General features: G+C 69.4%; 47 protein-coding genes and 1 pseudogene. 29 read left to right on the forward strand and 19 right to left on the reverse strand.

The window, feature by feature from the left end; genetic code table 11:
* Positions 1 to 315: 315 nt before the first annotated feature.
* Positions 316 to 1,002, forward strand: a complete 687-nt coding sequence (locus ACFYR3_RS40925) for a heme oxygenase (biliverdin-producing) (protein ID WP_389287198.1) — start codon at positions 316 to 318, stop codon at positions 1,000 to 1,002.
* Between the two features lie 463 nt (positions 1,003 to 1,465).
* On the opposite strand, the gene ACFYR3_RS40930 is transcribed toward ACFYR3_RS40925, so the two are convergent.
* A complete protein-coding gene (locus tag ACFYR3_RS40930; RefSeq protein WP_355848657.1) occupies positions 1,466 to 2,110 on the reverse strand; it encodes a PhzF family phenazine biosynthesis protein in 645 nt (214 codons plus the stop codon).
* Positions 2,111 to 2,633: 523 nt separating this feature from the next.
* Between ACFYR3_RS40930 and efeO the strand changes: the two genes are divergently transcribed.
* Genes efeO through ACFYR3_RS40950 form a run of 4 tightly spaced genes read left to right on the forward strand, consistent with a single transcriptional unit; the run spans position 2,634 to position 6,990 of the window.
* Positions 2,634 to 3,770 (forward strand): iron uptake system protein EfeO, encoded by a 1,137-nt coding sequence (efeO, locus tag ACFYR3_RS40935; protein WP_389287200.1) that lies wholly within the window; start codon positions 2,634 to 2,636, stop codon positions 3,768 to 3,770.
* A 10-nt stretch (positions 3,771 to 3,780) separates the two neighbouring features.
* Positions 3,781 to 5,127: an iron uptake transporter deferrochelatase/peroxidase subunit gene (gene efeB / locus ACFYR3_RS40940; protein WP_389287202.1), complete on the forward strand. Its 1,347-nt coding sequence runs from the start codon at positions 3,781 to 3,783 to the stop codon at positions 5,125 to 5,127.
* Between the two features lie 2 nt (positions 5,128 to 5,129).
* Positions 5,130 to 6,005, forward strand: coding sequence for an iron uptake transporter permease EfeU (gene efeU, locus ACFYR3_RS40945; protein ID WP_355848649.1), 876 nt, complete (start codon positions 5,130 to 5,132; stop codon positions 6,003 to 6,005).
* Positions 5,962 to 6,990, forward strand: coding sequence for a hypothetical protein (locus ACFYR3_RS40950; RefSeq protein WP_389287204.1), 1,029 nt, complete (start codon positions 5,962 to 5,964; stop codon positions 6,988 to 6,990). Before efeU ends, ACFYR3_RS40950 begins: the two co-directional genes overlap by 44 nt.
* Before the next feature lie 180 nt (positions 6,991 to 7,170).
* Here the strand turns inward: ACFYR3_RS40950 and ACFYR3_RS40955 are convergent, their stop codons facing one another.
* From ACFYR3_RS40955 to ACFYR3_RS40970, 4 genes are all read right to left on the reverse strand, one after another.
* A complete protein-coding gene (locus ACFYR3_RS40955) occupies positions 7,171 to 7,905 on the reverse strand; it encodes a bifunctional DNA primase/polymerase (RefSeq protein WP_355848644.1) in 735 nt (244 codons plus the stop codon).
* Between the two features lie 506 nt (positions 7,906 to 8,411).
* Entirely contained in the window at positions 8,412 to 9,407 is a 996-nt protein-coding gene (locus ACFYR3_RS40960) for a small ribosomal subunit Rsm22 family protein (RefSeq protein WP_389287206.1), read from the reverse strand.
* Between the two features lie 430 nt (positions 9,408 to 9,837).
* A complete protein-coding gene (locus ACFYR3_RS40965) occupies positions 9,838 to 11,019 on the reverse strand; it encodes a serine hydrolase domain-containing protein (protein ID WP_389287208.1) in 1,182 nt (393 codons plus the stop codon).
* Positions 10,965 to 12,422 (reverse strand): multidrug effflux MFS transporter, encoded by a 1,458-nt coding sequence (locus ACFYR3_RS40970; protein ID WP_355848635.1) that lies wholly within the window; start codon positions 12,420 to 12,422, stop codon positions 10,965 to 10,967. The genes ACFYR3_RS40965 and ACFYR3_RS40970 overlap by 55 nt, the downstream gene beginning before the upstream one ends.
* A gap of 80 nt (positions 12,423 to 12,502) precedes the next feature.
* Here ACFYR3_RS40970 and ACFYR3_RS40975 point away from each other — a divergent pair, with 80 nt between their 5' ends.
* Together ACFYR3_RS40975 and ACFYR3_RS40980 are read left to right on the forward strand one after the other, a co-directional pair.
* Positions 12,503 to 13,513 (forward strand): Gfo/Idh/MocA family oxidoreductase, encoded by a 1,011-nt coding sequence (locus tag ACFYR3_RS40975; RefSeq protein WP_355848632.1) that lies wholly within the window; start codon positions 12,503 to 12,505, stop codon positions 13,511 to 13,513.
* Positions 13,514 to 13,659: 146 nt separating this feature from the next.
* Complete coding sequence (locus ACFYR3_RS40980) at positions 13,660 to 14,445, forward strand: SDR family oxidoreductase (protein ID WP_355848629.1); 786 nt, start codon at positions 13,660 to 13,662, stop codon at positions 14,443 to 14,445.
* Between the two features lie 270 nt (positions 14,446 to 14,715).
* Here the strand turns inward: ACFYR3_RS40980 and ACFYR3_RS40985 are convergent, their stop codons facing one another.
* Positions 14,716 to 15,900 carry a D-alanyl-D-alanine carboxypeptidase family protein gene (locus ACFYR3_RS40985; RefSeq protein ID WP_389287211.1) on the reverse strand — a complete coding sequence of 395 codons (1,185 nt, stop codon included), beginning with the start codon at positions 15,898 to 15,900 and terminating at the stop codon, positions 14,716 to 14,718.
* A 359-nt stretch (positions 15,901 to 16,259) separates the two neighbouring features.
* Here ACFYR3_RS40985 and ACFYR3_RS40990 point away from each other — a divergent pair, with 359 nt between their 5' ends.
* The gene (locus ACFYR3_RS40990) at positions 16,260 to 17,732 is read left to right on the forward strand and encodes an ABC transporter permease (RefSeq protein ID WP_389287213.1); all 1,473 of its coding nucleotides are present in this window, start codon (positions 16,260 to 16,262) and stop codon (positions 17,730 to 17,732) included.
* Between the two features lie 90 nt (positions 17,733 to 17,822).
* Entirely contained in the window at positions 17,823 to 18,587 is a 765-nt protein-coding gene (locus ACFYR3_RS40995; RefSeq protein WP_356782364.1) for an ABC transporter ATP-binding protein, read from the forward strand.
* 293 nt (positions 18,588 to 18,880) lie between these two features.
* Here ACFYR3_RS40995 and ACFYR3_RS41000 read toward each other — a convergent pair whose 3' ends face one another.
* Positions 18,881 to 19,207 carry a nuclear transport factor 2 family protein gene (locus ACFYR3_RS41000; protein ID WP_355848619.1) on the reverse strand — a complete coding sequence of 109 codons (327 nt, stop codon included), beginning with the start codon at positions 19,205 to 19,207 and terminating at the stop codon, positions 18,881 to 18,883.
* Positions 19,208 to 19,339: 132 nt separating this feature from the next.
* Between ACFYR3_RS41000 and ACFYR3_RS41005 the strand changes: the two genes are divergently transcribed.
* The 8 genes from ACFYR3_RS41005 (at position 19,340) to ACFYR3_RS41040 (ending at position 27,078) form a co-directional block, all read left to right on the forward strand.
* Positions 19,340 to 19,885, forward strand: a complete 546-nt coding sequence (locus tag ACFYR3_RS41005; RefSeq protein WP_355848616.1) for a DoxX family membrane protein — start codon at positions 19,340 to 19,342, stop codon at positions 19,883 to 19,885.
* 116 nt (positions 19,886 to 20,001) lie between these two features.
* Positions 20,002 to 20,430, forward strand: coding sequence for a MazG-like family protein (locus tag ACFYR3_RS41010; protein WP_389287268.1), 429 nt, complete (start codon positions 20,002 to 20,004; stop codon positions 20,428 to 20,430).
* Between the two features lie 185 nt (positions 20,431 to 20,615).
* Entirely contained in the window at positions 20,616 to 21,968 is a 1,353-nt protein-coding gene (locus ACFYR3_RS41015; protein ID WP_356782384.1) for a DUF3616 domain-containing protein, read from the forward strand.
* Positions 21,969 to 23,112: 1,144 nt separating this feature from the next.
* Complete coding sequence (locus tag ACFYR3_RS41020) at positions 23,113 to 24,309, forward strand: helix-turn-helix domain-containing protein (RefSeq protein WP_389287215.1); 1,197 nt, start codon at positions 23,113 to 23,115, stop codon at positions 24,307 to 24,309.
* On the forward strand, positions 24,306 to 24,878 hold the full coding sequence (locus tag ACFYR3_RS41025) for a helix-turn-helix domain-containing protein (protein ID WP_389287217.1): 573 nt from the start codon (positions 24,306 to 24,308) through the stop codon (positions 24,876 to 24,878). The genes ACFYR3_RS41020 and ACFYR3_RS41025 overlap by 4 nt, the downstream gene beginning before the upstream one ends.
* Before the next feature lie 191 nt (positions 24,879 to 25,069).
* A complete protein-coding gene (locus ACFYR3_RS41030; RefSeq protein ID WP_389287219.1) occupies positions 25,070 to 25,783 on the forward strand; it encodes a ParA family protein in 714 nt (237 codons plus the stop codon).
* Between the two features lie 659 nt (positions 25,784 to 26,442).
* Complete coding sequence (locus tag ACFYR3_RS41035; RefSeq protein WP_389287221.1) at positions 26,443 to 26,640, forward strand: hypothetical protein; 198 nt, start codon at positions 26,443 to 26,445, stop codon at positions 26,638 to 26,640.
* A gap of 126 nt (positions 26,641 to 26,766) precedes the next feature.
* Positions 26,767 to 27,078: a hypothetical protein gene (locus ACFYR3_RS41040; RefSeq protein WP_389287223.1), complete on the forward strand. Its 312-nt coding sequence runs from the start codon at positions 26,767 to 26,769 to the stop codon at positions 27,076 to 27,078.
* Positions 27,079 to 27,734: 656 nt separating this feature from the next.
* Here the strand turns inward: ACFYR3_RS41040 and ACFYR3_RS41045 are convergent.
* The 10 genes and pseudogenes from ACFYR3_RS41045 to ACFYR3_RS41090 form a co-directional block, all read right to left on the reverse strand.
* Entirely contained in the window at positions 27,735 to 28,421 is a 687-nt protein-coding gene (locus ACFYR3_RS41045; RefSeq protein WP_389287225.1) for an HAD family hydrolase, read from the reverse strand.
* 61 nt (positions 28,422 to 28,482) lie between these two features.
* The gene (locus tag ACFYR3_RS41050; RefSeq protein ID WP_389287227.1) at positions 28,483 to 29,763 is read right to left on the reverse strand and encodes a hypothetical protein; all 1,281 of its coding nucleotides are present in this window, start codon (positions 29,761 to 29,763) and stop codon (positions 28,483 to 28,485) included.
* A 44-nt stretch (positions 29,764 to 29,807) separates the two neighbouring features.
* Positions 29,808 to 31,085: an acetyl-CoA carboxylase biotin carboxylase subunit family protein gene (locus ACFYR3_RS41055; protein WP_389287229.1), complete on the reverse strand. Its 1,278-nt coding sequence runs from the start codon at positions 31,083 to 31,085 to the stop codon at positions 29,808 to 29,810.
* Positions 31,082 to 31,591 carry a hypothetical protein gene (locus ACFYR3_RS41060; protein ID WP_389287231.1) on the reverse strand — a complete coding sequence of 170 codons (510 nt, stop codon included), beginning with the start codon at positions 31,589 to 31,591 and terminating at the stop codon, positions 31,082 to 31,084. The genes ACFYR3_RS41055 and ACFYR3_RS41060 overlap by 4 nt, the downstream gene beginning before the upstream one ends.
* A 148-nt stretch (positions 31,592 to 31,739) precedes the next feature.
* Positions 31,740 to 32,657, reverse strand: a pseudogene (gene egtD / locus ACFYR3_RS41065) (L-histidine N(alpha)-methyltransferase); the annotation flags it as partial.
* On the reverse strand, positions 32,654 to 33,931 hold the full coding sequence (locus ACFYR3_RS41070) for an MFS transporter (protein WP_389287232.1): 1,278 nt from the start codon (positions 33,929 to 33,931) through the stop codon (positions 32,654 to 32,656). The gene ACFYR3_RS41070 and the pseudogene egtD, both read right to left, overlap by 4 nt.
* Positions 33,919 to 34,332 carry a hypothetical protein gene (locus ACFYR3_RS41075; protein ID WP_389287234.1) on the reverse strand — a complete coding sequence of 138 codons (414 nt, stop codon included), beginning with the start codon at positions 34,330 to 34,332 and terminating at the stop codon, positions 33,919 to 33,921. Before ACFYR3_RS41075 ends, ACFYR3_RS41070 begins: the two co-directional genes overlap by 13 nt.
* Positions 34,329 to 35,342, reverse strand: a complete 1,014-nt coding sequence (locus tag ACFYR3_RS41080; protein ID WP_389287236.1) for a hypothetical protein — start codon at positions 35,340 to 35,342, stop codon at positions 34,329 to 34,331. Before ACFYR3_RS41080 ends, ACFYR3_RS41075 begins: the two co-directional genes overlap by 4 nt.
* A gap of 199 nt (positions 35,343 to 35,541) precedes the next feature.
* A complete protein-coding gene (locus ACFYR3_RS41085; RefSeq protein ID WP_389287238.1) occupies positions 35,542 to 36,693 on the reverse strand; it encodes an MFS transporter in 1,152 nt (383 codons plus the stop codon).
* A gap of 997 nt (positions 36,694 to 37,690) precedes the next feature.
* Positions 37,691 to 38,050 carry a hypothetical protein gene (locus ACFYR3_RS41090; protein ID WP_389287240.1) on the reverse strand — a complete coding sequence of 120 codons (360 nt, stop codon included), beginning with the start codon at positions 38,048 to 38,050 and terminating at the stop codon, positions 37,691 to 37,693.
* A 550-nt stretch (positions 38,051 to 38,600) separates the two neighbouring features.
* On the opposite strand from ACFYR3_RS41090, the gene ACFYR3_RS41095 reads away from it, so the two are divergent.
* Positions 38,601 to 39,359: a hypothetical protein gene (locus ACFYR3_RS41095; protein WP_389287242.1), complete on the forward strand. Its 759-nt coding sequence runs from the start codon at positions 38,601 to 38,603 to the stop codon at positions 39,357 to 39,359.
* Positions 39,360 to 39,405: 46 nt separating this feature from the next.
* Here ACFYR3_RS41095 and ACFYR3_RS41100 read toward each other — a convergent pair whose 3' ends face one another.
* Positions 39,406 to 39,819, reverse strand: coding sequence for a hypothetical protein (locus tag ACFYR3_RS41100; protein WP_389287244.1), 414 nt, complete (start codon positions 39,817 to 39,819; stop codon positions 39,406 to 39,408).
* A gap of 465 nt (positions 39,820 to 40,284) precedes the next feature.
* On the opposite strand from ACFYR3_RS41100, the gene ACFYR3_RS41105 reads away from it, so the two are divergent.
* The 4 genes from ACFYR3_RS41105 (at position 40,285) to ACFYR3_RS41120 (ending at position 43,868) form a co-directional block, all read left to right on the forward strand.
* A complete protein-coding gene (locus ACFYR3_RS41105) occupies positions 40,285 to 41,229 on the forward strand; it encodes a zinc-binding alcohol dehydrogenase family protein (protein WP_389287246.1) in 945 nt (314 codons plus the stop codon).
* A gap of 145 nt (positions 41,230 to 41,374) precedes the next feature.
* Complete coding sequence (locus ACFYR3_RS41110) at positions 41,375 to 42,214, forward strand: IclR family transcriptional regulator C-terminal domain-containing protein (RefSeq protein ID WP_389287248.1); 840 nt, start codon at positions 41,375 to 41,377, stop codon at positions 42,212 to 42,214.
* Positions 42,215 to 42,322: 108 nt separating this feature from the next.
* Positions 42,323 to 42,679, forward strand: coding sequence for a hypothetical protein (locus ACFYR3_RS41115; protein ID WP_389287250.1), 357 nt, complete (start codon positions 42,323 to 42,325; stop codon positions 42,677 to 42,679).
* Between the two features lie 259 nt (positions 42,680 to 42,938).
* The gene (locus ACFYR3_RS41120; protein WP_355591920.1) at positions 42,939 to 43,868 is read left to right on the forward strand and encodes a transposase family protein; all 930 of its coding nucleotides are present in this window, start codon (positions 42,939 to 42,941) and stop codon (positions 43,866 to 43,868) included.
* Between the two features lie 843 nt (positions 43,869 to 44,711).
* Here ACFYR3_RS41120 and ACFYR3_RS41125 read toward each other — a convergent pair.
* Positions 44,712 to 45,113, reverse strand: a complete 402-nt coding sequence (locus tag ACFYR3_RS41125; protein WP_389287252.1) for a DUF6233 domain-containing protein — start codon at positions 45,111 to 45,113, stop codon at positions 44,712 to 44,714.
* Positions 45,114 to 45,755: 642 nt separating this feature from the next.
* Here ACFYR3_RS41125 and ACFYR3_RS41130 point away from each other — a divergent pair.
* The 7 genes from ACFYR3_RS41130 to ACFYR3_RS41160 all read left to right on the forward strand — a co-directional run bounded on the left by ACFYR3_RS41130 (position 45,756) and on the right by ACFYR3_RS41160 (position 50,827).
* A complete protein-coding gene (locus ACFYR3_RS41130) occupies positions 45,756 to 46,100 on the forward strand; it encodes an SH3 domain-containing protein (RefSeq protein ID WP_389287254.1) in 345 nt (114 codons plus the stop codon).
* A gap of 298 nt (positions 46,101 to 46,398) precedes the next feature.
* Positions 46,399 to 46,758, forward strand: coding sequence for an SH3 domain-containing protein (locus ACFYR3_RS41135; protein ID WP_389287256.1), 360 nt, complete (start codon positions 46,399 to 46,401; stop codon positions 46,756 to 46,758).
* A gap of 341 nt (positions 46,759 to 47,099) precedes the next feature.
* On the forward strand, positions 47,100 to 47,516 hold the full coding sequence (locus ACFYR3_RS41140; protein WP_389287258.1) for a hypothetical protein: 417 nt from the start codon (positions 47,100 to 47,102) through the stop codon (positions 47,514 to 47,516).
* Positions 47,517 to 47,574: 58 nt separating this feature from the next.
* Entirely contained in the window at positions 47,575 to 48,207 is a 633-nt protein-coding gene (locus ACFYR3_RS41145; protein ID WP_389287260.1) for a GNAT family N-acetyltransferase, read from the forward strand.
* A gap of 281 nt (positions 48,208 to 48,488) precedes the next feature.
* A complete protein-coding gene (locus tag ACFYR3_RS41150; RefSeq protein ID WP_389287262.1) occupies positions 48,489 to 49,070 on the forward strand; it encodes a GNAT family N-acetyltransferase in 582 nt (193 codons plus the stop codon).
* Positions 49,067 to 50,011 carry an alpha/beta fold hydrolase gene (locus tag ACFYR3_RS41155; RefSeq protein WP_389287264.1) on the forward strand — a complete coding sequence of 315 codons (945 nt, stop codon included), beginning with the start codon at positions 49,067 to 49,069 and terminating at the stop codon, positions 50,009 to 50,011. Before ACFYR3_RS41150 ends, ACFYR3_RS41155 begins: the two co-directional genes overlap by 4 nt.
* A 471-nt stretch (positions 50,012 to 50,482) precedes the next feature.
* Positions 50,483 to 50,827: a hypothetical protein gene (locus ACFYR3_RS41160; RefSeq protein WP_389287266.1), complete on the forward strand. Its 345-nt coding sequence runs from the start codon at positions 50,483 to 50,485 to the stop codon at positions 50,825 to 50,827.
* Positions 50,828 to 50,836 lie beyond the last annotated feature (9 nt).

Below are 50,836 nucleotides of genomic sequence, written 5' to 3' on the forward strand. Positions count from 1 at the left end.
CTTCGGCCGCAGAGCACCCAGGCCCGCCGTCACCACCACCTGCCGCAGGCCGGCCCCGGCACCACACCTTCCGCAACGCCGGATCGCCCTGACGGTGGTCCGGCTTTCCCGCTCCCGCACGCGGGAACGGGCATTCACCCCGGCCCTGAAGGACCGGGCACCCTGCCCGAAAGCAAGGTGGACGCGATCGGGAATCGGGGTACGGTTTTACCGACAGGATGTCGGGAAGGCTGTTGACTTAGGTAAGCCTAACCATAGAAGATTCGGCTGGCCCGGCAACGGCTCCCGCCCTTCCTCATCGGCTCCGGAGGCCCCATGAACGCGTCGGACACGTCGGACACGATGAGCACGGCGGGCACACCCTTCTCGACGCTCATCCGCACCGCGTCGCACGAGCAGCACACCGAGGCGGAGACGTCGACGTTCATGAGCGACCTGCTCGGCGGCCGGCTCGGCGTCGAGGCGTACGCGCGCTACACCGAGCAACTGTGGTTCGTGTACGAGGCGTTGGAGGCGGAGACCGAGCGGCTGGCCGCCGATCCGGTGGCCGGGCCCTTCCTGCGGCCCGAACTGCTGCGCCGCACCGCCCTGGAGCGCGACCTCGCCCATCTCCGGGGCCCGGACTGGCGCGGCACGCTCACGGCGCTGCCCGCGACCCGCGCGTACGCGGACCGGGTCACGCGGTGCGCCCGCGAGTGGCCTGGTGGCTATGTCGCCCACCACTACACCCGGTACCTCGGGGACCTTTCCGGTGGCCAGATCATTCGCGGCAGGGCGGAGCAGACCTGGGGCTTCAGCCGCAAGGGCGACGGCGTCCGCTTCTACGTGTTCGAGGACATCTCCAACCCGGCCGCGTTCAAGCGGAGTTATCGCGAACTGCTGGACGGGGTCCGGGCCGACGATCTGGAGAAGCAGCGGATCGTGACGGAGTGCAAGCGGGCGTTCGCCCTGAACACCGGGGTGTTCAGGGCCCTCGCCGAGGAGTTCCCGCTGACCGCATGATCATCCGAACCCCGGGCTGCCCGGCCCGGGGTTCACCCCTGGACGCCGTCCCGCCGCCCTCCGGGAAGGCACATGGCGTGCGGGCCGGCGGGGGCGTGCCGGCCGGTTGGGGCCGAGCCGGCCGGTGATGGCCGTGCGGCCAGTTGGGGGCGGCCAGTTGGGGCCGAGCGGGTCGGCTGGGACCATGCCGGCCGGTGGTGGCCGCGCGGCCGGTTGGGGCCGCGCCGGCCGGTGATGGCCGTGCGGCCAGTTGGAGCCGTGCGGGTCGATTGGGGCCGTGCCGGCCGGAGGTGGCCGTGCGCGAGTGATGGCCGTGCGGCCAGTTGGGGCCATGCGGGTCGGCTGGGGCCACGCCGGCCGGTGGTGGGCGGGCGGGCCGGCCTGTTGAGGCCGTGTGGGCGGCTTCCCCGTGCACCTGATGGGCGTGGTTTCGCGCCCCGCCCCCGTGTCCCTGGTCTGGTTCTCAGCGTTCCAGGTGGACCCGGCCGCCCACCTCGACCCAGTCGTTCGGCTGGGGGGCCGTGAGGATCTGGGAGCCGGTGCCCTGGGCGATGTTGAGGGCCCGGCCGAGTTGCTGGGTCAGCAGCAGCGCCGCCGCCCCGGTGGCCTCGTCCTCCTCGATGCCGTCGTTCCGGCCGGGGAAGGCGCGGGCCCGCACCCGGCCGCCGGCCTCGTCCTCCCAGGCCCAGGCGTAGATCCACTCCCCCGACGGCGGCACGGCCAGCGCGTCGACCTCGGCCGCGGACCCGTACCGCCGGAGCGTGCGCGGCGGCGCCCACTCGGCCCGCGCCTCGATCCAGCTGAACTCGCCGTCCAGCCGGACTCCCACCACACCGGCGGGCGTGACCAGTTCGGGCACGTCGAGCAGCCAGCCCACCCCGACGCACGGGTGTCCCGCGAACGGCAGCCGCAGCGTCGGGGTGTAGATGTCGATGACTCCGCGCTCGGGGTCGTCGACGAACACGGTCTCGCTGAAGCCGAGCTTCGCGGCGAACTCCTGCCGCTCCGCGCGGTCCGGCATCACCGAGCCCTCGCGCACGACTCCGAGCTCATTGCCATACCCGCCGCCTGGTCCGCAGAAGACCCGCAGCACGTCGTAGTCAGTCACTCCGGCATTCAAACACCATCCGCGCGATCGGTGACCTGCAGGAGCGGGCCACCCCTCCCCGGCACCATGAGTTGGTGCCGCGAGCGCGCCGGGCAAGGGCGCACGCCGGTGACATGGTGGTCGTGGTGTCGCACGATCCGGGTCCGGCGGCGGCCCGCGCGCACCTGGTCGCGCTTCTTTGCGCCGGACGTGTCGCGGCCCATGGCCGACCGGCCGCGGTCTTCACCGAGCGGCCGCCGACCGACGCCCACCGGCAGCCCACCGGCAGCCCGTTGGGGCGTTCCCGCACCCCAGGACCGGGGCCGCGCCGATCACCCGCAAGCGGGAGACTTGACCTCTCCTTGACCTTTTCATGGGGTCTGTTTTGAGTCATCGTGATCAAGCCGTTCCTGTGCGACACCCGTGAGAGCTGAATCACCGTACGAGTGGGTATCAGTGAGGCAAGCCTCAGATAAGTTAGGCCAGCCTCACCATGCCGAACGGGCCCCGCCGTGCGGCTTGTCCGACTTCTCTTGGAGCCTGAATGCGAGCCGTCCGACTCTCCGTTGTCACCGCTGCCGCCACCGCGGCCGCTCTGGCCGCCGTCACGGGTTGCACCCAGAAGAGCGACGCGAAGAACGGCGACGCGATTCAGGTGACGGCCAGCGACACCGCGTGCAAGGTGTCCAAGAAGGAGTTCCCCGCAGGACACGTCCAGCTCGACATCGAGAACAAGGGCTCCAAGGTCACCGAGGTCTACCTGCTGTACCCGGACGACCGGATCGTCAGCGAGCGCGAGAACATAGGCCCCGGCACCAAGCAGCGGGTCACCGCGGAGGTGAAGGCCGGCGCGTACACGCTCGTCTGCAAGCCCGGCATGAAGGGCAAGGGCATCCGCGAGGCGGTCAAGGTCACCGGCGGAAAGGTCGCCAAGCGCGACCCGCGCCTCGACAAGGCCGTCGCCGACTACCGCGCGTGGGCCCAGGGCGAGGCCAACGCCACGATCCCGAAGGTGAAGACGTTCGCCGACGCCGTCAAGGCCGGCGACCTCGAGGCCGCCAAGAACGCCTACGCCCCCTCGCGTGTCGGCTGGGAGAGCACCGAGCCGATCGCCGAGTCGTTCGGTGACATCGACCCGAAGACCGACACCCGCGCCGACGGCCTGGAGAAGGGCCAGAAGTGGACCGGCTGGCACGCGCTGGAGAAGTCCCTCTGGCAGGACAAGAAGATCGGCCCCGAGCAGAAGACCCTCGCCGACCAGCTGGTCACCGACCTGACCGACTGGCAGAAGCGCATCGGCAAGGCCGAGATCACCCCGACCTCCATGGCCAACGGCGCCAAGGAGCTGCTCGACGAGGTCGCCAAGGGCAAGGTCACCGGCGAGGAGGACCGCTACTCGCACACCGACCTCAGCGACTTCAAGGGCAACGTCGACGGCGCACAGAAGGCGTACGAGCTGCTCAAGCCGGTCGCCTCGGAGAAGGACGCGGCGCTGACGGCGGAGCTCGACAAGCAGTTCGCCGCGCTGAACAAGCTGCTCGACACGTACCGGACGAACAAGACCTCGGACGGCTTCGTGTCGTACGACAAGGTCGGCAAGGCCGACCGCAAGGAGCTCTCGGACGCGGTCAACGCGCTCGCCGAGCCCCTTTCCAAGCTCGCCGCCGCCGTCGTGAAGTAGGAGCAACGCCATGACGGACAACTCGAACAGCACGGACAGCACGGACACCCGGGGCAGCGCGGACAGTACTGAGGGCACCGGCGCCACGCAGGCCACCGGGTCCACCCGCAACGGCTCCACGCCGACCCGGCGTTCGCTGATCGGCTGGGGCGGCGCCGGGCTCGCGCTCGGTGCCGCCGCGGCCGGCGGCGCCGTCGCGATGACCCGTACCGGCAACGACGTCGATCCGGCCGCCGCCGACATCGGCGCCGCCGTCGCCTTCCACGGCGCGCATCAGGCGGGCATCGCGACAGCGGTGCAGGACCGGCTGCACTTCGCCGCGTTCGACGTGAAGACGGACGACCGCGCCGAGTTCGTCCAGCTCCTCAAGGACTGGACGCAGGCCGCCGCCCGGATGACCGCCGGACACACGGTCGGTGAGGGCGCGTACGGCGGTCTGGCCGAAGCGCCGCCGGACGACACCGGTGAGGCGCTGGGGCTCAAGCCCTCCCGGCTGACGCTGACGATCGGCTTCGGTCCGTCGCTGTTCGAGAAGTTCGATCTGGCGGACCGGCGGCCGGAGGCGCTCGTCGACCTGCCGGAGTTCTCGGGCGACAACCTGGACAAGGCCCGCAGCAACGGCGACCTGTGCGTCCAGGCCTGCGCGGACGACCCGCAGGTGGCGGTGCACGCCATCCGCAACCTGGCCCGTATCGGCTTCGGCAAGGTCGCCATCCGCTGGTCGCAGCTCGGTTTCGGCAAGACGTCGTCGACGACCCCGGACGCGCAGACCCCGCGCAACCTGATGGGCTTCAAGGACGGCACCCGCAACATCGCGGGCACCGAGACCGCGCGGCTGGACAAGTTCGTGTGGGCCGACGAGAAGGACGGCAGCAAGAACTCCGCCTGGATGACCGGCGGTTCCTACCTCGTCGCCCGGCGCATCCGGATGGACATCGAGACGTGGGACCGTACTTCGCTCCAGGAGCAGGAGGAAGTCTTCGGCCGCGACAAGGGCGAGGGTGCCCCCGCCGGCAAGGCCAAGGAGCACGACAAGCCGTTCCTGAAGGCGATGAAGCCCGACGCGCACGTCCGGCTCGCGCACCCCGACTCCAACCACGGCGTGACCATCCTGCGCCGCGGCTACTCCTTCACGGACGGCACGGACGGTCTCGGCCGCCTCGAAGCGGGCCTGTTCTTCCTGGCGTACCAGCGGGACGTGCGCAAGGGGTTCATCCCCCTGCAGCGCAGCCTGTCGCGTTCCGACGCGCTCAACGAGTACATCCAGCACGTGAGTTCGGCGGTCTTCGCCGTCCCGCCCGGCGTCCGGGACAAGGACGACTGGTGGGGCCGGACGCTGTTCTCCAAGGAGGCGTAGCCGTGTTCAGCAACTACTTGATCGGTCTCCGCGAGGGCCTGGAAGCCAGCCTCGTCGTGTGCATCCTCATCGCCTACCTGGTGAAGACAGAGCGCACGGACGCCCTGAAGCCGATCTGGATCGGCATCGGCGTCGCGATCGCCGTGGCGCTCGGTTTCGGTTTCGCCCTCGAATTCGGCTCCCAGGAGATGACGTTCCAGGCGCAGGAGATGCTCGGCGGTTCGCTGTCGGTCCTCGCCGTGGGCCTGGTGACGTGGATGGTCTTCTGGATGCGGCGCACCGCCCGGCACCTGAAGTCCGAGCTGCACGGCAAGCTGGACGCGGCCCTCGCCATGGGAACCGGCGCGCTGGTCGCGACCGCGTTCCTGGCGGTCGGCCGGGAGGGCCTGGAGACGGCCCTGTTCGTGTGGGCGTCGGTGCACGCGGCCAGTGACGGCACGCCCCGCCCGCTGATCGGCGTGGCGCTGGGTCTGGCCACCGCGGTCCTCCTCGGCTGGCTCTTCTACCGTGGCGCGCTGAAGATCAACCTGGCCAAGTTCTTCACCTGGACCGGCGGCATGCTGGTCGTCGTCGCCGCGGGCGTGCTCGCGTACGGCATCCACGATCTGCAGGAAGCCGACTTCGTCCCGGGCCTGACGAACCTCGCGTTCGACATCAGCAACACGATCGACCCCACCAGTTGGTACGGCACCCTGCTGAAGGGCGTCTTCAACTTCCAGCCCGACCCGACCGTCCTTCAGGTCACGGTGTGGGCGCTGTACTTGGTCCCGACGCTCACGATCTTCCTCGCCCCGGTAGGGTTCGCCTCCGGGAAGGGGAAGGTGAAGGCACCTGATGAGCAGGGATCGCACGGGTCGCAGCCCACGAAGGCCTCGTAGCCTCAGCCGTTTCGCGTTGAGCCGCTTCGCCCTGGCGACGGTCACGATGACCGTCCTGTCCTCGGCGGCGAGCGGCTGCGTGGTGGTGCACGGCGAGCGCGAGGTCGTGCCGGCCGCGACCCGCGCCGAAGCCGCCCGCGCGCTCAGGGACTTCACCGCCGCCTACAACAAGGCGGACGCGACGTACGACCGTTCCGACGACGCGGACCGGGTTGCCGGTCCGCTCGCGGACATCGACGGCGCCAGGCTGAAGGCCGGGCGCAAGAACAACCCGGCCGGGAATCCGGCGCATTCGGCGCTGGAGTTCGGCGGCGCCGAGTTCTCGATCCCCACGAAGGCGGGCTGGCCGCGCTGGTTCGTGGCGAACGCGACGGCCAACAAGGGTGTGCCGGGCAGCCGTTGGCTGCTCGTCTTCACCCGGGGCAGCGCCGGTGAACTGTGGCAGGCCTCGTATCTGACGGTCCTCGGGGCCGGTGACGTACCGAAGTTCGCGAAGGACGAGGGCGGCTGGGCGCAGCCGGTCACGGCCGACGACGCGGCGCTCGCGATCGAGCCGGGGAAGCTCGGCCAGTCGTACGCCGCCTATCTGAAGGCCGGCGGCGACACCTTCGCCGCGGGCGTCCACACCTCGCAGTGGCGGGCCCAGCGCGAGAAGTTCGCCAGTAAGCCCGGCCTCGCCAGGCAGTACATCGACCAGCCGCTGATCTCGGGCGACTACGCGCCGGTGGGTCTGCGCACCGCGGACGGCGGGGCGCTGGTGTTCTTCGCCACGCACCGCTACGAGAAGGAGACCGCCGCCGCGGGCACCGGGATTCCCTCCCCCAGCGCGGACGTGCAGGCCTTGACGACCGGTGAGATCAAGCAGTCCCTGACCCTGGAGTTCGTCTCCAACCAGGTCGTCCTGGACCCGCTGAAGGGTTCGGGCGGGGGGCAGGTGTCCGTCCTCGGACGGATCGAGGGGCTGACCGGAGCCGAGGGCGAGTAACCCGGCGCGCACCCGGCGCACGCTCACTCGGCACCCGCACTCGGCACGTCCGTATACCCGGCACGTCCGTATACCCGGCACGTCTCTACGCCCGGCCTACGCGCACTGGGCGCGCGTACGTACTGCGGCCCTCGTGGCGCGCGCACTGCGGCCCCCGTGAGCTGCCCGGCGGGCGGGACCTCAGCCGCGATGGGGCCAGGCGGCGAGCTGGTCCGCGCCGTTCTCCCCGGCGTAGATGGCGCACTCGTCGGTCAGGATCTCCAGGAGGGTGAGCGGGTCCGGCAGCGGATGCTCGGGGCCGCGCACCCAGTCGACGCTCAGACCACCGGGCAGCTGGGCCGGCGGCACGAGGACGTACGAGCCGCGGCAGTGCCAGCGGAAGCCGGGGTGCTCGTCCATCGTCTCGGGATGGCAGTCCAGCTCGCAGGGCCACCACTCGTCCTCGTCCTCGGGCGTACCGCGGGTGAGGGTGAAGAAGAGCATGCGGCCGTCGCCGGTCTCCGCGACGGGTCCGACCTCGATGCCGGAGGCCAGTATCCGCTCCAGCGCCGCGCGCCCGGCGTCCAGTGGCACGTCCAGGACGTCGTTCACCATGCCGGTCGCGGTGATGAAGTTCGCCTTCGGCTGGTGCCGGGCCCAGCGCTCGATCTGTGCGCGGTCGGTCGTCGACTGCGTCTGCCAGGCGAAGGAGACGGGGTGGCGCGCGGGGGTGGGGCAGCCGACGCGGTCACAGGAACAGCGGTAGCCGGAGGGGTACGCGGCCTGCGCGAGCGGCAGCCCCGCGGCGGCGGCGGCGAGCAGGAGCGCCTCACGGTCGCCGGCGGTTGTCTCCGCAGGGGCTTTGGGCCGGCGTCCGCGCAGCCACTTCGAGATCCTGCCCTGCGTGTCGGAGCGGCGGCCGAACTCTGCGCTCATCTATCCCCTCGCCTCGCCGTAGTGCATACGTCCTTGCCCCATGGTCCCACCATCCTGCGCCCCGGGTGGCCGGAGCCGACAACCGGGGTAGGTGGGGCGATGCGTCCCCCTGGCCCCAATAAGGGTTATTGCATGATTTAAAGATATTTTCCGTACAGTCGGGGTGATCACTGCTGCGATGTGGGCCGGATCGAGGCGCCCGTGTCGGCCGGCCCGGTCCGTGGACGGCGGTGGGCAGCCGACCGCCTCCGCACGGTGGAGGCGGTTTGCGGAGGTACCGCGCTTACTCCCCCTGGCGGAGGCCGGCCCGCGAAGCGAGCGGTCCGCTTCCAACGTGGAGGGCGGGCGCCACATCGGGCGTCCGGGCATTCCTGCCACCGAGGACGGCCACGCCACCCATGCAGGGCAAATTGCCGGCTGCTGGCAGGCGGACCTCGACTGAGGTCTGTCGCAGAGGTCGGTGAGTCGGCACCTGCGACACGCTTCAGGGGCGGCCGGGCCGGGACCTAGTGGGTATCCTCCCTCGGCGGCCAGGCGTCGCCCCAGTCCGCGTCACGGGCCGCCTTGTACAGCGGTCCGTGGCGCTTGGTCACCGTCTCCCGGCGCAATGCCTCGTCCGGCTCGCACAGGTCGAGCAGGACCTGTCCCTTGCGGATCTGCGGCCTGCGCACGATACGGGAGGGCGCCGGGGCGGGCGGGAAGCGGGTCGCGGCGACATAGCTGAACTTCTCGTCCTCGTAGGGCAGGGAACCGCCCTTGACCTGGCGGTGCAGGGAGGAACGGGCGACCCGCGCGGAGAAGTGGCACCAGTCCTGGCCGGGGACGATGGGGCAGGCCGCGCTGTGCGGGCAGGGCGCGGCGACATGGAAGCCGGCGCCGATCAGACGCTCGCGGGCGGCGAGGACCCGGGTGTAGCCGTCGGGGGTGCCGGGCTCGATGATCACGACGGCCTGGCCGGCGCTCGCGGCGGCGTCCACGACCGAGGCGCGGTCGGCGTCGGTGAGCTCGCCGAGAACGTAGGAGACGGTGACGAGATCAGTGCTCTCGATGGTGAGCGCCGCTCCGATACGAGAGCGCTGCCATGCGGCACCGTCCAGTTCCGGGTTGGCGGCGGCGATCTCCCGGCCGAGCGCGAGGGCGGGCTCGGCCCAGTCGAGCACGGTCACCGGGCGGGTGCCCTCCCAGGTCGCGTTCACCGCCCAGGTGGCCGCGCCGGTGCCGCCGCCGACGTCCACGTGGCTCCCCGGTACCCAGCCGGGCACCGCGTCCACGAACGCCTCCAGCGCCGCGCACACCGCCTCGAACGTCGCGGGCATCCGGTACGCGGCGTACGCGGCCACGTCCGAGCGGTCCCGGAGGATCGGCGTGTGGGTCGGGGTGGTCCCCCGGTAGTTCACGATCAGCCGCTCGACCGCCTGCGCGGCGGCCTTCGGCGGCAGACCGTCGAGGAGCCCGGCGAGGGCGCCGCGCAGGGTGTCGGCGGGGGGTACGGGGGCGTTCACGGCCCGATTCTCTCAGGTCCCCCCGCACCGCCCGCGCCGGGCAGGTGGCTTCTCAGTTACCCCTCATCGCCCGCGCTGGGCAGGTGGCTTCTCAGGTTCCCCCCATCGCCCGCGCCGGGCAGGTGGCTTCTCAGGTTCCCCGCGCCAGGCAGGCGATCCCTCCGATGCCCCACACCGGCCGCGCCCGCCAGGTGGTCCCTCAGATATCCACCCCGTCCCGCCGGGCCAGGCGATCCCCCAGACGCCCCGCACCACCCCCGCCCGCAAGGTGGTCCCTCAGACATCCACCCCGTCCCGCCGGGCCAGGCGATCCCCCAGACGCCCCGCACCACCCCCGCCCGCAAGGTGGTCCCTCAGATACCCGCACCACCCCCGCCGGGCAGGCGAACCCCCACACGCCCCGCACCACCCCCGCCGGGCAGGCGAACCCTCAGGTGCCCCGCACTGCCCGTCGCAGCCGGGTGGCCGCTGCCGCCCGGGGCGCGTTGTCCGCCGGGCGGCGGCGGGGGTGGACCGTGTTGGCGAGCAGGACCAGGAACGTGTCCGTCGCCGGGTCCAGGACCAGGGACGTACCGGTGAACCCGGTGTGGCCGGCCGCTCCGTGGCCCGCGAGGGTGCCCATGAACCAGGGCTGCTCGAGGGCGAATCCGAGGCCGGGCGGGGTGAGGAGGAGCTCGACGAAGTCGGGGCCGAGGATGCGGGCGGGACCGTACGAGCCGCCCGCGAGCAGGGTTCGGCAGAACACGGCCAGATCGCGCCCGGTGGAGAAGAGCCCGGCGTGACCGGCCACCCCGCCGAGCGCCCAGGCGTTCTCGTCGTGCACCACGCCCCGCAGCAGGCCCCGGTCCGCCTTGGCCCACGGCCGCCGCTGGTCCTCCGTGGCCGCCGCGCCGGGGCAGGGTCCGAAGGTGGTTGCGTTCATCCCGAGCGGGCGGGTGATGCCGTCCCGGACGAGGATGTCGAGCCCCCGGCCGGTGACGCGTTCCAGCACGTACTGCAGGAGGATCAGGTTGATGTCGGAGTACCGGTACTCGCCCGGTTCGGACGAGGGGGCCTCCGCCCGCAGCAGCGCCAGCCGCGCCTTGTCGTCCGGGCAGTCGTACAGCGGGAGTTCGGGGCGCAGCCCGGAGGTGTGGGTGAGCAGCTGCCGTACGGTGATGCCGTGCTCGCGGACCGCGCGGAACTCCGGCAGATACGCGCCGACCCGCGCCTCGATACCCAGCGTGCCGCGCTCCAGCTGCTGCACCGCGGCGACCGCCGTGAACAGCTTGGTGAGGGAGGCCAGGTCGAAGGGCGTGTGCACGGTCACCGGCACACGCGCTCCCGGCGGCAGTTCGACCCCGGTGCCCTTCGCCTCGTCGTGGGATGCGTAGCGCACCGCCCAGCCCGCCGCCTCCTCGACGGCGATGACCGGGCCCCGCCCCGCGACCACGACGACGCCCGCTGCCCAGGGGTCGGCGCCGCGGGTGAGGGCGCGGACCTCCTGGACGAGCTGCCGCAGTTCACCGGTGTCGAGTCCGGCCCGTTCCGGTGTGCCGGAACGCAGTCTTGGTGCGCTCAGCTCTCCGCCGCCTTTCCGTTCGAAGTGCGTCCCGTCCGCCGGGGACGGCACAGTCCCACGAAGCAGGCGACGGCTACCAGTGCCGCGGCCAGCTGGACGACGGCCATCGGGACGGCGGTGTGCTGTCCGGCGATGCCGACGAGCGGTGAGGCGACCGCGCCGATGAGGAAGGAGGAGGTGCCGAGCAGCGCGGAGGCGGAACCGGCCGCGTGCCGCACGCGCATGAGGGCGAGCGCCTGGGTGTTCGGCAGGGCGAGGCCCATGGCGGACATCAGCACGAACAGGGCGGCGGCCACCGGTGCGAGCCCGACCGGGCCGAGCACGCCGGTGGACATGAGCAGCAGGGCGCTCGCGGCGAGGACGACGAGCGCGAGGCCGACGGCGAGGACCTTTTCGAGGGCGACCCGGCCGACCAGCAACTTGCCGTTGATCTGCCCGGCGATGACCAGGCCGACGGAGTTCACGCCGAAGAGCAGGCTGAAGGTCTGCGGGGAGGCGCCGTAGAGCTCTTGGATCACGAACGGGGAGGCCGAGATGTAGGCGAACAGGGCCGCGAAGGTGAAGCCGCCCGCGAGCATGTATCCGGCGAAGACGCGGTCGGCGAGCAGTCCGCGCATGGCGCGCAGTGCCTCGCCGACGCCGCCGCCGTGCCGGTCCGCCGGCCGGAGGGTCTCGGGCAGCTTCGCCCAGACGACGGCGGTCAGCGCGATACCGACGGCGGTGAGGACCACGAACACGCCCCGCCAGTCGGTGACGCGCAGGATCTGTCCGCCGATGAGCGGCGCGACGACCGGGGCGACGCCGGAGATCAGCATGAGGGTGGAGAAGAAGCGGGCCATCGCCACGCCGTCGTAGAGGTCACGGACGACGGCGCGGGCGATCACGATCCCGGCCGCGCCCGCGAGACCCTGGACGAGGCGGAAGGCGACGAGCAGGCCGATGTCGGGCGCGAGGGCGCACAGCACGGTGGCGACGACATAGACGGCGAGGCCGGCGAGCAGCGGGCGTCTGCGGCCCCACCTGTCACTCATCGGCCCGACGACGAGCTGCCCGAGCGCCATGCCCGCGAGGCACGCGGTGAGCGTGAGCTGCACGGTGGCGGCGGGGGCGTGCAGCGATCCGGTGACCTCCGGAAGCGAGGGGAGGTACATGTCCATCGCGAGCGGGGGTGTGGCGGTGAGCCCGCCGAGGACGAGGGTGACGAGGAGTCCGGTGCGGCCCGGGGCGCCGGGTCCGGTGGTCGGCCGTGACGCGGAGCCTGGCGTCGGCCGTGACGCGGCGCCGGATGCCGGTCGTGGCTCAGAGCCGGATGGCGGTCGCGCGGCGCCGGACGCCGGTTCGGATGCCGGGCGGGCGGCCTCGGCGACCGCCGCCGTGGTGTCGGCGGCTTCCGCGTTCGGTATGTGCCCTCGCGGGCCTTCCTGGTCCCGCGTGATGCGGCCACGCTCGGGCATGTGCCCCCCTCTCCCAAAGATGCGCCCCCTATGCTCTCAGTTCGAACAGCGTGTTCGGAGTCACGGATCAAGGGGCGGACATGGCGGGCGAGCGCGAACGCGTGCGGTGGGGAATTCTGGCGACCGGCGGGATCGCCGCGGCGTTCACGGCGGACCTGGTCGACATGCCGGACGCCGAAGTGGTGGCCGTCGCCTCACGGACGGACGCCTCGGCGAAGGCGTTCGCGGAACGGTTCGGGATCCCGCGGGCGTACGGGGACTGGGCGTCGCTCGCCGCGGACGAGGACGTCGACATCGTGTACGTCGCCACACCGCACTCGGCGCACCGGGTGGCCGCCGGGATGTGTCTTGAGGCGGGGCGTCATGTCCTGTGCGAGAAGGCGTTCACGCTGAACGCGCGGGAGGCCGAGGAACTGGTCGCGCTCGCCGGGCGGCACGACCGCTTCCTGATGGAGGCCATGTGGATGTACTGCAATCCGCTGGTCGGGCGGCTGAAGGCACTCGTCGACGACGGTGTGATCGGTGAAGTGCGCACGGTGCAGGCCGACTTCGGTCTCGCGGGACCGTTCCCGCCCTCGCACCGGCTGCGGGACCCGGCGCAGGGTGGCGGTGCGCTGCTCGATCTCGGCGTCTACCCGGTGTCGTTCGCGCAGCTGCTGCTCGGGGAGCCCTCGGACATCGTCGCGAGAGCGGTGCTCTCCGACGAGGGCGTCGATCTCCAGACGGGTGCACTGCTCTCCTGGGAGAGCGGCGCTCTTGCTTCGGTGCACTGCTCCATCAACGGTGGCACGCCCGTCGCCGCCTCCGTCACCGGCTCCGCGGGCCGCATCGACATCCCGGACGGCTTCTTCTTCCCCGACCACTTCGTGCTGCACCGCGACGGCCGCGAGCCGGAGATCTTCCGCGCCGACCCCGCGTCGGGCCCCCGCAACAGCCTCAAGCACGAGGCCGCCGAGGTGATGCGGGCCCTGCGCGCCGGTGAGACCGAGTCCCGGCTCGTCCCGCTCGACGGCACCCTCGCCGTGATGCGGACGCTCGACACGATCCGGGACCGCATCGGCGTCCGCTACCCCGGTGAGGCCAACGCGTAGGACGCCGGGCCGGTTCGAGCCCCTGGTCGCCGGCCGCCGTTGCCGGACCCTCCGAGTTCGGTTGCCGGACCCTTCACATCGGGTTGCCGGACCCTCCGCGTCCGGATGCGGGACCCGCCGGGCCCCCTCCCCTACGCTGCGGGCGCATGAACGCCATGAATCCCTTGCATCCCCTGCATCCCGCGGAGACGAAGATCGCTGTGGTGACCGGGGCGGGCTCCGGCATCGGCCGTGCGGTGGCCGCCGAACTGCTGCGCACCGGCTGGTCGGTGGCGCTCGCCGGACGCCGGGCCGAGACCCTGGAAGAGACGGCGGCCCTGGTGCCCGAGGGACCCTCGATCATCGTACGGACGGACGTGTCGCACCCCGACGAGGTGGCCGCCCTCTTCGCCGCCGCGCACGACCGGTTCGGCCGCCTCGACCTGCTGTTCAACAACGCCGGGACGTTCGGGCCGGGCGGTGTGCCGCTCGAAGAGCTGCCGTACGAGGCCTGGCGGCATGTCGTCGACACCAACCTGAACGGCGCGTTCCTGTGCGCGCAGGCGGCGTACCGGCAGATGAAGGATCAGGACCCGCAGGGCGGCCGGATCATCAACAACGGCTCGATCTCGGCGCACACACCCCGCCCGCAGTCGATCGCGTACACCGCGACCAAGCACGCGCTGACGGGCTTGACCAAATCGCTGTCCCTGGACGGGCGTCCGTACCGGATCGCCTGCGGGCAGATCGACATCGGCAACGCGGCCACCGACATGACGGAGCGGATGCGGACCGGGACGCTCCAGGCGAACGGCGAACTGGCGGTCGAACCGGTGATGGACGTGGCCGATGTGGCGCGCACGGTACGGCACATGGCCGAGCTGCCGCTGGAGGCGAACGTGCAGTTCGCGACCGTGGTGGCGACGGCCATGCCGTACGTCGGGCGCGGCTGATACATACGTGGGGCGAGCGCCCGCGGTTCACCAAGAACTGGTCAACGGCTCAACCCACACAAACGGAAGCTGAATCTCCGGACCATATAAGCCGTTAGTGCGCTTATGCTCAGCATCTCCCCCATCAGAGCTTCACAGTTGGAGCAACAGACTTCGGTACGACCACGGTCCACACCGAGGGGGGAGGTGGCAGTCGCTCCGCGGCCCGGGAGGGGGCGGACCTCGCGGGGGATCGCGAGGTGTGCACCGGACCGCGGAGCGGCTGTCCCGTCATCGGCGCCGACGGTGACTTTCCGCCTCGTCCGGCTCCTCTGCGGACCGGCGCCTGCGGTTGCGCAGCGCGAGCGCGCCGCCCGCGAGGAGCGCGACCGCGGCCCCGGCCCCGGCGACCAGTCCCCACGGCGGGCCGTCCGACGTGGAAGCCTCGGCCGAGGCCGGAGCGCCCGCCGCGCCCTTCGCCGGCTTCCGCGTGGGCTTCGCGCTCGCGCCGCCCGCGCTGAGCGGATCGACGAGCGTGCCGACCGGCCCGGCGTGCGCCCCCTTGCCGAAACCCCAGTCGAGCAGCTGGGCCGTCTCCTCGTAGACCCCGCTGCCGCCGCTCTTCGGGTGCATCACCGTGACGAGCAGGGTCCGTCCGTCACGGGTCGCCGCGCCGGTGAAGGTGTTGCCGGCGTGACTGGTGTAGCCGTTCTTCACCCCGATCAGGCCGTCGTACGGCCGCACGCCCCACGCGCCCGTCAGCAGGCGGTCGGTGTTCTGGATCTGGAAGGTCTTCTTGCCTCCGGCCGGGAAGTCCGCGGTCTTCGTAGAGCAGTAGCCGCGGAAGTCGGCGTCCGCGAGGCCGTGCCGGGCGAAGAGCGTCAGGTCGTACGCGGACGACAGCTGGCCGTTGTGGTCGAAGCCGTCGGGGCTGACCACATGGGTGTCCAAGGCCTGCAGATCCTTCGCCAGGGCCTGCATCTCGGCGACCGTGGCCGCGATGCCGCCGTTCATGTGGCTGAGCACGTGCACCGCGTCGTTGCCGGAGCGCAGGAAGACGCCCTGCCACAGCTGCTCGACGGTGTAGGTGATGCCGGGCTTCACGCCGACCATGCTGGAGCCCGAGGGGACATCGGCGAGGTCGGCGTCGACCACCTTGTACGTCCGGGCGCGCTCGAACTTCTTCAGCACGGCGTCCGCGAAGAGCATCTTCAGGGTGGAGGCGGGCGGGAGACGCAGGTGCGCGTTGTACGAGGCGAGCACCTCGCCGCTGGTGTGGTCCGCGACCAGCCAGGAGCGGGCGGTGAGCCGCTTGGGCAGCCCCGGCCCGCCGCTCACCTGGATCCCGGCGCGGGCCAGTCTCGCACCGCCGATCGTCGTCGTGGCGTACGCGGTCGTGGCCGTCGCGGCGGCGAGGGGTACGGCGGCGGCGAGGCCGAGAGCGGCACGGCGGGAGAGCCCGGAAGAATCACGCATCCCGGGACCGTACAAAGTCTCTCCGAGGCGGTTGACAGCGGGGTGTCAAAGAGAAGGCACGCCGATTCCAAAGCGGCGGCAAAACAGGCGCGCGGGCGCGGGCCCGCCCCGTCGGCACCGTCCGCCGTCCCACCGGGAGATACACGTGCGGCGGGCCCGCCGATCTTCACCGCGGGCCACTCAACAGGCGTTTCCTGGCAATGAGCCCTTGAAAGCCTGGGAATGAGCTGTCTGACCCAATATTGATTCCGAGGTCCGGATTCTCAGCCTTCACACATCTCTTACTCAGCTCGACTCAAAGGTTCCTTCATAGCTTGTGGCCGCGCCCACTGGGGCGCCAAGAACCTTTGAGGAACGGGATGTTTGGCATCTATCTCAAGCGTGAGCTGAGCCGGCGCAAGAAGGCGGCGCTGGTGATCGCCCTGGGTCTGGCGCTCGGTATCGCCCTGGTCATCACCGTCAACTCGGTGTCGGCCGGCATGCAGCAGGCCCAGGACAAGGTCCTGAAGTCGCTGTACGGGCTCGGCACGGACATGACGGTCACCAAGACCCAGACGGCGCCGACGGGCAACTCCTCGGGCCGCCCGAAGTTCGACTTCGACGCCAAGTCGAGCAGCAGCACGACACAGAGCTCGGACCGGGTGATGACCCAGGGCGGACAGTCCCTGAAGTCCTCGCTCGTCACCGAGGTCGCCGCGCAGAAGGGCGTGGCGAGCGCGGTGGGCGCGCTGAGCCTGAACGTCACCAAGGTCAACGGCTCGTTCACCCAGGGCAAGGCGAAGTCCTCGACCTCGACCTCCGGCCAGCAGGGCGGACCCGGCGGCCAGAACGGCGGCGGCAGCACCGGTGCGCCGCAGGTGCAGGGCGGCGGTGCCTCCTTCGACGTGAACTCGTACTCCGTCGCGGGCGTCGACGTGACCCACCAGGACCTCGGCCCGCTGGCCACCTCGAAGATCACCACGGGCAAGACGTTCACGGCCGCGCAGACCTCCGCGAAGGTCGCGGTGCTCAGCAAGTCGTACGCCAAGCAGAACAAGTACACGGTCGGCAAGACCTTCAAGATCTCCGGCACCAAGTACACGGTCATCGGCATCGCGACGCCGGACAGCAGCGAGTCGACCACCGACGTCTACCTGCCGCTGAAGCAGGCCCAGACGCTCGGCGACGCCAAGAACAAGGTCACCACGATCTACGTCAAGGCGACCGACTCGAAGCAGATCGCCACGGTCAAGGCGGTGATCCAGAAGAACATCTCCGGAACGACGGTCACCACCTCCGCCGACCTCGCGGACACCGTCTCCGGCTCGCTGTCCACCGCCTCGAACCTCGCGACGAGCGTCGGCAAGTGGTTGTCCATCGCGGTCCTGATCGCCGCGTTCCTGGTGGCGGCGCTACTCACCTCCTCCGCCGTCTCCCGCCGGGTGCGCGAGTTCGGCACCCTGAAGGCACTCGGCTGGCCGTCCCGCAAGGTCACCCGGCAGGTCGTCGGCGAGTCGATCGTGAACGGACTGCTCGGCGGCGTGCTCGGTATCGCGCTGGGCCTCGGCGCGGCCTACACCGTCACCGCGATCAGCCCGAAGCTGACGGCGGAGCTCGGCTCCACCGGCGGCGGTGGCGGCATGGGCGGCGGCCCCGGCGGGGGCGGTCCCGGCCAGCAGGCGGCCTCCGCGGCCAAGAACACCATCGACATCGCCCTCACCGCGCCCGTCTCGGTGACCACCATCGCGCTCGCCGCGGGCCTGGCCATCACCGGCGGTCTGATCGCCGGCGCGATGGGAGGCTGGCGCGCCTCCCGGATGCGCCCGGCGGACGCGCTCCGCAGCGTCTCGTAACCCGCCCCGGGCCACACCCCTTGAGCCGGGGCGCCGCGTCCACTCCCCCCGGGCCGCGGCGCCCCAACCCCTTCATCCTCGGAGAACCTCATGTACAAGCTCACCGGCGTCACCAAGCGCTACACGCGGGGCAAGGAGACGGTCGAGGCGCTGCGCGGCGTCGACCTCACGATCGAGGACGGCGACCAGCTCGTCATCCAGGGCCCCACCGGCGGCGGCAAGTCGACGCTGCTCCAGATGATCGGTGGTCTCGACCGGCCGACCTCCGGCAGCGTCGAGCTGGACGGCGTGGACCTCGCCTCCATCAGCGAGGCCAAGCTGACCCGGCTGCGGGCCGAGAAGATCGGCATCATCTTCCAGTCGTTCAACCTCATCCCGACACTGAACGCGCAGGAGAACGTCGAGACCGCTCTCGTCCCCCTCGGGGTGAAGCCCGCCGAGCGGCGCGAGCGGGCCGCCGAGGCGCTCCGTTCGGTCGGCCTCGGCGAACGGCTCACGCACGTCCCGACCGAGCTGTCCGGCGGTCAGCAGCAGCGTGTCGCCATCGCCCGAGCGCTGGTCAAGAAGCCGAAGGTGCTGCTCGCCGACGAGCCGACCGGCAACCTCGACGAAGGCACCCGCGACGACATCATGGGCCTGCTCGAAGGGCTGTGGCACGAGTACGGGCTGACCTTCATCATGGTCACCCACGACTCGTCCATCGCCCGCCGCGCGCCGCGTCTCGCGACCATCAAGGCCGGGCAGATCAGCCTGACCGAGCAGGGCGGCGCCCGCCGGGCCGCCCCTGGACCGTCCGCCCAGGAGCCGGAACAGCAGCAGTACGCGCAGCAGTTCGGCGCCGCTCAGGGCTACTGACCCACGGCGGCCCCGACCGCCCGTGCACGCCGCCCGGAGCACGCCCCGGCGCACGCCCCCGTACTCGCTCTGCCGCGCGCCTTCGGTACGCACCTCCTTGAGTGCCTCCGGCGCGCCTCTCCCGGGCCGCTCACCGTCCGAGCACGCCGTTCGACCCCGGTCGACTGCGCGGCGGTGAGCGGCCCTTGGCGATCGTCCGCGCGTTCTCCTCGGCCCGGGCGACCCGGCGGAAGCCCTGGACCGGTGCCACGCCGGTACGGCGGACGGTTACGCCTGGCCGGTACGGCCGACAGCTAAGCCTGGCCGGTCTCGAAGCGGCTGATCCTGCCGCCGTCGTCGACGATGAAGCTCCACTTCGTCTTCATCTCGCCCCAGGTGTCGTTGCTGTACCGCACGAGGAGGGAACGCCCGCCGTTGGACTCGTTGTCGACGTCCATGTGACCGCGGGAGGAGAAGATCTCCCGGTCGGTCCAGTCACCGAGGTCACGGTCGGAGCCGTCGTCGGACATGGTGGCGCCGGGTGCGAGAAGCGCCTCGAAGGCGTTCCGGTCGTGGGCGTTCACCGCGGTGACGAAGGCCCGGACGGCCGGGTCGCTGAGTTTCGCTACCGAAATCGTCATGGGAGCCAGACTCACACCGGTCCCCAACGCCCGCCACCCGAACGGCTGCGTGGGCAGGCCGGGCCCCTCCTATCGGTGCGACGGTGGACACCCGGGAGGGAACCGTTGCCGCTGTCTGCACTGGGAGTCACCGTGACCTGTATCGACCGGCGTGATCTGGGACTGCTGCTGCTCCGTCTGAGCACGGGCGGCGTACTGGTCGCGCACGGAACGCAGAAGCTGTTCGGCTGGTTCGGCGGAGGCGGCATCGAGGGCACCGGCGCGGCCATGGAGGCCATGGGCTATTCGCCCGGGAAGGCGAGCGCCAGGGCGGCGGGCCTCGCGGAGGCGGGCGGAGGCGCCCTGCTGGCGCTGGGACTCGCCACACCCGCGGCCGGCGCCGCGGCGGCCGGTGCGATGGCGGGCGCGGCGGCGGTGCACGTACCGAACGGGTTCTTCGCAATGAACGGCGGCTACGAGTACACGGCGTCGCTCGGCCTGGCGGCGGCGGGCCTCGCGGTGACGGGTCCGGGACGGCTGTCCCTCGACCATCTGATGGGCCACGCGGTGAACCGCGGCTGGATGGTGCCGATCGCCCTCGGTACGACGGCGGCGGTCACCGCGGTCGTCGTGGGCACCCGGAACAAGCGGGTGCGCAAGGCGCGGGAGGGCGAACAGGAAACCCTGTTCGACGAGTAGGAGTCGGCCCTCCTGACGCGGGGGAGGCTGGCCCCATGGCTGATCACGCTGCGGATGACCCGGCCGGGCACACCGACGCCGACACGGCGGGGCGTGCCGCCGACGCCGGCATCGCGATGTCTGCCGCCGACGACCCGGTCGGGCGCACGGCCGACACCACGGTCGAGCCCGCCGCCGACACCCCGGTCGAGCGCGCCGCCGGTGAAGACGTCCAAGACGTCCAAGACGTCTGGGACACGATCGACCGGCTGCACGCGTGGCTGGACGCCAACCGGGCGCACGACGGCCGGGAGGGCCTGCTGCTGCGTGTGCTGAAGCTGTCGGAGGAGGTCGGCGAGGTCGCCCAGGCGGTGATCGGCGCGACGGGCCAGAACCCGCGCAAGGGCCTGAGCCACACCTGGGACGACGTCCGGTCGGAGCTGTGCGACGTCATGATCACGGCGATGGTGGCGCTGCGCACGCTCGCGCCGGACGCGCGCGAGGTCTTCACCGCCCACCTGGCGTCCGTCGCCGACCGCTCGCTCGGCACGGCTCCAACTCCCTGACGAGGGAGGGGAGTCAGCGGCCCGGTTGGGCACCCTGCCTGCGGTGACCGGAAGTGTTCACTCCGCGGATGCGTGCGCGCGGTGTGGAGTTGGCGATCACAGCTCAGCCTTCTCGTCGACGCAGAGCCGACGAAGGGGTCCCCGTGCAGGACTACGTTTTCTCCACAGGCCGCAGGACAGTCGCCATGATCGGTGGCGTGCTGACACTCACGGCCGTGGGTCTGGGAAGCCAGGCACAGGCGGCGAGTTACGGCACGCCGAGCCTTTCGCTGTCGGCCACGTATCTGTCGGGCGCGGTGGGCGCGACCGCCGATCCGGCCGTGAACGTGACCGTCGCGCAGAGCGGGGCCGACGCCGGCGCGCTCACCGTCACGGTCACCAAGAGCAGCAAGACCGCGGTGGCGACCACGGCGGACGTCAGCGTCAGCGGCACGGGCGCCACCCGCAAGGTCGTCGTAGCCGCGCGCGGCGAGGGCTACACCGACCTCACCGTGAAGGTGACCGGGGTCGACGGCCAGACGGCCACCAAGACGCTGCACTACGCCGCGTCGGCCGCCGTCCAATACGCCTCCGACAGCCGGTACTTCACCGGTTCCAGCGACGCCTCGGCGGCCGTCGACGCGGGCGGCGGCTACACGGTCGTCGCGGACGACGAGTCCAACGTCCTGCGTCTGTACGACCGTTCGGCGTCGGGCGCTCCGGTCAAGACCTGGGACTTCTCCTCGAACATCGGCGCCTCCAAGGAGATCGACATCGAGGCCGCCACCCGCGTCGGCAACACCATCTACTGGACCGGCTCGCTCGGCAACAACAAGGACGGCGAGTACAAGGCGGACCGCAACACGGTCTTCACCACGACGGTGACCGGCTCGGGCGCCTCGACCGCCCTGACGTACGGCCGTTCGTACAAGAAGCTGCGGGACAACCTCGTCGCCTGGGACAAGGCGAACAACAACCGCTACGGCTTCGCGGCGGGCACCGCGGACGGCCAGATCCCCAAGGAGATCAACGGATTCAACGTGGAGGGCCTGGAGTTCGCGCCGGGCTCGACGACCACGGCCTACGTCGGCTTCCGCGCCCCGCTCGCCCCCGCGGTGACCGGCGGCAAGGCCCTCATCGTGCCGGTCACCAACTTCGACAAGGTGCTGAGCAGCGGCACGGCGGCCACCTTCGGTACGCCGATCGAGCTCGACCTCGGCGGTCTGGCGATCCGCGACATCCGCAAGAACGCGTCGAACCAGTACCTGATCGTGGCCGGTTCCTGGGCCGCCGACGACAACTCGGACCCGTACGCCCTCTACTCCTGGGACGGCGACCCGGCGCACGCGCCGGTCAAGCGCCTGGACCTGCCCACCTCGGACCCCGGCGGCTGGGAGGCGATCGTCGACGTCCCCGACCTCACCGTGTCCGGCGCCCGCGCCCAGCTGATCACCGACGACGGCTCCGCCGATCTGTACGGCGACGGCACGGAGGCCAAGGACCTCACCCACAACGAGTGGAAGAAGTCCCGCGCCACCTGGTTCACGGTCACGAACTGAGGCTGCGGGAACCGGGCCTCGTGCCGCCCGGACGGCGGCCTGCCCCCCGACCGACGGTCGGGGGGGCAGGCCGCCGCGCGTCCATGCCGCGAACTGCTGCACGGACGGAAGCACAGCCGGAGTCCAAGGGAAGAGAGCCGGAGTTCCCCCGGATATGCCGAAGGGCCCCGACCCAGGTCGTAGGACCAGGTCAGAGCCCTGAAGGCAGACGAGTCGGGCTGTACGCCGGGTATTCCTGGAGCACCTTTCTGACCTGCGGCTTTCCGGGATCGGACCGGCTGTGACCTGCTAGGACGGGTTGCAGAGGCGATCGGAGGCAGTCAGAGGAAACCGCTCTGATTCGACCCCGATTCGACCCGGGCCGCTCAGAGCCAGTCAGAGGCAATCCCTCTTTTTCTGGCTCTCTGAGCAGCCTGGGTCGGTCGGAGGCAATCAGACGCGGTCACTCTGCCAGCCGACCGAATCGGTTGGAGCCAGCCAGAGGCAACCACCTCTGTACTGGCTCCTCCGAGCCGGCCGGGCCTCAGTCGGTCGGTACGAACTCAGAGGCCTGTCTCTGATTCAACCCCGATCGGCTGTGACCTGCTAGAGCATTCGACCTGTGTTTCGACGCGGGCCGCTCAAAGGCAGGCAGAGGCCTTCCGCTCGACCATGATCGAGCTGCGATGGGGACGCCTGCCTCCATCGGAGCCAGGCATACGAAAGCCCCCAGGACGGCACATCCTGGAGGCTTCGCTGGCACCGATTGGAGGTCGGTTCCGGATATCACCCGTGGTTTTAGCGGGCCTGGGTGACGTCCATGTCTTTGCGAGACGACTCCAGAATGCCATACAAGACGCCCCCTCCGCACTACTCACAGAAGGCTTCACGTCCGGCAAACTCCCAACCAGAGGCAGTCACAGGCACCCAAACCTCCCCGCAGGGACTCGCTAGCCTCTCCCGGGCCGCGGCTGATCTGGTCCTTCTCGGAGACCTCACTGGCCGTTACGCGGCGGGCAGCTACAGCAAGCTCGATCGCAGCGGGCGGGTCATCCACCGCGGAGATCGCCAGGGTACGGCCGAGCACGGCCACCGGATTACCGCGGCTATCGCCTGCCACGTTGCCCGCGCCGGGGGCACAGTCGACCAGCTGACAGGCCTGGTCATGCACCCGGATCACGAGGGTGGCAGGCACACGCAGAGCATCGCGCTGCGTTCCGGGCAGGCACGAGCCCTTGCGTACCTCCATCGGGTCTGGGACAGCGCCTGCGCAACTGTCGGCAACACGACGGAGGTTGCGTCTCGCCAGGATGTCCACGAGGACCTCGCCGCTCTTCGTGACCGGGTCGAGGTCACCCCATGGCGTGGGGAGCGCGGACGCACCGCCTTGCGAGTGTTGCGGGCGCATCTCAACTTCGCAGAAGTCGCTGGCGGCCGTCTGCACTCCGCAAGCGAGCGCCAGACCGCAGAGGAGGCCGGGATCTCCCGGCAGACCCTGCGCAAGGCGTACGAATCCGTCCTCAAGCCCGGTGGGTGGCTCCGCCGGCTGAGGGTCGGGCGCGGCAAGGAGGGCTCCTCCTGGTACCTCGGCAACGGCCCGGGGAGCGTCCTTTCTCGCTCGCAGACCACTCAGTTCCCCCCCGCCCCAGCGCTTGAGGAGTGGTCCACTTCCGAGACAGCCCTTTCAGCCGACATCGACTCCGCCGTCATCGGCCACCTGATGTCCCACGATGCCTTCGCTCAGCACGCGCTTGGTAGCTCCGCCCTCGTGATCATCGGGGCCTTGCACTCACGCCCGGCCCAGACAGTCGGCGAACTCGTCATCACCTCGTCCGTTTCCCGCGCCACTGTTTACCGGACCCTCCACCGCCTCGCGAGCCACGGCCTGGTGCAACACGTCGGCGAGATCTGGACGCTGGCTCCCCGCGCCTTGGATGGCTTCGGTAACAGCCCTCTGAAGGCTGTTACCGAGCCAGAAGTCGTGGCCTCGCGTGGGTGGGTGATCGCCCTCCAGTGCGGAACCGCGGGCCTCGCCGCGCGCCGAAGGGCACTCCACGCGGCCGAACGCGCCGCCTATCGAGCGGTGTTGGACCGGCGCGCGGAGCATCGCAGCACGGCTGTGGTGATCGTTCGTGACGGCCGCCAGGTGCTCGTCCCGGCGCCCCGCCCTGACGAGATCCCCTCCACTTGGCACAGGCCAGACGGACATGTCGTCGATCCGCTCACCGGCCGCGCCGCTCCCGACTGGCGGATTGCCACGGATGGACGGCTGATCCTCATCACCCCTGCTGACCAGCGCAGTTACGACGAGCTGGCCGCTGCCCATGCCGAAGCCCTCATTGAATGGGAGTCCGCAGCATGACCCGACAAGCACCGACCACGCCTCCCGAGGGCGGATCGCCAACCCCGCAGGCCTTGCACGCCCTGTACGAGTCCGGCGCCACGGTCGACGAACTCGTAGCCGACAGCGGCCTGTCGTACGGCACGGTCCTCAACCGGCTACACGACGCCGGGACCGAGATGCGCACGTCATGGCAGACCCGCCGGCTACGGGAAAGCCCCGAAGCCCGTCAGCATCTCGCGGCCCGTCTGCGCGCGCTCTACGAGAAGCACGGTGCGACCCTCACCGAACTCGCCACGGTCGGGGGAGAGACGAGGCGCTCTGCCCGACGCCTGCTGACCGAAGCCGGCGGTACCGTGCGCACCACGCGGCAGACGGTGCGGCTGCGCTCCGCAGCGCGAGCGGCTGAGCGGCAGAAGCTCGCGCTCTCACTGCGAGCGCGGTACGAGGGCGGAGCCACGGTCCCGGAGCTTGCCGAGGACTGCAACTTCTCCACAGCCACGGTCTACCGGCTCCTGCATCAGGCCAACACGCCCATGCGCCCCCAGCACCGTCATGGTCCTGCGGACCGGACGAGGAAGCGGCCATGAGCACGCTGGCCCTCCCTGATGTTGTCCGCGGTGCCGCTCGGCTCAAGACCCCGCCCATTCACCATCCCGGCTACAGGGGCGCCGCAAGAGCACCCCCTGTCCCCAATGCGGCAGCGCCCACCTCGTGTCGACGCCGTCGACCACCCACGCCAAATCAACGCACCTTTCCAGTTTCAGGAGATCAAGCACTCGTGAACGAGACCACCCGTCACAAGACCCTGGCGGCGGCTACAGCCAGCGTCTGGGACGCCTTCGTCATCGTTGTCGGCATGCTCAAGGGCGGCACCGGCAAGACCACCTCTGCCTGGTTCATCGCCCTCTACTACGCCGTCGTCCTCGGCCTGCCGACGCTGCTGCTGGACGCTGACGCCACCAGCCAGTCCGCCTACGACTGGTTCAAGGTCGCCCAGGCCGCCGGCTTCGAGATCCCCGAGCACCTGGTGGTCGAGCGGTACCCGTTCGACGACATCGCCGAGTACATCCGTGAGAAGCGGGCCGAGTTCGGCGCGATCGTGGTCGATGCCGGCGGCGGCAGCGCCCGCATCTTCCACGAGGCTGTTACCGAGGCGAATCTGCTGCTCGTGCCGGTCGCTCCCACCAAGATCGAGCGCCGCAAGCTCGTGGCCACCTTCGACGAGGCCGAGCGTGCCGCCGCCCGCAACGAGCACGGCGTCACCGCCCACGTCGTGATGGTCAAGGCCGACGACCGCACCAGCCTGCCCAGCCGGGCAAAGGACCAGCTGCTCGACCCCGGCGAGGGCGAGGGCATCGGCCCGGACCGCGACGAGCCGTTCCCGCTCGCCGAGACCACCATCCACTCCTGGGTGCACTACATGGAGGCCTTCGGCGAGGTCCCGACCGAACTGAGCGAGTACGCCGAGCTGATGAAGGAGCTGACAGCATGACCGACCGCATGAAGCCCCCAGCCCGCCGCCCGGGCGGTCGTACCTTGGGCGGAGCCAAGAAGACGGCCCCGCCTCCTCCTCCCCCGGCCGCCGAGCTCACCCCCGAGCAGTTCGCCGCTGAAGAAGCCGTCACCCAGGCTGAAGGTCAGCCCGCTGCCAGCAACCCGCGGGTTGAGCCCATTCCTTCCAGCGCTCCCGTCGAGGATTCGTCACAGGGCCAGACGGGTCCGGTCGAAGCGACACGGAGCGTCACCCAGCCTGCCGTCGAGGCCAAGCCGAGCGACCCTGCCCAGGAACCCGCCACCCGTCAGGCAGCCCGCTCAGTCGTCGCCCCCGAGACGGAGACAGAATCCGCAGGTGAGCCAGCGGAGCAACAGGTACCGCCTGCGGTTCCGGCTCCCGAGCCCGCAGCACCTGAGGTCCAGCTCGCGCAGCCGGCCCCGCCTGTGGCTCAGCCCGGCTTGTCCCCCGTGACGTCCGCGCCTTCCCCTGCGGCTCCGTCCGCCGAGGTGGTCGTTCGCCCTGCAGTTTCTCCGGCAGCAGGCGGTACGGCGTTCCCGGTGAGGGCTGATGGTCCGGCCTTTCACCAGGAACAGGAAGCGCGAGCGCATGAAGCGCCCAGCGAGGGCACGCCTTATGCCCACGGTCCCGGCCGCCCCATGGACATCCCCGAGGCCGCCGTCGTCCTTAACCAGCGCATCATCGCGCGCGAGAGTCTCGACTCGTCGGTCCCCGCGGCGCTGAAGCTGAAGAAGCGGCTCAAGCGCTTCGCGCTGGACAACGAACTCGACCACCTGCCCATCGGCGACATCGTCTCGGTCGCGCTGGACGAGTGGCTCACCGCCCGCGGCTTCTGACACGCCGTAAGGCACACGGGGTGTCCGCGAACGCTCAGCTCGTTCGCGGACACCCGTCCCCCCGACTATTCCACTAGTCGACTAGGCGGCTAGCTAGTCGACTAGTGGACCGGACCGGAGCTCCCTATGCCCGATCTCTCGTACCACGCCCGCCAGTTGCGCGAAATGGCTGACGCTCTCGATGCGCAATCCGAAGACACCGAGGACCCGTTGGCGCCCCACCCAGACACTTTGGAGGTCATCAATGGCCGCCACACCAGTCGCGGGCAAATCAACTACGCCGTCCCTGACGCTCTCCAACTCCAACGGCGGATCCGCCGTTTTCACGCGGACCACGGTGTCCAGCACGGCGACATCGTCGCGATAGCGCTCGACACATTCCTTCGTGCCAAGGGCTATCCGCCCGACCTCCCCTCGGCCAAGGCGGACGCCTCGTGAGCGGAGCATCCGATCAACTCCTGCTGGAAGGCATCGATCTCCGGCCCTATCCCGTGGACATTCACGCCGAGCAGCTCTCGCTCCTTGGGGAGCCGATGCCGATCCGGCTCCCTGCGGGACTTTGGCGTGACTGGTTGAGCGACGAGGATGTTGTCGCTCGGTTCGAAGCGAAGCGCTATGTCAGACCGGCGAGCCGTTGCGCTCCGTGGTTAGGTGCAGTCTCTTCGACCGGCCATGGTTCCTTTCGGGCCGCGAGCCTTCCGGGGCCGTCCCGGCGCGGAACTGTGCCAGCGCATCTGTTCGCCTACCAGCTCGCGCACGGAGTGATAGATCGCCCTGGCTGGACGGCTGCCGAAGACCCTGTCGTGTGTCACACGTGCGACCTTCACGGCTGTACTAATCCGGCCCATCTTCGGCTCGGGACGGCAGCTGAAAACCGCGCGGAGTGGTCGCTGCGCCGAGGCAATCCGCACGGCCCTCTGGCAGATATCCGCGGAGCCGCTGGGCGGACACGGGCCATCGCCGAGGCTATTCGTGCGGGGCTCCGAGCGGGAGAGTCCGCCTCGAAGATTGAGCGCCGAATCCAGGCGGCCGAGGAAGCAGGCCTCCCGCTCACCCTCTGGTGACGTGCTCGGTGCCGAGGACGCGGTGTTGTCCTACATGGTCTGGTTCACGTTGTGGGCGTGCGCTATCGCCAACGCCGCAGCCTCGGCGAGGGTCTCGGCGACCGGCAGGCCGCTCTCGCGGAGGATTTCGGAGTGCGTCAGGCCGCCGGCGTACGGCACCGGGTGAACGCGATTGGCGAACGCAGCGCGGATGTCATCGACGGCATCGCCGATGACCACGATCGGACGGTCCCTGATGGTCTCGCGCAGCATCGCCACGTGCTTGGCCAGCGGCTGTTTTTTACTCCTGGCGGACGGACCCGTCCGTCCGTCGACCCGCAGGAAGAGGGATGTGATGCCCAGGTCGGAGATCTGCTGGGTCAGCCCGTTGTGGGCGCTCAGCGACAGCACGGAATGGCTGCAACCGCTGCGGATGAGTCTTGTAAGAAGGTCCTGGGATCCAGTCATGAGCTGGGCCGACGGCCGTCGGGAGTGGTACGTCTCGAAGGCCACGCTCGCGTTCGCTCGCTCCCGATCGGTCAGAGCGCGGACGAGTATGGCGGCGCACAGGGCGGGGGCTGATGTGGCGAAGTGGCGTCGGACCGTGTCGAGATCGACCGGTTCGGCGCCCAGAGAGGCCAGGGCTGCGTTCACCGCTCCGACTTGGTGCTGGAAGTCGTCGGCGAGGGTGCCTCTCCATCCCCACACCATGTGCGGCCGGTTGAAGTTCCGTGGCACGGGAAGCGCTTCCTCTCTTGATCAGATGAAGGGTACGGCGGTGTTTGCAGCAAACGGAACATCAGCGGTGCTGATTCCTGTGAAGATCTGCTGTGAGATCCCTGATAAGGCTGTAGTCCTTCTCGATCGCCTCGGAGTCCTCATGCGCGAGGACGATCTCGCACGTTTTCCCACCAGGTCGGAGGGCCGCAGTCTGGGATATGAGCGAGTTCGGATCCTTGTCCACGCACGCTGCTGTAGGCAGCGCGGCAAGGTCCTGCAGCAGTTGCGGCCCAGACCCGCCCCGCTGCTGGGCGTCCACGTAGATCCGGCTCACACAGATGTGAGGGCTGTTGCGGTTGCTGCGGTAGGTGAAGAGGCGTCCGTCGAGGGTTGCATCGATCGGGTCGCGGTCAGTGATCTCCCACACGGCCTCATCGGCACGTGATCGGTGGGTGACGGCGCTGGCGGACAGCAGGACTGGTCCGCGCTCGGGCTCGAAAGCGAGGTGGCATGACGTCGGCCCCGACGCCACGCCGAGGGTGTCCAGAGCGCGGCGCACGTATGGCGACAGCCGGCGGGCCAGGAGGCTGCGTCGGTGCACGAGGTCGGTTCGGTCGAGCAGCCCCGTTGAAGCGTGAAGGTGCGTCCAGATGCCGGTAACAGCGTGCTGCGGACCGTCGGGGCCGAGCTGCGTGACGCTGTCGACGACGTACTGCCGCCCCTCCACACGCTCTTGCAGGATGAGGGAGGCGTTCCCGCTGTTGCGGTAGGCGGCCTCCTGGAGCTGCGGCCACACGGCGGCCATCTGGTGCCTGGTGTGGCAGTTGACCGGTCGTACGGGCAGGCCGATCGCGGCGGCGATCAGCTGGTAGGCCGACAGCTGATGGCGATCGGCCCATGCAAGGGCTTCGGTGAGGTGGGTGGTTCGCAGGCTGCGGGGTGCGGTGATCCCCGCCTGGGACAGGGCTGCTGATTGAATGCCGCGATCGGTCCGGAGGCGGGTCGATCCTGGGATGCCGCTGCCCGGGAGGCGGAGTTGCCAGGCGATCCGCTCGGCCAGCTCGACGCCAACTGGGCTTGCGGCCACCACGGCCTCGACGCCCGTCATCCTCAGCTTCTTGATGGTGCGGCGCAGATCGCCGTCGTACTCGATGACATCGGTGTAGGCCTCGTCGGCCGCAACGTCGCGGTAGGCAGGCGGCCTTGTGCCGAAGCCCAGGGTGACCGCGACGGCATGGCGTCCCCGGCGTGCGAGCGCGCTGGGGTAGCCGGAGCCGGCTTGTGGAGCGATGACGGCAACGCTCGCTATCCCAGTCGCGTAGGGAGCCTGCGCCCCAACCGCAAGACGGGCGGTGGCCATCGGGCAGCCTCCTGAGGAGATTGGTACGCGGACAGCGGGAGCGATCACTTTGTGCAGCTCGTGGTGTGGGCAGGGCGGGAGATGCGTACGGAGAGGTGGTCGGCGACCAGGTCCCGGCGTGTGGCGCAGTCGGCGGCCGTGCGGCCGGTGACGACCCAGTGCGCGATGCGGTCGTCGATGCTGGCGCGCGGTGCCGCGGTCACCTGGGCGCCGAGATCACGTGTCCAGACGAGCCGTTCCAGCCACAGCTGATCGTGCAGCCCGCCGTGCGCCTGAAGCTGGTCGATGTAGCCGGTGTGCTCGGGGTACAGGAAGCCGATCGCGGCGGCTTGCGAGCGTGTCGGGGCCAGGTCGGGTATGCCGCCGGCGGCGAGGGTTGCCAGTGCCTGGGGGAGGTTGACGCCGGTAGCCCGCTCGACGAGGAGCGGGATGAGGTCTCCTGCGGGGCGGCCGTTGACCTCGATCACCCGGGGACCGTCGGCGGTCAGCCGCAGCTCGATGTGAAGTACGCCCCAGCTGAGGCCGAGGGCCTGCACGGTGGCGGTCACGACGTCGGCGAGGACGGGGTCGGTGAGCAGCGGGTCCGCCGCGTCGACGCAGTGTCCTATCTCCTGGAACTGGGGTTCGGGGCCGAGGGACTTGCGGGTGACGGCCACGATTCGTACCTGTTCGGGGGCGAGGACCACGGTCTCCACGCTGATCTCGGGTCCCTGTAGGTACTCCTCGACCAGGGCGCCTGGCACGGACCAGGTCTCCAGTCCCAGCACGCTGTCCACCAGCGCGTGTTGGAAAGCGGCGCGTACTTCGTCGTCGCTGTCGGCCCGCAGGACTCCGGCGCTTCCCGCCCGGCCTCGCGGCTTGACCACGACGGGATAGCCCAGTCGACGGGCGATCTTCACCCCGTGGTCGGCGTCCTGCGCCAGGTGCGAGCTCGCCGAGGGAACTCCGTGCTGGGCCAGGAGGCTCCTGGTGGTGGCCTTGTCACGGCAGGCGGCGGCAGCCGTCGGGGTGTTGCCCGGCAGGCCGAGTCGGTGGGTGATCCACGCCGTGAGTTCGACGAAGTGCTCCATGTAGGTGGTCACACCAGCCGCGCCGAGTTGGACCGCGGCCCTCATGAGGACGTTCTTGGCGGCTTCTGGGTCGCGCAGGTCGACGGCCGCTTGGGCGGCGAGATAGGGGCGGGCCCACGTGGGCGGGTCCTGGTCGATGAGCACCACGGGTCGGACGCGGGCGATCTGGCGCAGGACGTATTCCCGGAATTCGGGTGCTCCGGCACCCAACAGCAAAATCGGGCGGGAACCTGAGGAGTTGTGGTCGCTCATGCTGCGTCTCCAGTGTCGTGGGAAAGGAAAGGAGGGGTACGTACTCCGGCTTCGATTGCGGTCAGAGCGCGCTGGCGCCAGGCCAGCGCGTAGCGCAGGCAATTCGCTTCGTTCTTGTGCGGGCCGCGGGAGCGCGGCAGACGGAATGTGCAGTCATGGGCGGAGATGCGACGGCCTTGAGCGGACCACGCGTGTGAGTCTGCGCTGCCCAGGCGGCATGCGACTTTCCGCAGCCCGGTGATTTTGAATCCGAATCCGTGGCATCGCCCGGGGCCGATGATTTCGGCAATCGTCTCGACGATCTCGGCTGCTTCTTCGGTGGCCTGGATACGGCAGACAGAGCCGATGCCGACGACCGGCTCCTTCAGTGCCGGAGCAAGGACTCCGGGGGCCACGGGTGCGGCCGGGTAGCGGGTGGTCAGCCAGTTCGCGGTCGGGATCGTCGCCAGGTAGCCCGACGTCGCAAAGAGGGCAGCCGTGAGCCGCCGAGCGCGGTGGCCGGTCACTGTGTCTCTCCGGGAGAAGAATGGTCTACAGGCGTGGAGGGGCTCATGACGAACCGTCATTGGCCCAAGGCCGGCTCGATGCGTCCAGCCGGGCAGCGGCCGGCGGAGCGGAAGGCTGTGCGAGCGCGAGGCCGTAGAGCGGTCCGGCGGTCCACCAGCGCGTCAATTCCAGTCCCCACAGGGCCAGTTCGCGACGCAAGACTTGTTCGCGGAACTTGGCCGATACCTCTGTCCGCAGCTCTTCGCCGGCCGTGAAGTCGACCGCCAGGCCGAGTGCGGGAATCTTGACGGTTTGGTCCGTGCGCGACCGCAGCCGCATCTCGATCCACTCGTTCGCCGCGTCCCACCGGACTACGTGCTCGAAGGCGTCGAGATCGAAGTCGGCGCCCAGTGCACGATTGAGCACGCTGAGCACGTTCTTGTTGAACGCCGCGGTCACGCCGGCTGCGTCGTCGTAGGCGGCGACGAGGGAACGCTCGTCCTTGACCAGGTCGGTGCCGAGCAGGAGGGCGTCGCCGGGCGAGAGCAATGACCGTATGGAGGACAGCAACGTGGCGCGCTCGCGGGGCATAAGGTTGCCGATCGTGCTGCCCAGGAACGCCAGGAGACGTGGCCCGGGCGTGCCCGGCAAGGCCAGGCCGGTGGTGAAGTCGGCAATCAGGGCATGGACGTTCAGGCCTGGGCGTTGTTCGACCAGCATGTGTCCCGCCTGGGTGAGCGCGCTCTCGCTGACATCCACCGGCACGTAGGTGTCCAGGTCCGGCATGGCGTCCAGCAGGTACCGCGTCTTCTCGGACGAGCCGGAGCCCAATTCGATCAGGGTGCGGGCGCCGGTCACGGCGGCGATGTCGGCGCAGCTGTCGATCAGCAATTCGCGCTCGGCTCGCGCCGGGTAGTACTCGGGCAGTTCCGTGATCTTCTCGAATAGGTCGCTGCCGTGTGCGTCGTAGAACCACTTGGGAGGCAGCGCCTTCGGCGTGCGTGTGAGGCCCCGCAGGACGTCGGCGCGCAGGGCGGCATCGGTGGCCTCCTCGGGCAGGGTTCGGGTGATCAGGAACGGGCTCACGGAAGGGGCTCCTTGTCCATTTCGAGGTCAGGCGTGGGAGGTTGGAAGTGCGGGCCCGCCGGGGTAAGGCGCCGTCGGGTGGTGGCGAGAATCAGCGCAGCGGCAGCTGCGCCAGCCGGGAGGAGCAGTTGGGTGTGGGTGAGGCCTGCCGCGGCCGTGCCGATCGCGCATCCGATGTCCAGGAAGGCGACCAGCAGGGCGTGGGCCTCCGTGGTGTGCCCGGGTGGTGCGAAGGTGCTGGTGGTGACGAAGCCCGCGCCGAGCAGGGGGGCTATGGCGAGCCCGGGGATCGTTGCCGCGGACAGCACGGTCGCGGGGCTTCCTGCGGCTATCAGGGGGATCCAGCCGACTGCGAATCCGGCGGACAGGATGATCAGGTGGCCGGCGGTGCTGCCCCGCCAGGCTCGTGCCCCGTAGGCGAGGCCGCCCAGGACCGCGCCGCACGACAGGGCGGCAGGCAGGCATCCGGAGAGCTCGGGGGCATCGAGCTGGTCGGCCGCTTCCACGGCCAGGGGGGTGAGAGCTCCGATGGTGACTCCGACACACGCCATCGCCACGTACAGCACCCGGAGGGGCGCCGAGCGGATCGAGCCGAGCCAATCGGCCGGTGCGGGCCGTGAGTTGGCGCCGTGAACGCGGGTGACCGGCGTGCTCACGAACAGGGCGGCGCCGAGGGCACCGACGGCCGCGGTCGCAACGAGCGCCCAGGAAGCAGACGTGGCCGTGACGATCGTGCCCACCAGCAGCGGGCCGACGATGTAAATGAGCTCCTGGGTCGCGGAGTCGAGGGCCAGCGCCACCCGCTGATGGGCGGCCGACGGCATCATCCCCCTCGCGCCCCAAAGCGTTCTGAGCGCTGCGTCCAGCGGGGGCCGGGCTGCCCCCGCGACCGTCACGCCGGCAACCGCCCACCAGGACCCCCTTGACCCGGCGGCCAGGGCGAGGAAGGCCGTGCTGCTCAGGGCGGTGCCCGCGGTGAGCGCACGCCTCTGCCCGTGGCGGTCGACCAGACGGGCGCTGAGTGGGCCCCCCATGGCGTTGGCCACCAGGTACACCGCGACGAGCAGGCCTGTCGGCATTCCGTCCCCGGCACCATGATCGGTGCAGAGGAGTATCGCCAGCGGGGCCATCCCGGTAGGCAGTCGCCCGATGAGCGACCCGCCCAGCAGCTGTGCCGCGTAGGGCACACACAGGACGTCGCGGTACCGAACGACGGCGAGCGTAGTTCTGCCTTCGGACGCCCGCGTGCTGTCGAGCAGGGTCATGGCTGGCATGCCGGGACATATCCGACGCTGCTGGCGGTGGGCGCAACGGGCGCCGTGGCCGCGGGGTGGAAGGCCTGTTCCCATCCGGGGGTGTTCCGCCAAGCGCTGTGGGCCAGGCAACGCAGCGCCCAGCCCATGGCGTCCGCCTCTGCGGTGGCGGGGTCCTGCAGGCCGGCCGCGCCGAGTTCGCGTTTGTGGTGCCACTCGGTGTAGAGGTCGAGCACACCCGCCGTGAGCTTTCTCTCGGCGAGGCAGCCGGTCGCCTCCACGTCGGCGAGTCGCTGGGCGAGGAATCGCGCGAAGCGCGTGTCGCGCTCGCGGGCCCACCCCTCATCGTGGAGTGTGGCGGTGAACCGAGGATTGGTCTGGGAGTGTCCGCGGGCCCGGCTCGTCCGGTTCGGCGCACTCACCGCGAATCCACCATCTGGTACTCGACGCCGAGAACCTTCGGCTCACCGGATGGTGTGAACTGGGCGAGGGCCTGTCCCTGGAACTCGTCCAGGATCGCCACGCGCGGGGTCTTGTTGAAAACGGACTGCTGCGAGCCAGGGTCGATCTTGACGTTACCGCTGTAGATGTAGCCGTCCTTGAGCTGCTCCATCCGGTTGTGCGCGGTGGGGAAGACCGCGAGCACTCCGCCGTCTCGGAGCCGAAGGACGTAGATCTTCGGGTGGGTGGGCTGGGTGGCTTCCCAGTGCAGCGTGGCGTACTTGGCGTTCTTGTAGGTGGTGCGCTCGCGGTAGGTGTTGACGGCGGTGCTGGTGACAGTGGTGCTGGCGAGCCTGGAGATGCTCATGTCGCCGGTCTCGTACAGGTCCTCGAAGGCGGCGGACACCTGCTCCGGGGCGAGGGTTCCCACGCGTTTGGTGGGATCTGCGGCCGTCGCGAGGCCGTGGTTGCTGGTGTCGACGGCGGGGATCGGGCTCTTGGGGTCGGTATAGACGACGGCGACCATCTTGAAGCGGCGGCCGGAGGTCTTGTCGAAGACAAGGAGTGCCGGAGACTTCGAGCCGCTGGCGATGGCCTTGACGGCGAACCAGGTCTGGCCCTGGGGGATGAAGTAGGAACGGTCCCGGTAGGTGAAGGGCTTCTCGTAGTACGCCTGGTCCTTCTTCGACCAGGTCGGGAAGAGCCGGTAGTCGGCCTTGGACTGCTCGTAGAGCTGGCCTCCTTCCACGGTGCCGAGCAGTGCGGGGTTTTGGATCTTGTTCGCCTTTGCGTTGATCTCCTCGTAGCGGTCGAGGATCCGCGCAGCCTCGGCGCGGGTCACCGCTCCGGTGGGTGCGGGGCTCGCGCTCGTCGTGGGGGCAACGGCCTTGTCGGGGTCCGAGCCGCACGCGGTGAGCGTGGCGGCCATGGCCGCGCTGACGGCGAGCAGGGTCAGGTGGCGCAGGCGCCAGGATCCGGGCGTGTGTCGCATCGTGCGGTGGTCTCCTTCTGCAGCGGTGGGATGTGACGGCATGTGGGCCAGTCCCGGCTCGTCTGCCGCCGTGCAAGGGCTGGTGTGTTCGCACGGAATCTGCGGCGGCGGTGGGAGCGCGGGCGATCGGTTGGTGACTTTTGGCCGGCCGCGGGGTGGTGGCGTGGGCCGACGGTGCGGTCGGCTGTCGCGCGGCCCGTCATACGGACGCTCGTGGTGTGCGGTGCAGGAGCGCGGCCAAGGGCAGGCAGAGGGCCGCGCCGAGCAGTCCGGTCATGAGGGTGGCCAGGGCGACGAGGTGATGGCCACCGAGGGCCAGGGCCCATCCGCCGAAGACGGGGGCGCACAAAACCGCAGCCGCGAGGGTCGTGCCCCAAATGCCCGCGTACACGCCCCGGCTCGACGGCGGCGCGATCCTGTTGAGGACATCGGTGGCGGCGACGAAGGCGAGGATCTCGCCGGGTACCGCCAGTACCGCGGCGGCGCCGTAGCCGGCGGTCGAGGAGGCAAGCCCGGCGGAGCCCATCCCCGCGCCGAGGATGATCCCGCTCGTGCCGAGCAGGCCCACCATCGGGGTGGGGCGCCTGGCTCGGCGTACGAGCCAGGGGTTGAGGAGGGGGGAGAGTCCGATCACGGCGGCGGCGCTGGCGACCTGGGTCCATCCGTAGGCCGTGGGCGGCAGGCCGTCCTGGGCCATCATCATCGGGAGGATGGAGAAGAGGGCGGCGACCGGGATCAGGATCAGTAGGCTCGCCAGCCACAGCAGCCACAGCAGGGGGTTAGTGAAGGCTTCCCGTTGCCCTCGTTTCCCGGGAGCCGGTCCCGGGCTGGGCGGCGGGACGACCCGAAGCGCGACTACGGCGAAGGTGGCGCACACCAGTGCGTTGCACCAGAACAGCACGGGGATGCCGACCGGCTCCGCGAGGGCTCCGCCGACAAGGCCGGTGGTGGCGGCGCCGAGGTTGACGGCGAAGTGCCGCCAGCCAGTGATGCGTGCGCGCCCCGGTTCGTCCGGGATGGTGTCGGCGACGACGGCGGACACGATCGGGCGGGGGGCGTCGTAGACGAGACCGGAGGCGGCTGCCGCGGCACCGAGGGCCAGTGGGGTGCGGGCCTCGGCGAGCAGCGGGAAGCCCGCAGCCGCCGCCGTCATGGCGCTGACGAGGGTGGCCCGGCGGCCGATCCTGTCGGCCAGCCATCCGCACAGGAGTTGGCCGGTGAACCAGCCGGCCCCCCACAGCGCCAGGACGGTGCTCACCGTTGCCGTGTCCAGGTGCAGTTCGGCCAAGCGATAGGGCAGGTACGGGTAGACGAATCCGGCGGCGCGCACGGCGAACGTCCCGATGAGCAAGGCCCAGATGACCGGAGGCCACCGCTTCGTAGCCGGGGCCGGGGGTGATGTGCTCAGTGGTTGCGGGGATGAGGCTGTTGCGGGCACCAAGACTCCAGGTAGCCGAAGGGCTGCGGCGCCTCTCGGCGCCGGGGCGGGAAACCGGAACAAGACGGCTGATCAGCTCCCGTAGTCGCGCGCAGAGCTCACTTGCGGCTGGACTCCCGCCGACTCCAGGCGTGTTGGTGCGAAGCCCGCCGCCTCACTCCGGTACTCGGCTTCGTCCAAGCCCCCTCCCGACAGCTGGCAGCCGGTGAGCCGGGCTGGCGGTCCGGGCGGGACACGGCCGTCGGGCATCGCCGAGTCGACCGTCGCGGTTCCTGCGGCCCCCATCGCCGACGGCTCTCGCTCTCGATGGCCGCATGGCGCCGACGGAAGGACGCCGGATGGTCGGCGAAAGAGCTGGGGCCGCCGTTGCCTGAGCAGTGCGAAAGCCTTCAAGCGAGTACTGCGCCGGTGTCGAAGGATGTCCACGGATGTCTCCGTATGAAGAGGAAGTGATACCTCTCGGTGGCTGATGCCGGTCTTGCGTGATCCGCCGTGGTGCCTCGGCGACCGCGCGGGTGCCGTGCGCCGTGACGTCTCGGCCAGACGTGAACCGGATGGCGGAGGGGGGGGCCCCCCCCCCGGGGGGGGGGCCCCGCCCCCGGGGGGGGGCGGGGGCGGGGGGGGGGGGGGGCGCCGGGGGGGGGGGCGGGGGGCGGGGGGGGGGCCGGGGCGGGCGGGGGGGCCGGGGGGGCGCGGGGGGGGGGGGGCCGGGCCCGGGGGGGGGGGGCGCCCCCCCCCCCCCGGGGGGGGGCCCCCCCCTCCAGGGAGTCGAGGACCGTACGGGGGGGTGAGGTCCTCGACTGGTCTGCGCAGTCGGCGCGTCAGCGGTACCGGAGATGCAGGTGTGCGTGTCCCCGCCGGTGCTGTGCATCAGGCCGCCCCGGTGTGAGCGGGTGGCACCGCGGATGGTCTACGGGCGCTTCGGGTAGGCCGGGGGCGGGGAGACCTCGTAGGGGTTGACGCAGTAGTAGATTGCGTAACCGCGCACCCGCTTGCCGTCAGATCGGCGTGTCACCGTCCCGCGGGAGTACCAGGTCTTCTCCTTGACCTTGTAGGCGAATTGGTCGACCCGGACCTTGTCACCCTTGTATCCGATGCCGACGACCGTGCTGGCCTTGCTCGGACTCTTGTGGAACTTCACGGCGCTGCACGACACCTTCATGGTCGCTGTGTCGTAGGCCTGCGCCGCCGGTGCAGCGGCCAGGCCCCCACCGGCGAGTGCGAGGCCGAGTACTCCTGCCGCAATCCTGCGGCGGTTCAGGACGATCAAGGTGGTCCCCTCACTGCTGCTCGGGCGGCATTCGTGGACGAGGACTCCTCGGAGCGCACCCCAACCTCGCTCGCGTGCATGGTGGCGGGCATACGGACGCCCCAACACCCACATCCATAAACACCTGTAGATGACAGGCCTCGACCATAGCCGCCGGGGCACGACAGGTCGACCCTGTTTCATAAACGCATGTAGATAGCGACTGTAGGGAGCGCCGAGAACCCAACGCCGAGGAGCCGAACCACCCGGCATCCGGTCCCGCCGACCGCCAGCCAGGAAGGCGACCCATTAGCCCGATATCTGCTAGATTCAAATAAACACCTGTAGAGAAAACAGCAAGGGCGACCTGCGGCTTCTCACCGTGTGAGAGGCTCACAGGAGGCAGCATTGACACCAGTGGACTAGACCTATCGGCGGGCACGGAGCTGCGCTGCAGGGGTGCTTGACGCGACCTGCCTACGAAGTGATATTCACGTGCGTGGATGGCGACAGGGTTCGCGCATCCCCCGCATAATGATCAAGCCTCACAGGAGAGGAGGAGGGGCCGACGATGCCCGGAACCGTCGGTGACGGCACCAACGAGCCGCCACGCACACTCGCGGAGAAACTGACATGGCTCCGCGAAGGACGTGCCCCCGAGGGCGGGAAGAGGCCGTCCTGGGAGACGCTGGCGAAGGAGATCACCGAGACGACCGGGGTTACGATCTCAAGCGCGTACCTCTGGGAGCTGGGATCAGGCAAGCCGGGAACGAACGTAGGCGTGAACCAACTCAAAGCCTTCTCCAAGTTCTTCGGTCGGCGCATCTCCTACTTCGTCGACGACGAGGTGGCCTTCGAGGATGACGCACAGGCGCAGCTGGCTCTCCTGGAGCAGTTGCGACGGCTGGGCGTCCGGCACATCCGACTGGAGAACGTGGAAGGAGAAGCCACCCCGGAGACGGTCACCGACCTCCTCGGCCGGCTGCAGACCCTCGACATCCTGCGTGACGCAGACGTCCGGGAACTCGCTCTGCAGGTGACCCACCTGACGACCGAGCAGCGTACCGCCCTGGCCGGCATCGCCCGCAGCCCCTCACTGCTCGACGCGATCCCCCGCACGGCCGGCCTTCTGGAAGCGGCAGCCAGGCTCACCGACGAGCAGATCACTTCGGCCACGCGTGCCCTCGGCCAGGCAGATGCGCTCGACGCCCTCCAGGACGAGGTTGTGTCCGAGATCGCGCGGCAGTGCCTCGAATTGCTTCCGTCGAGCAAGGAAGCCGTCCTGTCCATGATCGGGCAGCTCGGGCGCCTGGAAACAGGCAAGGCATAGGAGCTGGGCCGTTCCCGAAGGAACGGCCCCGCACTCCGTCTTGGAACTAGGTGGCGTCGCCGCCATCGCGGTACAGGCCCAACTTGAGGTATTCCGCGATCAGTTCACGCGGAAGCAGGGGCATCAGCCGGCATGCTGCGTCGAGTGTCTTCTCGTCCGCTTCTTCCACGGTGTCGGCTTCCGGCCCCGGCCAGCGGTGAACCCCCTCCGCAGCTGCAGAGATCGGGTGGAACAGTATGGTCCCGTCCTCGGCTGCGAGCCATACCCCGCTTGGAGCGTCACGCCTGCTCTCATCGCTACGGCGAACGAGGCCGTCTCCCTGGTCCCCGTCACGACGGACCTCATTATCTTCGGAAAGGTCCGCGAATTCATGGGCGCCATCCAGAGATTCCGCGCCTTGCGGATCCCTGTCCAGCACACCGTTCCGATTTTCCCGCCGGCGCCCGCCCGGCTCCGTCATCGCTATCGCCCCCGCGGTCTATTTTCGCCTTCTATACATTGCGCGACTACGGCTCATTCCCCGTTAAGCACACGCGTTCCTTCTCCCTGCCTGTGCGGGGCGAAACCTCGCTCGTCCCAGAGGGCCAACCACCCGTCCCGGCACACGATCCCAGGCACGGCAGCGTCGAGCGATCCGGCGCGCGGCGTCCCGGTCGATACGGACGATCGCCCTCCCCGCGTCTTGATTCCTACCCTTGCAAATATGCCTACGTCAACGACGAAACACAGAGAGTCGCACATGATGGCTCGTTTCTCACGTGGTGAGAAACAGGCCTATTGAACGCATCTCATTCGGTGAGAATACGGTTTCTTTTCTCAGTCCGTGAGAAACGAAGGGTGTTTGCAGGCACTCCACAGAACCGTCAACTCCGTGACATAGCCTGGCGCCGAAGGCATACCCAGATCCACAACCACAGGGAGAAGTGTGCGCGCCATCAGGATGGAGCAGTTCGGTGGTCCGGAGGTGCTGCAGGTGGTCGAGGTCCCCGACCTTGAGCCGCGAGGCGCCCATCACCTCTTGCGCGTGAGTCGCGCAGGGGTTAACTACGCGGACAAGCACGTAATGGGAAACAGCTATCTCGCCCCCGTGACGCTGCCTTACATTCCCGGCAACGAGGTCGTCGGCAAGACTGCGGACGGCAAGCGCTTCGTCGGCCTCACCCAAGGCGGCGGCTACGCCGAGCAGGCCCACGTCCACCGCCGCACCTCGTGGGAAGTGCCCGAATATGTGACCGACGAGCAGGCAGTCGCACTGTGCCTCCAGGGCAATTCGGCCTACCACCTGCTCCACACCGTCGCCGCTGTCCAGGAGGGCCAGACCGTGGTGATTCCGGCCGCCGCGGGCGGCCTGGGGTCCATAGCCGTCCAATTGGCCAAGGGCATCGGCGCGAAGGTGATCGCGCTGGCGAGCACCAAGGAGAAGCGGCAACTCGCCCAGGACCTCGGTGCGGACGCAGTCGTCGACTCCACCAGCGAGAACCTCACCGAGGACATCAAGGAAGCGGCAGGCGGCCCAGTCCAGGTCGCGCTGGAGATGACCGGTGGACCAACCTTCCACTCGATCGCCGCCGCCCTCGCTCCGAACGGACGGCTCGCCGTGTACGGATACGCATCGGGCCAGATGACGAACGTATCGACCAAGGTGCTGATGGAGCGGTCGATCACTGTCTCCGGATTCTGGCTGCCGACCTTGTTCCGCGACCTAAAGGCCCTGCCCACCAGCATGAACGCGCTCTTCGACGCCGTGCGCGCCGGCTCGCTTCGCCCGGTCCTCGGACAGGTCTATCCGTTGAGCGAGGCATCTGCCGCCCACACAGCTCTGGCCGCTCGCGCACACACCGGGAAGCTCTGCCTGGATACTGAGGGGTAGTTAAAAGCTCAAGTTACCCTCAAATTTCCCGACACCCGGAACAAGAGTGCGACGCGAGGCGTCATTCAACTAGGCGTCCATGTGAGGGATTTGGTGGGCCGCTCTCCGGCGGGAGTGGCCCACCCGTTGGGAGGTAGCGGGCTGCATGACTGGCAACGAAATCTCGAACACCTCGGAGACCGGATCTCGTCTCGTCGACCGGTTCATCCGAGTCCAGAAAGCCTTCGCTCAGCTGGGCGGGGATGTGCACGGCACCGGTGAGATAGCCCAGGCGGCTGGCCTGGACGACTCCACTACGTCCCGCATCCTGCAATCCGGCGTTTACGGCGGGCTGTTCGAACGGGTCGGCCGCGGCAAGTACCGGCTGGGGGCGACCGCCGCGCACCTCGGAATGCACGCTCTTGCGCACGCGCCGGCCAAGGACGACAGCACGCACGCGGTCCTGGAGGAACTGCGCGAGGCAACCGGCGGAGGCCTGGTCTTCCAGTACATGCTGGCTCCCTTCGGGGGCGCTCAGCGTCAGTGCATCGACATGGCCGTGGGCGATTCGGACCTGGTGGAACTCGGTATGACCGCCCTCGACATCCTGTCCGTCACCCGCTCGCTCCGCACCGGAGCCAGCGGCCGAACCATCCTTGCTTACCTCCCCACAACCCTGCAGGAGCTGGTGCTGGCCGAGCCAATCCCGGCCGAAGCAGGCCCCGGCGTCTACCGCGACGACAAGGAACTCCTCGTCTCGCTCGAAGGCGTCCGTGACCGCGGTTACGCCCTCGGCTACGAAGAGTGCATGCCCCTGTGGAATTCCTGCGCGGCACCCATCGTCTGGGGGGAAGCAATCATGGGAGCAGCGCTCCTACTCAAACCCGCCACCGTCATGCCCGAGGCGCCGGAGTCACTGATCGAGGCGACTAAGACGGCTGCGTCCAAGCTCAGTGCCAGACTGAGCCATCTGTCGGAGCCCATGGCCATGATGCTCGGAACGTAAGCAAAATCCCAGCTCAGAGCGCTCGCCGCGCAGGCAGGACGAGCTGGGGTGGACTGGCAGCAGAAATCCATGCGCAGACCGGGAGTAGCCGTCGCTAGGGTGAATCGCATGAGCGAACACCAAGAAGTTCACTCCGCCGCCAGGGTGGCCGCCACCCTCCGGGCGGTCCTGGCGGGGTTCCGGCAGGGCGGCGAGCGAGCTCTCCCCCTACTGGTCGGCGAGCAGGAGGGCGGCGAGCCCGAAGCCGTCGTCCTGCCCTACGACCTGTTCGTGGTGCTCTGCCGGGCATTGGAACGTGCCGAGGACCTCGACCTCGGCGATCTCGCCGCCAGTCGGCTCGCTGACGCTCCCGCCCCCGGACAGGGGCTGGATACCGCGGCCCTGGCCCGCCTGGTCGCCAAGGCACAGCCCGAGGACGCCGACGATCTCCTCCAGGCCGGCGGGGCGTCGGCGCACGAGGACTGACAGCAGGACGGAGAACTCGTGGAGGCGTCCGACCCCTTCCGCGGAGACCACCTACCGCAGGTCGGCGCCGACATCCTGAAGTTGAAGAATCTCCAGTTGCAGAAACTGGCGCTCATCCGCATCGCCCAGCTGACCAGCGGCCAAGTCCAGGGCATCCGCCTGGAACGAATGTCGGACTCCTGGCCGGCGGAACTAACGGCGTTGTGTACGACAGCGGTTTCGGCTGGTCGGGAACGTGAGGAGAGCCGTACGGGTTGGGATGGTTGTGAAGCGATCCTTGGCCCGTACGGCTCTCTCGCATCGTATCTGCACGGGCATCTCGAGGCGTCGACTCGGGGCGCTCATCGGCGAGTTGGCCAGCCCGTGGATGGCGCGGGAAGAGTCCCGGCTGGGCGAACGTCGAGGCCATGAGCGTCTGCGCGCTGAGGGTGGCGGACCCAGCCATCAACTGGTCTTCACCGATCGGGTGATCGCGACCCTGGTGATCCTGCGGTTCCAGCTTCCGCACGCCGCCCTCGCCGTCTTCTACGGCGTGGACCGCTCCACCGTCACGCGGGCTGTCCATGAGATCCGTCCGCTCCTGGCGACGCGGGGCTTCGCGGTGCCCGGCGAGGCGGGACTGCGTCTGCACACGCTGGCCGATGTCTTCGCCTACGCCACCGCGAAGGGTGTTGAGCTACGCCTGGACGGCACCGAGGTACGGGTCCGGCGTCCGAAGGCGGGCCGCCCCGGCCGGCGTGCGTTCGTGTCCGGCAAGATGCGGCAGAACACCAAGAAGGCCACCGTCATCACCGACGGACAGGGCCGGACTCTGTGGACCGGCGCGGTCCGGCCGGGCCGTATGCATGATCAGACGGCGGTCAAGGCGGAGGGGATCGAGGCCCTCTTCGAGCAATACCCGCAGGTCAAAGCCAAGGTGGATGCCGGATACCGGGGCCTGGCCAAACGGTTTCCCGACCAGGTCCAGGCGCCGCCGAAGAAGCCTGCCAAGGACGCGTCGGCCGAGGAGGTCACCGCCTGGGAGGAGGCCCGCAAGAAGCAATCCTCGGAGCGGATATGCGTCGAGCACGCCAACGCCGAGCACAAGCAGTGGAGGCCCCTCCAGCGGTACCTCGGCCGCCGCGAGTACTACGCCGAGACCCATCTGGCCATCGCCGGCCTCGTCTCCGACCGCACCGCAGAGCGGTAATCACCCACCAGCCAACCCGCCAGGCCAACACGCCCCAACCTCAGTCGCGCACAACACCGTAAGAAACTGCTGGAAGCTGTACTTCGACGAGCAGGAGTACGACGTCGGCCAACGCCTCAACCGCCAAGCACCGCGCTACCGCATCGTCTACCGCTTCCTCGATCCGGTGCCCGACACTGCGGACCGTGACCGGCGGCCACGGCTGCAGGTCCTCGCGGTCGGCCCGCGCTACCAGTCCGAGGCATACGAGCGAGCCGTCTCCAGGCTCGCCCGACCGGAGGTAGCAGGGGAACGCTCAGTCCAGCCGACACGCCCCTCTGCCCAACCCGTCCCGCAGCAACGCGGGCAGCGCGCCGGGGAACGAAGCCGACGAGCCCAGGACGAGCAGTGGCAGCCTCGCCAAGACTCTCCTCGCCCTCGGCATCGCCGGTAGTGCGCGCCCCCGCCTTGTCGGCCCGCAGAGGCTACGGCTGGACACGGATCATGGAGACGGCGCGACCGTCGGCGCGCAAGAAGCGCCAGCCGACTTGAGCGGTACGCCAGATTCTGCCACCCGGTCGCCTCGCGGCGGCCGAGGAGACGGCCATCCAGGAGCATCGGCTGAATCGGAGGGCTCAGGGCCACGCTGTCACATCTAAGCGGTGCCGCCTGGTTGTGCGCTGCGGGCGCCCCCGAATGGTCCCAGGTCAAGAGAGTGATCGTAGGGAGGTCCGGGGCCGGAAGAGCAGGGGCACAACGGTGGCGCCACTGCGCGGTGCTTGGTCTTTCGAGGACGAGCCGACGGACGGGCTCCCCGTACAGGGCGAGGGCCCGTCTCAGGTCGGAGTTCTCGTTGCATCATGCTCAGTCGAAGATCCCCAACTCTGTATCGGGGCGGCAGAACGGACACGCCTCCAACTGCCCGTCAGTAAGCGCAAGACGAGCATCGTGCGCACTGACGCGATGGGTGCGATTGCCGGTCATCGTGCAGTCGTCCTGATGCACCGTGGCTTCCTCGGGACCGCTCGGTGTGCGGCGCTGCTCGATCATGAAGCCTGATGAACCGCGCTCGCGCCGACTGGGGGCAGGACCAGCCGCGGAAGATCCCTTCGGCCCACGACCGTGCAGACGGGACGGCTGACGAGCAGCTTCGGCTTGGCCCTCGGCAACGGACAGAGCGTGACGGACCGCCTTCTGCTGAACCGACAGGTAGATCCCAATCGTCTGATTCCGCGCGACCTGCTCGTCGAGGAAGTCCAGGATCATGCGGAGGCGGGACGGGTCAGGCGGCAGCTCGAACATGGCGGGGACCGGGCCAAGCCAACACGTGCACGATCATGAGCCGACCTCCTCTTCACGAGTCAGATCGACTCGCCTCTCCTCAGCCACCGGGAAACGGCCGCGGGGGCTCCAAAACGGGTGGTAGTACAGCGCAACCGACAGCCTGAGAAGCCGCCGCCTCAACGCGGTACCACCCTGCCGGGCAGCCAGCACACGGTACGTCGCGGTCCACTCGTGCTGAGTACGGGCGAGATCAGAGGGAATCGGGTGGCGCATGGACCAATTCAACCACTTGTTCGATTTCATATTCCACCGCCTCGCCCGTCACCCGCGCCACCGGATCTTGGACGCCAGCCCCCGACCCGCGACACGCTCACCCCTTCGGCGAGGAATGGGCCCTGGTGTTCGCACACCTTCCAGCGCCGTCACCGTTTCCGAACGCGCCGCAAGCCAGCCCTTGTGAGCCTCTCCGCCACCCCAGGCGACGACCCCACTAGCAGCCATAAACACATGTTGATAGACATGACTTCCATGAGACCCCTCCTGGGCACCTACCATAAACATCTGTAGATGAAATTGGCTTCGCGCTGCCGGAGCCCGTATGTCTCAGAGAAGGAGTCCTGGATCATGACCCTGCTCCGCCGAACCGTCGCCCTGGCTGCGTCCACCGCTCTCCTCGCCGGAGGCGCGCTGGCCCTGGCGCCGAGCGCGTCCGCGGCCAGCTCTCCCAAGTGCACGTACAACCTGACCGACTTCACCGGCACGGTGGACGGCGACGGCGTCAACTACCGGACGGGCCCCAGCACCGGCTACACGGCCAAGGGGCGGCTCTACGACGGCGACCGCGTGCGCATCTACTGCGGGAAGGGCAACTGGTACTACAGCTCTCTGGCCAAGCGCTCGAAGGGTGGCCTGGCCAAGGGGACCACCGGCTGGATTCGCAGCGACATGCTCTACCAGCTGGCCGGCTGAGCGACGCCGGGAGCAGTGACGGGGCGCCTCATGTCTCGCCTCGTCTTCCGTGCAGGGCCGACGCTCCCGGGTCGTACCCGCCGAATGAACTTCCCGGCCCCGGATCCGGTGAACCGCGGTATGCACCTCCGGCCCCGGCACCGAACGGACTGGCGAGCCTTCGAACGCGCCGCGCCGTCAATCGCCACAACGATCGAGGTCACTGGCCACGACGCAGCGCAGCGCCGTCCCGCCATGCCACGTTCCCGCCGCCAGCGGCCCTTCTCCTCTTCAACTCCCCTCCCGATGAAGGAACTCCATGATTCTCCGTACTCGCATGCCTGCTCGTCTCGCCGCTTCCGTGACTCTCGCGCTGTCGCTGACCGCCGGAGTGGCCGCCGCCACGGCCCCGACCGCCAGTGCGGCGGAGGCGCCCTGTGTGCCCCGCGTCTACTACACGGTCAACACCAACGCCGTGAACTTCAGGACCGGGCCCGGGACCGGTTACGCGTCGAAGGGACTGCTGTACCGCGGCGACTGGGGCAAGAAGCTCGCTACCAAGGGCTCGTGGATCAAGTTGCGGCTCGGGCAGAAGTCGCGGACCGGACTGCCCAAGAACTCCACTGGCTGGATAGCCAAGCGTCTGGCGTACGACTGCGTCCCCATGCAGCTCGACTGACCCAGACACAAGGACAACACCGCTCTTTGAGGGTGCCGGCACGCCTTCGCGGCCCGTGACAGGCCGTACGCCGTAGCCGTCGGAGCCGGCGCCTCGATGGGAAAGCCGGGTCTCATGCCGGTTACGGCGTCGGCCTGTCCCGCAATCGTGAGAGTGAGGAAGACATGTGCAGGTGGGCTCACGCTGTGCCAGCAGCGTCGGGTGCTGTAGCCCTGGCCATGATGCTGACCGGCTGCAACAAGGCGGAGTCGGCAGGGGGACACCCGGACTCGGCCTCTCGCGGAGCGCAGGAGCGGAAGGCATACCGGCTCGGTCAGGCCAGTCCGGTGCAGGAAAGCGACATGCAGGACTCGGCCGGCGCTACATACACCGTCACGCCGACCAGAGTGGTGACCGGCACTACAGCCGACGTGGACCACTCCGGGTTGGAGAGGGACGCGGACGACGGCTCGCAGATCCCGGTGTACGTCTGGTCCACGCTCACCCACAAGAGCGGCACGGCCATGAGGCTCGGCGACATGGATGACGACCTGGTCGTCAGGACCAGCGGCGGCCAGCGTACGCGCGCCCTCATCGTGCTCCTGGGCCAGGCGAAGTGGCCCGACTGCCCACCCTTCGACAGCGACAGGAAGCTCGCCGCCGGACAGTCGCAGCAGATCTGCAGCGCCTTCTTGATCCCGGCGGGCCAGAAGGCCGCCGCCGTCGAACTCACCCAGGGCTACTACAAGGAGCCCCTCGAATGGCCCGTGAAGAACTGACCGGACGCCCGCACAACAGGTTCCGAGGGGAACAGCTCTGGGGGAGGAAGAAGACCGGATGACGAAGAAGGGCATTGGCTCGGAAGTTGCTGGTCACGACAGCCCCCCAGTGGGGAGTCCGGAACCTGCGCGAGAGCCCGCGTCTGCCGTGTCGCAGTTGCCGGCTTCCTCTTTGCTGCTCGATCCCCCTCCGCTGGAGACGACCACGCGCACGCACCAGGTCACGCTGACCCGAACCGCGCTTCTCGACGACCTCGCCGAAGTCAACGCGATGCACACCAGGTGCTCGTTGGAGTCGCGCTTTGCCCGCTACCACGCCGCCCGGCCGGCCGTGACTGTTCGCGAATGGGGGCATCTCTGCGACCGGGCCAACGGGACGACCTTGATCACGGTCCCGCTTCACGAACAGTCCCGCGTCATCGCCGTCACCCACCTGCTGCGGACGCCAGTCCCGCATGTCCGCGAGCTAGGAATTCTCGTCGAGGACTCTTGGCAGGGACAGGGGCTGGGCACGATCCTCGCCCACTACACGGTGGACCTCGCGCGCACCCACACCCTCGACTGTCACGAAATCACCGCCATGACGGGAAGCGGCAACCAGCGGATGCTGTCCATCCTGCGAGGGCTGCACGCCCGCGTGACAGGCAGGGACGGGCCCACGCTGGACACCGTGATCCAAATGGAGCCATAGGCCCATGTACCAGGCCTTCCAGCAAGCTCTTGCGCGTCGTGATATCCGGACCAACCGGGGTCGACGGCACCGGGATCGCGGGCCTCACGCACGCTCCGTCGTCTTCCGGCACCGCCGGGGCAGAAGTCGGCGACGGCGTGCCGCCGCAGCTCGGCAAGTTCCGCAGGACAGACCCTGCTCAGGGCGCGACCGGTCATCTCGGGGGCTGACATCGCGCGACACCGCCAGCTGTTCCGGCCCAGCCACATCAAGCAATCCGACGCCGATTGGGAGACCCGCCAGTGCCCCCGCTCCTCACCGATGCCCGACGCGACACGCTCCTCGTTCTCGACGACGGCACGATCACCTACGCGCGCATAGCGACCGCCGAAGATCATCCCCTCGTCGAAGATCTGCACGCACGTTGCAGTGCCGTGAGCCTGTTCGCACACTACAGAGGCCGCCGCCCCGGACCCTCCTCCACCATCTGGCGGCACGTGACGGACAGCCCACGTAGTCGCCTGCTCCTCGTCACCCCGGACCGGTCCGATCACGTCGTGGCCATGGCGTCGATGGTCGAGCTTGCTCCGGAGGTGTGCGAAGCGTCGCTGCTGGTCGCCGACTGCCCTCCGGAGTCCTACCAGTCACGCGGGCTCGGCACGCGACTGGCCGACCTCGTCGCCGACCTCGCCCGCGACGCGGGATTCACATCCCTCGCCGTCGCGTCGTTGTGGACGAACTGGCGGATGCTGCTCATCGTCGAGCACCTCGGCGGTCCGGTCCTGCCTCAGACCTCGTACGTGCGCAACATGGCGCTGCTCGGCTTGCTGCCGAATTCCGGCCTGGACGTGGCCGACAAGGTCGAACTCCGGATCACGCTGTGAGGGCGGCTGCGCCCTCGGGCACCAAACGGTCCACCGTCGTCACCGATGACGGCGCCAGGCTGACGGTCTACACCGATGGTCCGCCGCGAGCCGGCGTGACGGTGCTCCTCAGCCACGGCTTCTTGATGACGGCGGACGTGTGGCGCCTGCAGGCACGCGAGTTGTCTGCCCGCGGGGTCCGTGTCGTCCGCTACGACCAGCGAGCCCACGGCAACTCGGACCCGGGCAGCGTCGCCCTGACCGTCGACCGGCTCGGCGCCGACCTCGCCCACGTCATCGATGCGACAACGCCCCACGGACCGGTCGTCCTCGCCGGGCACAGCATGGGCGGCATGGCAGCCCTCACCGTCGCGGCCCGGCAACCGGAACTCATCCGGCGCCGACGCCCACACGTCGCCCTGATCTCGACGGCCTGCAGCAGGGCCCAGCTGGTGCCGGGCAGCCACCCGCTCCACTGGATCAAGGCAGCAGCCCGTGCCGGCTACTCGTATCCCCTCTGCTGGCTGCCGCCCGCCGCCGACGTCGCACGGCGTCAGCTGCCGAGCCGTCACCCGTGGGCCCTTCGCCCCGGGACACAACACCAGGGCGACACCCCGCCGCCCAGCCGGCAGGCGATCCGCCGCACGCCCACGGACCAGATCGCCCAGCTGTGGAAGTCCCTGCGCACCTACACCACGGCAGAAAAGCTCCACGCCCTCAACGCGCTCGACCGCCAAGTCGAAATCATCACAGGCGAGTTGGACGACTGGATCCCCCTGTCCCAGACCCATGAACTGGCCCGCCAGCTGCCCAACGCACACATGCACGAGCCCGTCATGGGCGCCGGGCACCGACTGCCCACCGACAGAGTCGGCCACGCCGCCGTGACCCAGATCCTGAGCCGGATGACCGAGGCGGCGCTCCGCGCACCCGCCTCCACGGTCACGGCACCCCTGAGGTGAACGCACGTGAGTCGAGACCATCAACAGCCGCCGCCCGCCGCCCCCTTGTCCATCCGGCTCGGCCCTGACACCACGATGACACTGCGATTCGTCGCCGAGCCGACCGGGCGCCGACGACGGCACCGAAGCTCCCTTCAGCCTCCCCCTCGCCGCGCCGAGTCCGGACTGCGGGATACGCACACCGGCTCCGGACACCCCTCCGCGTAACAGGTCAGGCCCGGCCCATCGCACCCGCCAGCCCCGCAACGAGCAAGCCGATCGGGCCCGGCCTGCACCGCGTTGCACCGCTTCACTCCTTGGCCTTCTCGATCGTGACGGATCGGAGAGCCCATGCAGCCGCCTACCCGCCGTACCGTTGAGAACTGGCACACAGCCTGGACCGCCCAACAGGACGCCGCCCTCCTCGCCTTTGCCACAGCCTTCCCCGGCCTTGAACGCATGGATCCCCCAACGGGCTGCTGTGATCCGCGCATGAAGGTCGAACGGCCCGGAGAAGCGAACGGCTTCGTGTGCTTCGACGACCACGGCCGCGCCACCGTGGATTTCGCAGGGATCCCGCAGATCGCCCTCGGCAAGACCCTCGAAGTCATCTTCGGGTGCAACTGGTTCGACGAAGGACCCGACGGGATCGGAGCCGCCCCGCCCGGCACCTACAACTGGGACGACGACGCCACGTATGCGGAGTTCGAGATCAAGGTCGAGGCCGACGCAACCGCCTCGATCTGCATGTATCTGGCGACCTCGCGTAATCGGGAGTCGCGTATTCCTCAGATACTGAGGGTTCGTGGTCACTGCGAGTGGTCACCGGGGGCATAGTGACGCCAG

Origin of the sequence: Streptomyces sp. NPDC005784, assembly GCF_042871525.1 — a bacterium.
GTDB lineage: Bacteria > Actinomycetota > Actinomycetes > Streptomycetales > Streptomycetaceae > Streptomyces.

Excerpts from the sequence above, each read along its gene's own strand:
- ACFYR3_RS41035 (WP_389287221.1), top strand. The coding sequence starts at position 26,443 with ATGGACATCCCCGAGGCCGCCGTCGTCCTTAACCAGCGCATCATCGCG.
- ACFYR3_RS41055 (WP_389287229.1), bottom strand. The coding sequence starts at position 31,085 with ATGAGCGACCACAACTCCTCAGGTTCCCGCCCGATTTTGCTGTTGGGT.
- ACFYR3_RS41025 (WP_389287217.1), top strand. The coding sequence starts at position 24,306 with ATGACCCGACAAGCACCGACCACGCCTCCCGAGGGCGGATCGCCAACC.
- ACFYR3_RS41070 (WP_389287232.1), bottom strand. The coding sequence starts at position 33,931 with ATGCCAGCCATGACCCTGCTCGACAGCACGCGGGCGTCCGAAGGCAGA.
- ACFYR3_RS40955 (WP_355848644.1), bottom strand. The coding sequence starts at position 7,905 with ATGAGCGCAGAGTTCGGCCGCCGCTCCGACACGCAGGGCAGGATCTCG.
- ACFYR3_RS40925 (WP_389287198.1), top strand. The coding sequence starts at position 316 with ATGAACGCGTCGGACACGTCGGACACGATGAGCACGGCGGGCACACCC.
- ACFYR3_RS41125 (WP_389287252.1), bottom strand. The coding sequence starts at position 45,113 with ATGATCCTGGACTTCCTCGACGAGCAGGTCGCGCGGAATCAGACGATT.
- ACFYR3_RS41145 (WP_389287260.1), top strand. The coding sequence starts at position 47,575 with ATGACGAAGAAGGGCATTGGCTCGGAAGTTGCTGGTCACGACAGCCCC.
- ACFYR3_RS41015 (WP_356782384.1), top strand. The coding sequence starts at position 20,616 with ATGATCGGTGGCGTGCTGACACTCACGGCCGTGGGTCTGGGAAGCCAG.
- ACFYR3_RS41115 (WP_389287250.1), top strand. The coding sequence starts at position 42,323 with ATGAGCGAACACCAAGAAGTTCACTCCGCCGCCAGGGTGGCCGCCACC.
- ACFYR3_RS41160 (WP_389287266.1), top strand. The coding sequence starts at position 50,483 with ATGAAGGTCGAACGGCCCGGAGAAGCGAACGGCTTCGTGTGCTTCGAC.
- ACFYR3_RS40985 (WP_389287211.1), bottom strand. The coding sequence starts at position 15,900 with ATGCGTGATTCTTCCGGGCTCTCCCGCCGTGCCGCTCTCGGCCTCGCC.
- ACFYR3_RS41080 (WP_389287236.1), bottom strand. The coding sequence starts at position 35,342 with ATGCGACACACGCCCGGATCCTGGCGCCTGCGCCACCTGACCCTGCTC.
- ACFYR3_RS41100 (WP_389287244.1), bottom strand. The coding sequence starts at position 39,819 with ATGACGGAGCCGGGCGGGCGCCGGCGGGAAAATCGGAACGGTGTGCTG.
- ACFYR3_RS41010 (WP_389287268.1), top strand. The coding sequence starts at position 20,002 with ATGTCTGCCGCCGACGACCCGGTCGGGCGCACGGCCGACACCACGGTC.
- efeO (WP_389287200.1), top strand. The coding sequence starts at position 2,634 with ATGCGAGCCGTCCGACTCTCCGTTGTCACCGCTGCCGCCACCGCGGCC.
- ACFYR3_RS41040 (WP_389287223.1), top strand. The coding sequence starts at position 26,767 with ATGCCCGATCTCTCGTACCACGCCCGCCAGTTGCGCGAAATGGCTGAC.
- ACFYR3_RS40995 (WP_356782364.1), top strand. The coding sequence starts at position 17,823 with ATGTACAAGCTCACCGGCGTCACCAAGCGCTACACGCGGGGCAAGGAG.
- ACFYR3_RS41110 (WP_389287248.1), top strand. The coding sequence starts at position 41,375 with ATGACTGGCAACGAAATCTCGAACACCTCGGAGACCGGATCTCGTCTC.
- ACFYR3_RS40990 (WP_389287213.1), top strand. The coding sequence starts at position 16,260 with ATGTTTGGCATCTATCTCAAGCGTGAGCTGAGCCGGCGCAAGAAGGCG.
- ACFYR3_RS41020 (WP_389287215.1), top strand. The coding sequence starts at position 23,113 with ATGCACCCGGATCACGAGGGTGGCAGGCACACGCAGAGCATCGCGCTG.
- ACFYR3_RS41140 (WP_389287258.1), top strand. The coding sequence starts at position 47,100 with ATGCAGGACTCGGCCGGCGCTACATACACCGTCACGCCGACCAGAGTG.
- ACFYR3_RS40980 (WP_355848629.1), top strand. The coding sequence starts at position 13,660 with ATGAACGCCATGAATCCCTTGCATCCCCTGCATCCCGCGGAGACGAAG.
- ACFYR3_RS40975 (WP_355848632.1), top strand. The coding sequence starts at position 12,503 with ATGGCGGGCGAGCGCGAACGCGTGCGGTGGGGAATTCTGGCGACCGGC.
- ACFYR3_RS41050 (WP_389287227.1), bottom strand. The coding sequence starts at position 29,763 with ATGGCCACCGCCCGTCTTGCGGTTGGGGCGCAGGCTCCCTACGCGACT.
- ACFYR3_RS41135 (WP_389287256.1), top strand. The coding sequence starts at position 46,399 with ATGATTCTCCGTACTCGCATGCCTGCTCGTCTCGCCGCTTCCGTGACT.
- ACFYR3_RS41095 (WP_389287242.1), top strand. The coding sequence starts at position 38,601 with ATGCCCGGAACCGTCGGTGACGGCACCAACGAGCCGCCACGCACACTC.
- ACFYR3_RS41130 (WP_389287254.1), top strand. The coding sequence starts at position 45,756 with ATGACCCTGCTCCGCCGAACCGTCGCCCTGGCTGCGTCCACCGCTCTC.
- ACFYR3_RS41120 (WP_355591920.1), top strand. The coding sequence starts at position 42,939 with ATGGTTGTGAAGCGATCCTTGGCCCGTACGGCTCTCTCGCATCGTATC.
- ACFYR3_RS41000 (WP_355848619.1), bottom strand. The coding sequence starts at position 19,207 with ATGACGATTTCGGTAGCGAAACTCAGCGACCCGGCCGTCCGGGCCTTC.
- efeB (WP_389287202.1), top strand. The coding sequence starts at position 3,781 with ATGACGGACAACTCGAACAGCACGGACAGCACGGACACCCGGGGCAGC.
- ACFYR3_RS40950 (WP_389287204.1), top strand. The coding sequence starts at position 5,962 with ATGAGCAGGGATCGCACGGGTCGCAGCCCACGAAGGCCTCGTAGCCTC.
- ACFYR3_RS40970 (WP_355848635.1), bottom strand. The coding sequence starts at position 12,422 with ATGCCCGAGCGTGGCCGCATCACGCGGGACCAGGAAGGCCCGCGAGGG.